Source organism: Thermogemmata fonticola (assembly GCF_013694095.1).
Classification (GTDB): Bacteria; Planctomycetota; Planctomycetia; order Gemmatales; family Gemmataceae; genus Thermogemmata; species Thermogemmata fonticola.
On sequence record NZ_JACEFB010000002.1, the window covers coordinates 576,715 to 634,385 of the forward strand.

General features: G+C 62.4%; 45 protein-coding genes (1 of these 45 running past the window's edge). 16 read left to right on the forward strand and 29 right to left on the reverse strand.

Annotated features, from left to right (window positions below; translation table 11 throughout):
* The 6 genes from H0921_RS05740 to H0921_RS05765 all read right to left on the reverse strand — a co-directional run.
* Window positions 1-79, reverse strand: the start of a protein-coding gene (locus H0921_RS05740; RefSeq protein ID WP_194537063.1) for a class I SAM-dependent methyltransferase. The gene continues 950 nt to the left of window position 1, outside the view; the window shows 79 of its 1,029 coding nt (coding positions 1-79); its start codon is at window positions 77-79; the stop codon falls past the left edge of the window.
* Window positions 80-291: 212 nt separating this feature from the next.
* The gene (locus tag H0921_RS05745) at window positions 292-1,251 is read right to left on the reverse strand and encodes a PhoH family protein (protein ID WP_194537064.1); all 960 of its coding nucleotides are present in this window, start codon (window positions 1,249-1,251) and stop codon (window positions 292-294) included.
* A 142-nt stretch (window positions 1,252-1,393) separates the two neighbouring features.
* Window positions 1,394-2,293 carry a phosphatidate cytidylyltransferase gene (locus H0921_RS05750; RefSeq protein WP_194537065.1) on the reverse strand — a complete coding sequence of 300 codons (900 nt, stop codon included), beginning with the start codon at window positions 2,291-2,293 and terminating at the stop codon, window positions 1,394-1,396.
* A complete protein-coding gene (locus tag H0921_RS05755) occupies window positions 2,290-3,060 on the reverse strand; it encodes an isoprenyl transferase (RefSeq protein WP_315851851.1) in 771 nt (256 codons plus the stop codon). Before H0921_RS05755 ends, H0921_RS05750 begins: the two co-directional genes overlap by 4 nt.
* A complete protein-coding gene (locus tag H0921_RS05760; RefSeq protein ID WP_194537066.1) occupies window positions 3,057-3,203 on the reverse strand; it encodes a hypothetical protein in 147 nt (48 codons plus the stop codon). Before H0921_RS05760 ends, H0921_RS05755 begins: the two co-directional genes overlap by 4 nt.
* Window positions 3,204-3,213: 10 nt before the next feature.
* A complete protein-coding gene (locus H0921_RS05765; protein WP_194537067.1) occupies window positions 3,214-4,518 on the reverse strand; it encodes an adenylosuccinate synthase in 1,305 nt (434 codons plus the stop codon).
* A gap of 315 nt (window positions 4,519-4,833) precedes the next feature.
* Here H0921_RS05765 and efp point away from each other — a divergent pair, with 315 nt between their 5' ends.
* The 3 genes from efp (at window position 4,834) to H0921_RS05780 (ending at window position 9,667) form a co-directional block, all read left to right on the forward strand.
* Window positions 4,834-5,409: an elongation factor P gene (gene efp, locus H0921_RS05770; protein ID WP_194537068.1), complete on the forward strand. Its 576-nt coding sequence runs from the start codon at window positions 4,834-4,836 to the stop codon at window positions 5,407-5,409.
* Between the two features lie 226 nt (window positions 5,410-5,635).
* Window positions 5,636-6,436: an SAM hydrolase/SAM-dependent halogenase family protein gene (locus H0921_RS05775; RefSeq protein ID WP_194537069.1), complete on the forward strand. Its 801-nt coding sequence runs from the start codon at window positions 5,636-5,638 to the stop codon at window positions 6,434-6,436.
* 417 nt (window positions 6,437-6,853) lie between these two features.
* The gene (locus H0921_RS05780) at window positions 6,854-9,667 is read left to right on the forward strand and encodes a DUF4200 domain-containing protein (protein WP_194537070.1); all 2,814 of its coding nucleotides are present in this window, start codon (window positions 6,854-6,856) and stop codon (window positions 9,665-9,667) included.
* A gap of 228 nt (window positions 9,668-9,895) precedes the next feature.
* On the opposite strand, the gene H0921_RS05785 is transcribed toward H0921_RS05780, so the two are convergent.
* From H0921_RS05785 to H0921_RS05795, 3 genes are all read right to left on the reverse strand, one after another.
* Window positions 9,896-10,489, reverse strand: coding sequence for a MerC domain-containing protein (locus H0921_RS05785; protein WP_194537071.1), 594 nt, complete (start codon window positions 10,487-10,489; stop codon window positions 9,896-9,898).
* A gap of 7 nt (window positions 10,490-10,496) precedes the next feature.
* Complete coding sequence (eno, locus tag H0921_RS05790; protein ID WP_194537072.1) at window positions 10,497-11,813, reverse strand: phosphopyruvate hydratase; 1,317 nt, start codon at window positions 11,811-11,813, stop codon at window positions 10,497-10,499.
* Between the two features lie 245 nt (window positions 11,814-12,058).
* Window positions 12,059-12,934 carry a deoxyribonuclease IV gene (locus H0921_RS05795; protein ID WP_194537073.1) on the reverse strand — a complete coding sequence of 292 codons (876 nt, stop codon included), beginning with the start codon at window positions 12,932-12,934 and terminating at the stop codon, window positions 12,059-12,061.
* Between the two features lie 353 nt (window positions 12,935-13,287).
* Here H0921_RS05795 and H0921_RS05800 point away from each other — a divergent pair, with 353 nt between their 5' ends.
* From H0921_RS05800 to H0921_RS05825, 6 genes are all read left to right on the forward strand, one after another.
* Entirely contained in the window at window positions 13,288-13,656 is a 369-nt protein-coding gene (locus H0921_RS05800) for a hypothetical protein (RefSeq protein WP_194537074.1), read from the forward strand.
* Window positions 13,657-14,111: 455 nt separating this feature from the next.
* Window positions 14,112-15,134, forward strand: a complete 1,023-nt coding sequence (lpxD, locus tag H0921_RS05805) for a UDP-3-O-(3-hydroxymyristoyl)glucosamine N-acyltransferase (RefSeq protein ID WP_315851852.1) — start codon at window positions 14,112-14,114, stop codon at window positions 15,132-15,134.
* 6 nt (window positions 15,135-15,140) lie between these two features.
* Window positions 15,141-16,094 (forward strand): LpxI family protein, encoded by a 954-nt coding sequence (locus H0921_RS05810; RefSeq protein ID WP_228499046.1) that lies wholly within the window; start codon window positions 15,141-15,143, stop codon window positions 16,092-16,094.
* A 240-nt stretch (window positions 16,095-16,334) separates the two neighbouring features.
* Window positions 16,335-17,861: a hypothetical protein gene (locus H0921_RS05815; RefSeq protein WP_194537076.1), complete on the forward strand. Its 1,527-nt coding sequence runs from the start codon at window positions 16,335-16,337 to the stop codon at window positions 17,859-17,861.
* A gap of 322 nt (window positions 17,862-18,183) precedes the next feature.
* Window positions 18,184-19,137: a serine/threonine-protein kinase gene (locus tag H0921_RS05820; RefSeq protein WP_194537077.1), complete on the forward strand. Its 954-nt coding sequence runs from the start codon at window positions 18,184-18,186 to the stop codon at window positions 19,135-19,137.
* Window positions 19,138-19,330: 193 nt separating this feature from the next.
* Window positions 19,331-19,915 carry a class I SAM-dependent methyltransferase gene (locus H0921_RS05825; protein ID WP_194537078.1) on the forward strand — a complete coding sequence of 195 codons (585 nt, stop codon included), beginning with the start codon at window positions 19,331-19,333 and terminating at the stop codon, window positions 19,913-19,915.
* Window positions 19,916-20,394: 479 nt separating this feature from the next.
* Here H0921_RS05825 and H0921_RS05830 read toward each other — a convergent pair whose 3' ends face one another.
* Window positions 20,395-22,908: a zinc-dependent metalloprotease gene (locus H0921_RS05830; RefSeq protein ID WP_194537079.1), complete on the reverse strand. Its 2,514-nt coding sequence runs from the start codon at window positions 22,906-22,908 to the stop codon at window positions 20,395-20,397.
* A gap of 278 nt (window positions 22,909-23,186) precedes the next feature.
* Between H0921_RS05830 and H0921_RS05835 the strand changes: the two genes are divergently transcribed.
* Complete coding sequence (locus tag H0921_RS05835; RefSeq protein WP_194537080.1) at window positions 23,187-24,287, forward strand: C40 family peptidase; 1,101 nt, start codon at window positions 23,187-23,189, stop codon at window positions 24,285-24,287.
* Window positions 24,288-24,476: 189 nt separating this feature from the next.
* Here H0921_RS05835 and H0921_RS05840 read toward each other — a convergent pair whose 3' ends face one another.
* The 6 genes from H0921_RS05840 to H0921_RS05865 all read right to left on the reverse strand — a co-directional run bounded on the left by H0921_RS05840 (window position 24,477) and on the right by H0921_RS05865 (window position 30,817).
* Window positions 24,477-25,856: an alkaline phosphatase family protein gene (locus H0921_RS05840; protein ID WP_194537081.1), complete on the reverse strand. Its 1,380-nt coding sequence runs from the start codon at window positions 25,854-25,856 to the stop codon at window positions 24,477-24,479.
* 123 nt (window positions 25,857-25,979) lie between these two features.
* Entirely contained in the window at window positions 25,980-27,245 is a 1,266-nt protein-coding gene (glgC, locus tag H0921_RS05845) for a glucose-1-phosphate adenylyltransferase (RefSeq protein WP_194537082.1), read from the reverse strand.
* A gap of 35 nt (window positions 27,246-27,280) precedes the next feature.
* Window positions 27,281-28,474 carry a glycosyltransferase gene (locus H0921_RS05850; RefSeq protein WP_194537083.1) on the reverse strand — a complete coding sequence of 398 codons (1,194 nt, stop codon included), beginning with the start codon at window positions 28,472-28,474 and terminating at the stop codon, window positions 27,281-27,283.
* Window positions 28,475-28,551: 77 nt separating this feature from the next.
* Entirely contained in the window at window positions 28,552-29,097 is a 546-nt protein-coding gene (hpt, locus tag H0921_RS05855) for a hypoxanthine phosphoribosyltransferase (protein WP_194537084.1), read from the reverse strand.
* A gap of 332 nt (window positions 29,098-29,429) precedes the next feature.
* Window positions 29,430-30,110, reverse strand: coding sequence for a leucyl/phenylalanyl-tRNA--protein transferase (gene aat, locus H0921_RS05860; protein WP_194537085.1), 681 nt, complete (start codon window positions 30,108-30,110; stop codon window positions 29,430-29,432).
* The gene (locus H0921_RS05865; RefSeq protein WP_194537086.1) at window positions 30,107-30,817 is read right to left on the reverse strand and encodes a tetratricopeptide repeat protein; all 711 of its coding nucleotides are present in this window, start codon (window positions 30,815-30,817) and stop codon (window positions 30,107-30,109) included. The genes aat and H0921_RS05865 overlap by 4 nt, the downstream gene beginning before the upstream one ends.
* Before the next feature lie 286 nt (window positions 30,818-31,103).
* Here H0921_RS05865 and gyrA point away from each other — a divergent pair, with 286 nt between their 5' ends.
* From gyrA to H0921_RS05880, 3 genes are all read left to right on the forward strand, one after another.
* A complete protein-coding gene (gyrA, locus tag H0921_RS05870) occupies window positions 31,104-33,869 on the forward strand; it encodes a DNA gyrase subunit A (RefSeq protein ID WP_194537087.1) in 2,766 nt (921 codons plus the stop codon).
* Between the two features lie 99 nt (window positions 33,870-33,968).
* Window positions 33,969-34,982, forward strand: coding sequence for an NAD-dependent epimerase/dehydratase family protein (locus tag H0921_RS05875; protein WP_194537088.1), 1,014 nt, complete (start codon window positions 33,969-33,971; stop codon window positions 34,980-34,982).
* Window positions 34,983-35,283: 301 nt separating this feature from the next.
* Window positions 35,284-35,562 carry a hypothetical protein gene (locus H0921_RS05880; protein ID WP_194537089.1) on the forward strand — a complete coding sequence of 93 codons (279 nt, stop codon included), beginning with the start codon at window positions 35,284-35,286 and terminating at the stop codon, window positions 35,560-35,562.
* Window positions 35,563-35,762: 200 nt separating this feature from the next.
* Here H0921_RS05880 and H0921_RS05885 read toward each other — a convergent pair whose 3' ends face one another.
* Window positions 35,763-36,593, reverse strand: a complete 831-nt coding sequence (locus H0921_RS05885) for a 3-keto-disaccharide hydrolase (protein ID WP_228499048.1) — start codon at window positions 36,591-36,593, stop codon at window positions 35,763-35,765.
* 223 nt (window positions 36,594-36,816) lie between these two features.
* Between H0921_RS05885 and H0921_RS05890 the strand changes: the two genes are divergently transcribed.
* Entirely contained in the window at window positions 36,817-37,233 is a 417-nt protein-coding gene (locus tag H0921_RS05890; protein ID WP_315851855.1) for a carboxymuconolactone decarboxylase family protein, read from the forward strand.
* Between the two features lie 113 nt (window positions 37,234-37,346).
* Here H0921_RS05890 and H0921_RS05895 read toward each other — a convergent pair whose 3' ends face one another.
* The 3 genes from H0921_RS05895 to H0921_RS05905 all read right to left on the reverse strand — a co-directional run bounded on the left by H0921_RS05895 (window position 37,347) and on the right by H0921_RS05905 (window position 46,232).
* The gene (locus H0921_RS05895; protein ID WP_194537091.1) at window positions 37,347-40,958 is read right to left on the reverse strand and encodes an FG-GAP-like repeat-containing protein; all 3,612 of its coding nucleotides are present in this window, start codon (window positions 40,956-40,958) and stop codon (window positions 37,347-37,349) included.
* Between the two features lie 72 nt (window positions 40,959-41,030).
* Window positions 41,031-42,965, reverse strand: a complete 1,935-nt coding sequence (locus H0921_RS05900; protein WP_194537092.1) for a CRTAC1 family protein — start codon at window positions 42,963-42,965, stop codon at window positions 41,031-41,033.
* Window positions 42,966-43,058: 93 nt separating this feature from the next.
* On the reverse strand, window positions 43,059-46,232 hold the full coding sequence (locus H0921_RS05905) for a tetratricopeptide repeat protein (protein ID WP_194537093.1): 3,174 nt from the start codon (window positions 46,230-46,232) through the stop codon (window positions 43,059-43,061).
* 1,042 nt (window positions 46,233-47,274) lie between these two features.
* Between H0921_RS05905 and H0921_RS05910 the strand changes: the two genes are divergently transcribed.
* Together H0921_RS05910 and H0921_RS05915 are read left to right on the forward strand one after the other, a co-directional pair.
* On the forward strand, window positions 47,275-48,117 hold the full coding sequence (locus H0921_RS05910; RefSeq protein WP_194537094.1) for a uracil-DNA glycosylase: 843 nt from the start codon (window positions 47,275-47,277) through the stop codon (window positions 48,115-48,117).
* Window positions 48,118-48,186: 69 nt separating this feature from the next.
* Window positions 48,187-49,527, forward strand: coding sequence for an excinuclease ABC subunit UvrC (locus H0921_RS05915; protein ID WP_194537095.1), 1,341 nt, complete (start codon window positions 48,187-48,189; stop codon window positions 49,525-49,527).
* 215 nt (window positions 49,528-49,742) lie between these two features.
* On the opposite strand, the gene rplQ is transcribed toward H0921_RS05915, so the two are convergent.
* The 9 genes from rplQ to secY form a co-directional block, all read right to left on the reverse strand.
* Window positions 49,743-50,303: a 50S ribosomal protein L17 gene (rplQ, locus tag H0921_RS05920; protein WP_194537096.1), complete on the reverse strand. Its 561-nt coding sequence runs from the start codon at window positions 50,301-50,303 to the stop codon at window positions 49,743-49,745.
* A gap of 186 nt (window positions 50,304-50,489) precedes the next feature.
* Window positions 50,490-51,491, reverse strand: a complete 1,002-nt coding sequence (locus H0921_RS05925; RefSeq protein ID WP_194537097.1) for a DNA-directed RNA polymerase subunit alpha — start codon at window positions 51,489-51,491, stop codon at window positions 50,490-50,492.
* 276 nt (window positions 51,492-51,767) lie between these two features.
* On the reverse strand, window positions 51,768-52,418 hold the full coding sequence (rpsD, locus tag H0921_RS05930; RefSeq protein ID WP_194537098.1) for a 30S ribosomal protein S4: 651 nt from the start codon (window positions 52,416-52,418) through the stop codon (window positions 51,768-51,770).
* 233 nt (window positions 52,419-52,651) lie between these two features.
* A complete protein-coding gene (gene rpsK, locus H0921_RS05935) occupies window positions 52,652-53,032 on the reverse strand; it encodes a 30S ribosomal protein S11 (RefSeq protein ID WP_194537099.1) in 381 nt (126 codons plus the stop codon).
* Between the two features lie 233 nt (window positions 53,033-53,265).
* Window positions 53,266-53,655, reverse strand: coding sequence for a 30S ribosomal protein S13 (gene rpsM, locus H0921_RS05940; protein WP_194537100.1), 390 nt, complete (start codon window positions 53,653-53,655; stop codon window positions 53,266-53,268).
* A gap of 95 nt (window positions 53,656-53,750) precedes the next feature.
* Window positions 53,751-53,864 carry a 50S ribosomal protein L36 gene (gene rpmJ, locus H0921_RS05945; RefSeq protein ID WP_194537101.1) on the reverse strand — a complete coding sequence of 38 codons (114 nt, stop codon included), beginning with the start codon at window positions 53,862-53,864 and terminating at the stop codon, window positions 53,751-53,753.
* 189 nt (window positions 53,865-54,053) lie between these two features.
* The gene (gene map, locus H0921_RS05950) at window positions 54,054-54,920 is read right to left on the reverse strand and encodes a type I methionyl aminopeptidase (protein WP_194537102.1); all 867 of its coding nucleotides are present in this window, start codon (window positions 54,918-54,920) and stop codon (window positions 54,054-54,056) included.
* A 95-nt stretch (window positions 54,921-55,015) separates the two neighbouring features.
* Complete coding sequence (locus tag H0921_RS05955) at window positions 55,016-55,720, reverse strand: adenylate kinase (protein WP_194537103.1); 705 nt, start codon at window positions 55,718-55,720, stop codon at window positions 55,016-55,018.
* Between the two features lie 373 nt (window positions 55,721-56,093).
* On the reverse strand, window positions 56,094-57,626 hold the full coding sequence (gene secY / locus H0921_RS05960; RefSeq protein ID WP_194537104.1) for a preprotein translocase subunit SecY: 1,533 nt from the start codon (window positions 57,624-57,626) through the stop codon (window positions 56,094-56,096).
* Window positions 57,627-57,671: the final 45 nt, after the last annotated feature.

The window sequence follows — 57,671 nt, forward strand, 5'->3', positions numbered from 1 at the left end:
TCTCTTCCCAGCGGAAATCGTACTGCGAGGAATCCGCCGCGTATTCCACCGGACTGGGAACCACCATCGGGTCGATCACGCCTCCGTGCCAGGTAGCGGCCCGCAGCCTAGCGGAGCGGCAGAGAGCCGTCAATGCCAGTCCCCGTGGAACGGAAGGCCCGGTGCGATTGCCAGACAGTCCCGGCTTGCCCCAAGAGAAGGCAATACAGCGGCTGAATGTGGCTTGCCGCCGCGGCTCGCGTGCAGAAATGGCGCAAAAGCGGGAGAAGTCCCCCCTGGCGCGGCGGGCTGTCAGGAGCGCTTCCCCTTGGCGGCTGGCTCTTCGTAGGCCTTGACGATGCGCGTGACCAGAGGATTGCGGATGATGTCCGATTCATCCAGGTACACGATGGCCACGCCTTCGACATCGCGCAGGCGCTGGACGGCATCTTCCAGTCCGCTTTTGATGCTTCGGGGCAGGTCGGTCTGGGTCAGGTCGCCGGTGACGACGATTTTGGAATTGATCCCCAGGCGGGTGAGGAACATTTTCATCTGCGCCGGCGTGGCATTTTGGCCTTCGTCGAGGATGATCACGGCATTGTTGAGGGTCCGCCCGCGCATGTAAGCCAAGGGGAGGATTTCGATGATGTCGTTGTCCATGTAGCGCTTGACGGTTTCCGCATCCATGATTTCGTTGAGGGCGTCAAAGAGCGGGCGCAGGTAGGGATTGACTTTGGCGACGAGATCGCCGGGGAGGAAGCCGAGGCGTTCGCCGGCCTCAACAGCGGGGCGGACGAGGACGATTTTGCGCACCTGTCCGCTGCGGAGCAAGCCGACGGCCCAGCCGACAGCCAGGTAGGTCTTTCCGGTGCCCGCCGGTCCGACGCAGAGCACGACATCATGGGTGCGCAGGGCTTGGACGTAGCGCCCTTGGCCATCGGTGCGTGCCCGCAGTCCTCGGCCCGATTCCATGAGGGTCAAGTGGCCGGCGGCTTCGCCGGAACCGCGGACCACATCCAGCACCGTCCGCACATCCTCCGCCTGCAAGCGTCCCCGCCGCCGCAGCAACTGCCGCAACTGCTGCACGGCCCGCTCCGCCTTCTCCACCGCTTCCACCGGCCCCTCAATTTGCAACAAGTCCCCCCGCGCCACCAGCTTGACGCCCAGGGCATCCCGTATCGTCCGCAGGTAGCTGTCCCGCGGTCCAAACAGCAGCACCGCTTCCTCTCGGCTGTCGAGAGTGATCGGATGCGTGACGACATTTTCGCTCATGATCGCTTCACCTCAGCAGGACCTCGTTCCAGGCCTATCGGCTGGCCTATCCCTCAGCCGTCCGGCTTCCCAGCTTCCCGGAGACGTTGAGGCTTCCCGAAGACCGACAACGCAACCCATCGCTTGAAAGCTAAAATCCTCATCATGGCCAGAGGAACCGTGACGGAGGGAATTGGGACCAGAGATAGACGACCGGCGCCGCAAAAAGGAGCGAGTCGATCACGTCCAGCAGTCCGCCGAAAGCGGGGAGCAGCGCGGCGGCGTCTTTCGCATGGCAGTCCCGTTTCCAGAGGGACTCCGCAAGGTCTCCTAGCATGCCGGCTCCGCCGACCAGGAGTCCGAAGAGGACGGCTTCGCCCAGCCCGGCGGGAAAAAGCAGCGGCTGCCACTGCCCCAGAAGGATCGCCGTAGCTGCTCCCCCGGCCAATCCCCCCGCTGCCCCCTCCCAGGTCTTTTTGGGGCTGAGGTAGGGCGCCATGGGGGTACGTCCCAGGAACGTGCCGGTGAAGTAAGCCGTGATGTCATTGACTTTCGGCACAGCGATCGCCGCCACGAGCCAGGCCAGCGCTGGAGGCCCCTCCCCGGACTGCGGTAGGAGGCGCAATTGGAGAAAGCAGGAGCCGAGCAGGCCAAGGTAGCTCAGGATCAGCGTGGTGGCCGCCAGGCGGGGGAGGGCTGCTCCGGCATGGGGGTAGCAGGCCATTTCCCGCAGGAAGGCCGCAAGGAAGGCCCAGCCGTAGGCGAAGAGCACCGCCGTCCAGGGGGAGGGTGGGCAGAGGGGGGAAGCGGGGAAGGCGGAGGCGGCGAACAGGTGCCACCAGTTGGCCGCCCAGCACAGGCTCAGGCCCAGGCCGAGCAGACCCAGCGGCGGACGATGGGCCGGTTCGAGCAGTTGCTGGAGTTCGTAGGCTGCACGCCAGAAGACGGCCAGCACCGTGAGGCCCAGCAGCGGATACCACGGCGCCAGGAAGCCATCCAGGTAGAGCAAGGCGGCGGCCAGCAGGGCCAGGACGGAGCCGATGAGCAAGCGGGTTCGGATCATGCGGAGTCGTCAGTTTCTTTCCCCAAGCCGCCGAAGCGCCGCTCGCGCCGAGCGTAGTCCCGCAGGGCTTCGTGGAACAGGGGGGCGTCGAATTCCGGCCAGTAACGCGGCGTCACCCACAGTTCGGCATAGGAAATCTGCCACAGGAGGAAATTGCTGAGCCGCATCTCTCCGGCCGTGCGGATGAGCAAATCGGGATCGGGCATTCCCGCCGTGTAGAGTTGGGAAGCGAACGCCGCTTCGTCGATCTGGGCGGGGGCCAGCCGTCCCTCCCGGACCGCTTCGGCCAGGGCGCGGGCAGCATCGAGAATCTCGGCCCGGCTGCCGTAGTTGATCGCCAGGCAGAGGGTCAGACCGCGGTTTTCCGACGTGGCGGCCACATTCTCCGCGATCGCCGCCTGCACTTCCGCCGGCAATCCCTCCCGCCGACCGATGACCGCCAAGCGGATGTTCTGCTCCATGATGCGGGGCCGCTGCTCGTGCAGATACTTCTGCAACAGGAGCATGAGGAAGTCGATCTCTTGGCGGGGCCGTTTCCAGTTTTCCAGACTCAGGCAGTAAAGGGTCAGATAGGGAATGGCCAGGCGGCAACACTCCTCGACGACGCAAGCCACGGCCTTGGCACCTTCCAGATGCCCTGCTGTTCGTTCCTTGCCGTGGGCCCGCGCCCACCGCCCATTCCCATCCATGATGATGGCCACGTGCTGGGGCAAGCGGGCCGGGTCGAGTCCCACTGTGGCGGCGTAGGCGGCAGGGTCGACAGTCACGCGGCGGATGCCTCCGAGGTTCCGATGCGTAGGGACGGATGCCAGGCGGCCCGTCTCAAGCCCCGCTGTACCCGCCGGCCCCCGACCCGCCAGGGAGGTGGTTCGGCCAGCGAGCGCGGCAGAGCCGGTTCCTTCACCACCATCTTACACGCCTCACGCCGCAAGACGGATGGTTTGCTCCCGATCCGGGCCGACGGAGATGATGGACACCGGCAGGCCAATGAGTTCCGCAATCCGATCGACGTAGCGGCGGGCGGCGGGGGGCAGGTCGGCCAGACGGCGCGCCGTGCTGATATCTTCCCCCCAGCCGGGCAACGTCTCATACACCGGCCGGCAGCGCTGGAGTTCGTAGGCATCGCTGGGGAAATGGACAGTGCGTTCCCCGTCCCGCTCGTATTCCACGCAGATTTTGACCTCCGGCAGGCCGCTGAGCACATCCAACAGCATGATGGTGATCTCATCCGCGCCGGCCAGGGCCGCCGTGTAGCGCACCGCCACGGCATCGAACCAGCCGCACCGCCGGGGCCGGCCCGTCACCGTGCCGTATTCCTTCCCGACCCGCCGAATCCGTTCCCCGTATCCTTCCGGCCCGTCGTTCAGCTCCGTGGGAAATGGCCCTTGGCCCACCCGCGTCGTGTACGCCTTGACCACGCCGATGATCCGCGTCACATGCCGGGTCGGCAGACCCGCCCCGCTCCAAATCCCCGCCGGTAAACTGCTCGAACTTGTGACATACGGATAGGTACCGTGGTCCACGTCCAGCAGGCTGCCTTGGGCCGCCTCAAACAGGATCCGCTTCCCCTGCCGCGCCGCCTCCTGGAGCAAGCGGCAGGTGTCGGTGACGTAGGGCTTGAGGCGTTCGGCATAGGCGAGATACTCCTGGGCCAGGGCTTCGGCATCGAAGGGCTGGAAACTCGTGGGGTGGCCATTGGCGATGGCGGCCAGCAGGCGATTTTTGAAAGGCACAATCCGCGCCAGTCGCTCCCGAAAATGCTCCGGATGGAACAGCTCGCCGACCCGGATGCCGCAGCGCCGCCCCACTTTGTCCTGATAGCACGGTCCGATGCCCCGCCCCGTGGTGCCAATTTGGCCTTCGCTGCCGCTTTCCGCCAGCCGGTCCTCTTCGATGTGATACGGGAAAATGAGATGGGCATGATCGCTCAAAGCGAGCGTCCGGCTCAGATCGAAACCATGCCGCTGCAACTGTTCGACTTCCTCCAAAAAACGCGGCGGATAGACCACCACGCCATTGCCGATGACCGAGATGACATTGGGGCGGATCACTCCAGTCGGCAGCAGGGACAATTTGAAGGTCCGCCCTCCCGCCACGACCGTATGGCCGGCGTTGGCCCCGCCGTTGTACCGCACTACATAATCGAATTGCTCGCCGAGCAGGTCTACGATTTTGCCCTTGGCCTCATCGCCCCATTGCAAACCGACCACGCACGTCGCCGTCATATCGCACCCAACACCTGCCGTCCTATCCCCGTGATCTCCCGGCATGCCTTTGCTAGCAGTAAAAAAGCCCGGCACGCACCGGGCTGCGTCCTTCCATGACCACCCCGATACACGCTAGCTGTCCACGGGGGAAGCGTCAAGGGTGTCCACGCCAAAGGAGCTTCAGCGGCACCGCCCGGAGCTGCCGCCGAGCTACCGCCCCCAACCTGCCGCCCTCCAAACGGGACTCGCCGAACTGATACAATGCCATCAATCGGACCATTCCCAAAACCACGGGCGGTTGCGGAGCGACCCCCGGCAACTGGAGGGCTTCCCATGGCGTCTATCAAAATGATCGATGTGCGGCCTGGTATGGTCATTAGCATGAATGACAACCTCTACTACGTCATCGACCGCAATCTCAACACACCGGGGAACTGGCGGGCCATCCTCTACTTGAAAGTCAAAAACCTGCACACCGGTTCCATCACCGACGAACGTGTCCATCCCGATGATAAAGTGGACCAGGTCTATCTGGAAACCAAAGACTTTATCTATTCCTACAAGGATGGCGATGCCTATGTGTTCCTCGATGCCGAGACTTATGAACCAGTGACCCTGCAAGCGGACATGGTGGGGGACAAGATCAAGTATCTGCGGGAAAACGACCCGTGCAAGATCACGTTTTACGACGGCAAGCCGCTGGCCCTGGAACTGCCCCAAACAGTGACGCTCAAAGTGGTGGAGACGGAGCCGGGAATCAAAGGGGCCACCGCCGCGGCCCAAAACAAACCCGCCGTGCTGGAAACCGGCCTGAAAGTTATGGTGCCCCCCTTCATCGAAGTCGGCGAATTGATCGTGGTGCAAACCGAAGATGGCAAGTATCTCCGCCGGGCCAAGGACGCCAAGTAAACATTCACTTCCGCTGAGATGCTGTCTCAGAATCGTAGGGAATCTGGAACTGGGAATGCCTGGATTTCCCATTGTGGGGAATGTCGGGATTCCGCTAATGGGGAAGTGAATGGATTCACCCCTGAGGTTTGCTCTGGGATTGGCATTTGTTCCAGGCCAACTTTCGAGATGTAGATGTTTTTCATAGTATATCGTGAAAGACGTAAAAAAGGGATGCGGTGAGTGAATGGCTGAGCCATTGATCACTCTGACGACGGATTTCGGCTATTCCGCGCCCTACGTGTCTGTGATGAAGGGGGTGATCTACGCGTTGTGCCCCTCGGCGCGGGTGGTGGACCTGACGCATGCCATCGCCCCGCAGAACATCCGGCAGGCGGCGTATTTTCTGGCGACGGCAGTGCCCTACTTTCCCGCGGGAACGATCCATGTCTGCGTGGTGGACCCCGGCGTGGGGACGGAGCGGGCGGCCCTGTACACCCAGGTGGACGGGCAGCACCTCTTCGGGCCGGATAATGGCCTGTTCACCCTCCTGTGGCGGCAGGCCCGCGAGCCGCCCCTCGTCCGCCGCTTGACCGAGGCTCGTTTCTGGCGCCCAGTGGTGTCCGCCACCTTCCACGGTCGGGATATTTTCGCCCCGGCCGCTGCTCATCTTGCACGCGGCGTACCGCCGGAGGAATTGGGACCGCTCCATCCCCACCCCGTCCAACTGGCTGTCCAGCCCGCTGTCTGCACGAGCACCGCCTGTGAGGGGGAAATCCAAGCGGTGGATGACTTCGGCAACCTGATCACGAACATCCCGGCGGCGCAAGTGCCGCAGCTTCCCTCCCTCGTGACCATTGGGTCCCGTCCGCCGCTGCGCCTGCCGTGGGTACGCACCTACGGGGACGCGCCCCCAGGCACCCTGGTCTCCCTCTTTTCCAGCGATGGCTACTTCGAGATCGCCCTGGTGCAAGGAAATGCCGCCCGGCAGTTGCAGGTTTCCCCTGGCGAATGCGTCCGCCTGACCTGGCAACCCAGTAGCCTGTGACGTTCCCTGGAGGCCGCACCCGCCGTGACATTCCGCGGTTTTGGGGCGGTTCCCCGTCGCCAGGCGTCCTTGATGAGGTCCCCTTACCTCCGCCTGCCGCTCCGCCGGGTGTGGTCCGTCAGGCGGGAGAGGCCCTTCTGCGGGCGCTGCGGCACTTCGCACCGTTCGTGCATCCCTTCGAAGGGGGGACCTTCCGATTGTGCCTATCGCAGCGATGGAGCGGGGAATGATAGCGATTTGACCTCCGCCTCTGCGGTCAAGAGGTCTTGGCAAAGCCCAGGTTCTGGAGCAGGATGGAATGGAAGAGGGAGCCATTGGGATCGGGGAAAGGGAAGCGCCGGGAGGAGGGCCGGGCCAGTCCTCCGTGCGGGCAGCGATTTCCTTCCCCGGTGATGGGGGAAGCCCACGAGGAGCACCATGAAGCGGGTTTGCACTCGCCCGACGCTGGCAGCAGGCGGCGGAAGGACACCGAGGTCCTGGGGCGTCTGGAGCCGTGGCGGGGCGATCGGCGGGATCGCGCTGGGTTTGCTGGCTCTTTTCGGAGTCGGGGGAGGAACCGGAAGCGGACGGACGGCGCAGGCCCAAGTGCGGGAACCAGCCCGGCCCGATAAAGTCACGGTGCTGATCCGCTATCAAATCCTGACTGAGCGCAATCAGCGGATTCTCCAGTATCGGGCCTTCAGCAAGTATCTCGAATCGCTGGGTTTCGTCGACGAGCGGGCGGATGAAGAGGAGCGCGCCAGCGATGCCTTGGACCCGGCGGCCTACCGCCTTCAAGGAGTGATGCCCTCCGCCAACATCCTGCGTGTGCTGGAATATCCGGCGGTGCAAAGCCTGCTCGTCGCGCCGCCCGGTTTTTCCTGGAGCGAAGAGCCGGACCAAGCTGTGCCCGTGCGGATTATCCTCCGGTCCGGTATGACGCCGCGCCAGCAGCGGCTGTTGCACCGGCAAGTGCTGGAGCGCTTGGCAGGGTTCGGCTTCCAGGAAGCATTGGGGTATGACACCCTCGGCTTCACGCAGATCAAGGGGCGTTTGCCGCGGAAGTTTCTGTTGGCTTTGTGGCGGGATTTCCGGGATCAGCCGACGGGGTGGTTCTGGAGTGCCACGCCGCGGGAGGAGCTGCCCTCGCCTTTGCGCGATGCATCTCCGATCCGTTGGGTGGAGGTGCTGCCTGGAGGTGAAGCGGGACAACGGCTGGCCCCGGCGTTCCCCGAAGGGGTGGAAGCCCGCTGGTCGCCGGAACTGCGCGCCCGCCTGGCGGATGCTGCCGCTGCCAACAAGCCGCTGCGGGTGGAAGTCCTTTTCCCCGAAACGATGGAAGCCCAAACCCGGCAGCTCCAGAGCTTGCTCGACGCCAACTTCGGCGGTGCTCTCGCGGGCGGGGGCGGCTCCCCCTTACGCACCAATTTGGCCTCGGTGGAAGGAGTGGTCGGCAATGTCGTGACGATCCACTTCGAGCGGGCGTCGGACGTCAAGCATTTTTCGACGCTTGTCCCTTACCTCCTGCTCCTGCGTCTGCCGCAGTCCGCCATCGCCACCTGCCGCATGGTGCCGCGCCTGGAGCGAGCGCTTCCCCTGGAAGAGATCGTGCGGCAGACCGGCGCCTCGGCTTTGCACCAGCGGGGTTATCGCGGCCAAGGGGTGCGTGTCGTCCTGCTCGTGACGGATTTGGAAGGCGTTGCTGCCGAGATCGGCAAGACCCTGCCGCGCTCGACCCGCTGGATCGACCTGACCAGCGAGTTGAACCCGGACCTGCGCCCGCTGCCGGTGGCGAAAACGCCCGACGAGTGCACGGGCCTCAAACTGGCGCAGGCCCTCGCTGCGATAGCTCCCGAAGCGGAATTGGTGCTCCTCCGCATCGATCCGTCGGCATTGTTCCAGGTGGCGGAAGTGGCCCGCTGGTCGCGCGATCGGGATTACCTCAGCCCCGCTCTTGTCATCCGCGGGCGGGAGATGGAGCGGCAGATTCAGCTCGCCCTGGAGCGGAAACAGCGGGCCATTCAGAAGCGGCAAGAGGCGTTGCAAAAGCCGGGCGATGAGGAGGCCTTGCGTCAGTTGCTGCAACAAAGCCTGGCGGAGGTGCAAAGAGCGGAAGCAGCCCTGGCGGAAACCTACGCCCGCTACGACCGCTATCTCCGCTTGCGGCAAGAGCTGCAAAGCCTGGTTTATGGCGCGGCGGTGATCGTGAATCCGTGGGCTTGGGAGGCTGGCTACCCCCTGGATGGGTGCAGTCCGCTGAGCCGGCAGGTGGAAGGTTTGCTGCTGCGTCCCTCGCCGAGGATCATCTCTCCTACCCGTCCGGTCTCGACCCCGTCGCTGCCGCCGCCCGTCTGGGTCCAGGCCGCGAGTGTGACGCATCAGACGGTTTGGACCGGCCTGTTCCGCGATGAAGACGGCAACGGCCTCCTGGAGTTCGTACCGGCGGGCAGCCCCTTGCCCAGGGACCACTGGAGCCGGGAGCTGAACTTCCTCGCGTGGCAAACCGACGATGGTCAGGAACGGCTCGATCTACCGGCGGGATGCACCTTCCGCTGTACGCTCCAATGGCGGGAACCGCTGGAGGGGGAAACGGTAGGAGCGTTACGCCCCATCTATCCGGTCTCGCTGCGTCTCTGGAAGCAGTTGGATCCCAGCGGGCAGAAACAAGCCAGCGATGAGATGAGTGAAGCTGCCCGCAGCGTCGGCGGGCCTTACCCCATTTTCCTCGGCGGCGGCAGCGTCGTGTACGAGCAGATTCTGGAGTTTCGTCCGGCAGAAGCGGGCCGTTATGCCGTTGTGATCGATTTAGGTGTAGGCCGTTCCTCCCCCTTGGCCGCTTGGCAACGTCAGGTTGAGATTTACCCGCGCCTGCTCGTCGAGACCCTCTCTCCGGGCGGCGCAGCGGGGCGTGTGGTTCTCCAGTCCTTCCCCTCCGGTGGGGGAGGGGTGGGTCTGCCGGGGGACATCGCCGAGGCGGTCACCATCGGGGCGGATGTGCCGGGCCAGCTCCAGCAAGGCGGCCCCAGCATTGCCCTGCGGCGCAAGCCCGATTACCTGCTGCCTGAAGCAGTGGCGTGGGGCACTGCCGCCAGCCGGGGCACGGCAGTCGGCACAGCCATCGGCGGCGGGATGGCGGCTCTCCTCGTGCACGCCGGGGTCTCAGATATCCAGCCGTTCCGCAAGATCGGCTTGGCCGACGGGGCCAAACTCCACGTGCCGCCAGCCTGGCTCCAACGCCTTCCCCCGCGCTAGCTTTCCGGCCCTGGCCTGACTGCGATCACTCTCTTTTCCTCTCGGCTCTTCCCTGGGAACACCCTGTCTCTCTCGGCTTTTCCCTGGGAACCCCCACCGAAGGAGTACGGCAGCATCGGCAATCCAGCGATACCGCAGCGGAGGAACTCCACGGCTTGCGGACAGCCCATCTCCGGAATACTCGGAGGAAATAGTTAGAGGGGCAGCGTACCAGACCCGCCCCATGCATCATGGAGGAAAGCCCGGAAGGCTCCGGCGTTCCTTCTGACGTTTGAGCGGGTCGAAGGATTGCAATTGGGAAAGTTTCCAGCTTCCATCGGGTTGGCGGGTGAAGGCGGCGCGAATGTAGAACGGCACCTGCTTCCCCTCCGCTTCTCCTTTGGCCAGAAAGCCAATTTCGACGGTGTTGGGATCGGGCCGGGTTGCATCTTCCCGTGCGAAGTCCCAGGCGGCGACGCGGACATCGAACTGCCGCAGGAGGTGCCAGAAGGCCGCTTGGCGGAGTTGCTCGCGGGTGAGGCGCACCGGCTGGGCATGTTCCCCCTGGTAAGCGATTGTGTCGGCGATGTGCTGAACACAGGCGTCGGGATTGCGTTGCTGCACGGCCTGGATGATGGCGTGCATGCGCTCGACGGCTTGCTCCCGCGGGCTTTGCCAGAAGTAATCTATTAGGGCCAGGAACAGCAGCACCACGCCGCTGCCCAGAGCGAGAAAAAACCAGGTGCGGTGCCGCCGTTGCAAGCCGATCAGCGCCGTCAGGATCGCCAGGGCAGCCCAGAGCCAATAGCGGCTATTCGGAGGGTCGCTGAGCCATTCCGGCATGGGAGTGTCACTTGGGATTCGCCTGGTGCCGCAGCTCCGCGCCATAGACAGCTTGGGAACCCAGTTGCTCTTCGATCCGCAGAAGTTGATTGTACTTGGCGATGCGGTCGGTTCGGCTGGCCGAGCCAGTCTTGATCTGGCCGCAGTTGGTCGCCACAGCCAGGTCTGCGATGGTCACGTCTTCCGTTTCCCCGCTGCGGTGGCTCAGGATGGCGGTGTAACGGTGACGCTTGGCGGTCTCCACCGCTTCGAGCGTTTCACTCAAGGTGCCGATCTGGTTGACCTTGACCAGGATGCTATTGGCGCATCCTTCCGCGATGCCCCGCCGCAGGCGTTCGGTGTTGGTCACGAACAGGTCATCGCCGACCAGTTGCACGCGGGAACCGAGCCGCTGCGTCAGCTTCTTCCAGCCGGACCAATCATCCTCGGCTAGGCCGTCCTCAATCGAGACGATCGGGTAGCGCTGGCAGAGCTTGTCCCACAGGTCGATCATTTCCTCGGTGGAGCGGATCGTGTCCGGGTTGCTTTTGAAGAAGCAGTATCCTTCCTTGCCGCGTTTTTTCGCTTCGTCGTACAGTTCGGTGCAAGCGGGGTCGAGGGCGAAAGCGACGTGATCGCCGAGGCGGTAGCCGGCCTTCTCCACGGCCAGGGCGATGGTGGCGAGGGCTTCATCGGCGGAGGCCAGATTGGGGGCAAAGCCGCCTTCATCTCCCACCGCGGTGTTCAGCCCTTTGTCGTGGAGAACCTCCTTGAGGTGGTGGAAGATTTCCGCCCCCATGCGCAGTCCTTCGCGGAAGCTCGGCGCCCCGACCGGCATGATCATGAACTCCTGGAAGTCCAGGGTGTTGTCGGCGTGCTTGCCGCCATTGATGATGTTCATCATCGGGATGGGGAGCACACGGGCGGCAGCTCCTCCCAGGTAGCGGTACAACGGTAGGCCAACGGCTCGCGCCGCGGCATGCGCCACCGCCATCGACACTCCCAGAGTGGCATTGGCTCCCAGGCGGCTTTTGTTCGGCGTTCCGTCAAGTTGCTTGAGCAGGGCATCGAGACCGGCCTGGTCCGTGGCATCCCGCCCGATGATGGCCGGGGCGATGGCATCGTGGACATTACGGACCGCGGTGAGGACGCCCTTGCCCCGGTAACGGTTTTTGTCCCCGTCCCGCAATTCCACAGCTTCGTGAGCGCCCGTGCTGGCACCGCTGGGTACCGCCGCCCGGCCCATCACGCCGCCCTCCAGCGTGACCTCCACCTCCACCGTCGGATTGCCCCGGCTATCCAAAATCTCCCGTGCATGCACCGTTCGAATCAGTGTCGCTTTCATGTCCGTTCCAAAAATAGAAGTCCGAAACCGGTCGCGGATGGATGGCGGGGGGCACGCCAGGGTGTCCCCTTTCCTCCTCCGCCTTCCTCAGCCAAGGCCGTGGGGCCTTCCGCTGCTGGCCGGCATGGTACCGCTCAGTTGGCTTACTATCCCGACGGCGGCGGTCAAGACACCGCCGGAACTGCCTTCCCCATGACAGCGGGTTTCCCGGTCGAGGCGTGCCTACTCTGCGGCGGGCAAGGGGGTTAGCGGCGGCGGGCAGGAGCATCCCGCAGGAAACTCCGCAACAGCGCTAGATTGACCGGGTCCATCGGCCGGCCCTGCTCATCCTCTTTGGGCGTTTCCAGAATCATGGGATGCTCGGCGAAGCGTGGGTCTTGCACCAGCAGGCGGAACGCTTCCGCGCCGATTTGCCCCTGGCCAATCGCTGCGTGGCGATCCACCCGGCTGCCCAGCGGTTTGACACTATCGTTGAGGTGGAAGACCTTGAGCCGGGGCAAACCCAGCACGTGGTCGAATTCGGCCAGGGTATGCTTCAACGCCGCGGCGGTACGTAAGTCGTAACCGGCAGCGAAGGCATGGCAGGTGTCCAGGCAAAAGGCCACGCGTTCCGGCTCGTGCAGCCGCTCCCGAATCTCCCGCAGATGCTCGAAGCGGTAGCCCAAGCTGCTCCCCTGTCCGGCGGTGTTCTCCAGCAGCAGTTGCAGGCGGAAGCCCCGGCAGCGCTCCAAAACCAGGTTCAGCCCCTCGGCGACGCGAGCAACTCCGAAGGCTTCCCCGCGGCCGGTGTGCGCACCAGGATGGAGCACCAGATAGTCCAGCCCCAACGCTTCCGCCCGCTCCATCTCCACGATCAGCGCCTCGACCGATTTGCGAAACAATTCCTCCTCCGCCGACGCCAGGTTGATCAAATACGAGTCATGCGCGGTCGGATAGCGCAGCCCGGATTGCTCCAACGCGTGCCGAAACTGGGCAATCTCCGCCGGTGTCAACGGCTTGGCACGCCATTGGTTCGAGCTTTTGGTAAACAGTTGCACCGTCTGGCATCCTAGGGCCGCCGCCGCCTCGATCGCCTTGTGGACTCCCCCCGCTATCGACAGATGCGCTCCGAGATACGGCATGCGTTGCACTCCCTGGTCCGGCAGTCTCGCCTTGTTCTTCTGCAGCCGATGGTGTACCCAGGAATCTGCCCCACCCTGATCAGTTTAGAAATCGCTCTCTATCGCCAAGGGTTTCAAAAGGCTCCCGTCGTTCCCACGGCTGCGCGGTTTGCGGCAGGATAGTCCTCGATTCCTGGGCCGAATTGTCGCAGGAGCAACACTCTTACCGCACGTTCACGTTGGAAAAATGGATGCCGGGACGTTTTTTTCTTGCAATCCATATTTTCAAGTGTCTAATGGGGGTTGGTGTGTCAAGGAGAGCGTGTTAGGGAGAGCCTGTCCATTTCCTCAAACTTTCAGCATGGGAGGTGATCATGCGGCGGTTTTTGCAACGGTGCCTGCTGTGTGCGGCGGCGGCGGGGTTGGGCAGCTTATTCCTCTTGGGAACCACCCCTGCTCAGGAGACGAAACAAGAGGCGAAAAAGGGGGCCGCGGCACCTCAAGTCAAAGGGGAGGATGTCAAACTCCGCGGACAACTGCCCCCCAATTGGGGAAAGATCGGCCTGAGCGAGGAACAAAAGCAGAAAATCTATCAGATTCAAAACAAGTACAATGCCGAGATCGCCCGCCTGGAAGCCCAGGTCAAGGAACTGCGGGCTAAGCGCGATCAGGAGATGCGCAGCGTCCTGACGGAGGAGCAGAAGAAGCGGCTCGAGGAAATCCTGCTCAAAAAGATCAAGTGAGCAGAATGCAGGCCGGTGCCGGGGCATTCGCCCATTCTGCGCGACTGTCCGGTCCTTCCCACGGCGTTGCTCCTTCCGGAGTGACGCCTCATTTTTTGGGCGATCCCGGAAGTCACCCCGCGTTTTTTTGGCCGATCCGGCAAAATCCGTCGAGACCGGCAGTCTGGATGTTTCTCTGGTCCTCTGGCCAAGCTCCAGGAGGAAAGTCCTGGTGCGAAAAGGCCGATGGAATCCGACACAGATATCGGATGCTGGGAAAGCGGCAGCAGGAGCCATCCTGCCCGTCGGGAGCGGGGCGAGCGGACGGAGCGGTTTTCCCGCTGCCGGTTCGGGGGAGGGCAGAGAGGGAATTGAGCTTGTTTCCCGGCGACGGAGCGGCTAAGGTAGGCAATCTTCTCCGCTTAGGGGAAATTGGGAAATCTCAGGGTCCGAGCACACGGAAGGCGAGGGTGGCCGTGGCAGTGACGCTGCAAGAGGTAGCCGAGTGGATCGGTGGAGAAATGCATGGGGACGGGGCGCTGCTAATAGCGGGGGCGCGCCCGTTGCAGGAAGCCGAGCCAGGAGACATCACCTTCCTGGAACATGAAAAGCACCTGACCGCTTGGGCCAAATGCCGGGCCAGTGCGGCGATCGTTCCTCTCTCGGTTGCGGTCAATGGACGGCCCGTCATCCGGGTAGCAGACCCCTTGGCGGCGTTCATCACCGTGGTCCAACGCTTGCGTCCAGAACGGACCGATCCCCTTCCGCCCCACATCCATCCGACGGCGTGGATCGATCCAAGTGCCGTTTTAGGTCCGGAAGCGCGCATCGGGCCGTTTGTGGTTATCGGGGCGGGGACCGTGATCGGGGCACGCTGCACCTTGCACGCGGGTGCCGTTCTGGGCCGAAACTGCCGCCTGGGCGATGATGTGACGCTCTATCCCCAGGCCGTGCTCTACGACGGCACCATCGTAGGGAACCGAGTCACCATCCATGCGCACGCTGTCATCGGGGCGGATGGCTTCGGCTATCGCACCCAGCAAGGGAAGCACGTCAAGGTGCCGCAATTGGGGTGGGTGGAGATTGAGGACGACGTGGAGATTGGGGCCGGGAGCACCATCGATCGGGGGACGTTCGGCGCCACGCGGATCGGCCAGGGGACCAAGATCGACAACTTGGTGATGATCGGGCACAACTGCCGGATCGGGCGGCACAATTTGCTGTGCAGCCAGGTGGGGATTGCGGGATCGTGCACGACGGGGGATTACGTGGTCATGGCGGGGCAGGTGGGCGTCGCCGACCACTTGACCATTGGGGATCATGTGGTCATCGGGGCCAAGAGCGGGGTGCCGCGGGATGTGCCTTCGGGCAGCCAGGTGCTTGGTTCGCCGGCGCTGCCGCGGCAGGAGACGGCCCGGATCGTGGCGAGTCTGGAAAAGCTGCCGGAGCTGCGCAAGGACGTAGCCCGGATCAAAAAGGCATTGGGATGGGAGGACTGAGCGGGGATGGGGGGGCTACGCCTCGGCCTGCGGCTGGGTATGCGGCCAGCGCCGCCGCTCTCCGAGCCAGCGGATCGGCCGCTGGGATTGATCGCGTGTGCCGGGCGCTTGCCGGTCGTTTGCGCGCAAAAAGCGCGGCAGCAGGGGCGGGCCGTGGTCTGCATCGCCGCCGCCGGCATGGCCGATCCCGCCTTGCGGCACATCTGCACGGAGTTCCACTGGCTCCGACGCTCTTCCCTGGGCTTCATCCTGCGGACGTTCCGCCGGGCTGGAGTGCGCCACTGGACTATGGCCGGCAAGTTCCACAAACATCTCTTGTTCCACCCCTGGCGCTGGCTGTATTTTCTCCCAGACTGGCGGTTCGTCCGCTTCTATTTCTTCCGCCGGCGGGCGGCCAACAACGACGATGCCCTGCTCTTGGGACTGATTGCAGAGCTGCGCGCGGCGGGCTTGGAATGTGTTTCCCCCTTGGATTGGTGCCCGGAGTTGCTCGTGCGTGAAGGTGTTCTGACTCGCCGCCGGCCAACGGCGGGGGAACTGAAGGATGTGGCCTACGGCTGGCATCTGGCCCGGGAGATGGGCCGGCTGGACGTGGGACAAAGCGTCATGGTCCGCGAACGGGCGGTGCTGGCCGTCGAAGCGATCGAGGGAACGGACAAAGCCATCGAACGGGCCGGGGAACTCTGCGGGCGGCGCGGCTTCGTCGTGGTCAAACTGGCCAAGCCCCAGCAGGATCGCCGCTTCGATGTGCCCACTGTCGGCCCGCAAACGGTGCAAACCATGGTCCGGGCCGGCGCCCGCGTCCTGGCTATCGAAGCCGGCCAAACCATCCTCCTCGACGAAGAGGACACGATCCGCCTGGCGGACCATCACGGCCTGACCATCCTCGCTTTGCGCCAGCCGCCGGATGTGGAAAGCTTGCCCAGCGAGGTCGGCGCCGATTTCGACGCGGCCCTCTGAAGCCAGGGGCAACCTGGGTTCTCGTTTCTCCGTCAAGCCCGCGCTCTTGGGCCGCTTCCTTTGGCTGTTCCTGCGTCCCTTGCTTCCCCTGGCGTCAGGCCGTTGGCACTGGGCCTTTCCCCGCCGACCGGAACGCCTGGGCGGAGTTCAAAGCGCCCGTGGGCCAAGGTTTGTTTTCCTCCGGGGGAGGAGGCGGTATAAATGGAGTAGCAGGTTGCGGTTTGGGACGCGAAGGGGATTGTGTCTTTCCAGCGCGGGGTGGTGCCGGGGGTCATGGGGGAATTGTCGCTGTTATTACCGCAGTCGTTGCCGCCGCAAGCCCAGGCGGTCCTGTCCCATGCCGCCTTTGCGGTGTCCTACGATCTCTCCTTGATCCCCATACCGTTGCCGAGCCGGGCTGTCCTCCAGGATGGCTGCCTCAAGCTCCAGCACAATTTCCAGGAAAGCGGTCATGTGCTGGTGCCCTGGAAGGTGTCCGCCGCGGACTGCCGGGTGCTGGAGTCGGCCTCCTTGTGCAGCCGCCTCCATCCTTATCGCCTCTTGCTGGAACTGGCCCGCGGGGAGTTGCACCAACTGCGGCAGTACGTCGAGGATTGGACGGCGATCGGCGTGCAGCTTCCGGATAGTTTTTCTGGTTCTTTGCGGAATACCACACGTCTGTTCGTTTCCGCCCTGGGTGCGGAGGAGCAGCAGCAAGATCAGCTTAGCGCCGCCGTCCTGGAGCAGTGCAGCCACCTGAGTGATGCGTTGGTCCGCGAGTTCACCCAGCAGATGCTGGAAACTCGACTGCAAAAAGCAGGGCAGCTCAGCACCCGCCTGGCGGCCCAGAGCGCGGAGCCGTGGGGAGCGACCCTGGCCGACTATCAGCGCAGTTGCAATGCGGCCCATGTGGCGATCCGCTGGCGGCAGGTGGAACCCGCCGAGGGGCGGTGGCGTTGGGAAATATGGGATGAGGCGCTCCACGAAGCTCTGGCGGCGGGCATGCCCATCACCGCCGGGCCGCTCATCGACCTGTCCCTTGAGGCTTTGCCCGAATGGCTCCTGGTCCACCGGGACGATTGGCCGACGCTGGCCGCCTTGATGTGTGACTACGTGGAATCCGCCATCCAGCGTTACCGCTCTTCCATCCGCCGCTGGGTCATCCTTGCCGGCTTCAATCTGTCGGATCCGCTGGGCTTGGATGAAGATCAGCGGCTCCGCTTGGCCCACCGCTTGCTCCGTGCTGCTCAGCAAGTGGACCCCGACCTGGAAATCAGCATCCGTCTCGCTCAGCCGTGGGGGGATTACCTGAGCATGCACCCCTCGGCCATCGCGCCGCTGGTGTTCGCCGATGATTTACTTCGCGGGGGAGCGCAACTCGCCACTTTGGACCTGGAAATTCGCTTCGGCCCTCTGCCCCGCGCCAGTTGGCCGCGCGATCTACTCGACACCTTCCGCCTCTTCGACCTCTACGGCATTTTGGGCATCCCCTTGTCCGTCACCTTGGCCGTGCCGGCAGCCCTGCCCTCCGACATGCCGTCTGAGACCCCCTCCGTTCATCTCTGTTCTTGGATCGGCTCCGAATGGGGACCGTCCCAACAGGCCGAGTGGGGAGCTGCCTTGACAGCCCTGGCCCTATCCCTGCCGACAGTTCAAGCCGTGACCTGGGAAAGCTGGCAGGGATCCCCTAGCTCTACCTTTCCCCCTCTGGGACTGCTCGATGCCCACGGCCAGCCTCAGCCCCTCTGGCAGCATTGGTGCCAACTCCGCCGCCGCTACCTCCAATAGGACGGACAACCCGGCCCAAACTGCAAGGGGCAAGTTATAGCGAGGTCGCTGCCTTTTGGTTGCTCCCCCTCCAGTCCGGCTGCACCGTGAAAGGGCGCCACCTGAAGATTTCCCCCGCTGATCGGTGAGGTTCTGACGGAGAGGAGGTTAAGACGGCGATTGGGAACAAGACGAAAACGTGAATCCTTGGGGAACGGCGTAAACTGATGTGGCGTCCAAGCGTATAGAATAGTAGGCTCGCAGGCAATCACCGGTTCTGCTACCGAGCAGTCTTGCGGACTCGTGGATTCCGATGGCATGAAGTGAGGGCAGACCCGCTTTTATGATCCGACCGGGCGATTCAACCGTGGGCGAGGGTTACGCGACCTTACCCTCTGTTGGGGGGTACCGCTTGTTGCGTCTCCTCGACCGGGGCGGAATGAGCGAGGTCTATTTGAGCTACGATGAGACCTGTCAGTGTCATGTCGCCGTCAAGCTCTTGGCGGAGCACTTGGCTCATGCCCCGCAGTATGTGGCCCGTTTTTACCGGGAAGCGCGCCTGGCACGTCTCCTGTCGCATCCCCACCTGGTGCGCGGGCTGAACGCCGGTCATGATCCCCAGGTCCGCCGCCATTATCTGGTCCTGGAATATGTCGCCGGGCCGACCGCCTTCGCTCTCCTTCAGCGGGAACAGCGGCTGCCGCCCGGAATCGTCGTGCAGATCGGTATCGACATTGCCCAGGCGCTGGCCTATCTTCACGAGCGGCAATACATCCACCGGGATGTGAAACCGGACAACATCCTTCTGCATCCGCAGCAGGGAGCCAAACTTGCGGACCTCGGCGTCGCGCGTCGGCTCCACGAGGACACGGACCAAACCGGCCTTCACGAAGCCGTCGGCACCTCCCATTACATGTCCTACGAGCAGGGCCTGCACGCCGATTGGGTCGATGGCCGCAGCGATCTGCACGCCCTCGGTGCCACCCTCTATCACCTGCTGACCGGAGAGGTTCCCTTTGCCGGCAAAACGCATGAGGAAATCATGCAGGTCAAGCGGCAGGACGCCTTCCGGCCCCTGCGGCAAGTCTGGCCCCAAGCCCCGCGCGCCCTGGCGGAGATCATCGAATCGACCCTCTGGAGCGATCCCCGGCGCCGACCCGCCTCGGCCCGCGAGCTAGCCCAAGCCCTCCAAGCGACCGGGTTGGCCCAACCCATTGCAGCGACTCTGGCGTGGGACCTCGACGCTCCAGCAAGTGCGGATCAACCTACCCGCGCTGACCATCCTGTCACCCCTTGAAGCGGTCCTGCTTCCGTTCCCCGACGAGGAAAAATCGTCCCCCAGCCGTCACCCCCCGAAGCGGTCCTGCTTCCGCTCCCCGACAAAGAAAAAACCGCTCCCCCCTTCTCCTTGCCCAGATTTTGCGCATAATCATCGCTGATCACACCAACGGTTGGTGTGGCCCGCAACCCCTGACGTGTGAGGTGATGCCATGCGCAAACTGATGGCTTGGACCGGAGGGAGCGCCGTTCTCTTGAGCGCGACCCTCATGATCCTGCTGGCTCAGGAACGCAAAGAGCCGGAAATTATCGTCCCCTATGTGCCGACCCATCCCAAAGTGGTCGAGGCTATGCTCAAGCTGGCCGAAGTCAAGCCCGGCGATACCGTCTTTGATCTGGGATGTGGCGATGGCCGCATCGTGATCGCCGCCGTCAAGGACTTCAAGGCCAAGCGCGGCTTGGGGATCGACTTCAACCCCGAACGCCTCAAGGATTGCAAAAAGAGCATGCAGGAAGCCAAGCTGACCCCGGAGCAGGAAAAAGCCATCACCTTCAAGCAAGGGGACGTCCTCAAACTGACTCCGGAGGATTTCAAGGATGTCGATGTCGTGACGCTTTACCTGCTTCCGGAGGTGAATCTGCGCTTGCGTCCTGTGCTGCAAAAGGGCCTCAAGCCCGGCGCCCGGATCGTCTCGCACGACTTCGACATGGGCGATTGGAAGCCGGATAAGACCCAGGAAGTCGTCGCCGATCGCACCCACACGATCTATCTCTGGGTGATCAAGGAGAATAAGTAGGGTGTGAGGTCCGGTTGCGCCGATTGGCCCAACATGGGGTAATCAAAGAGAGCACGTCAACGGCTCGGCCCGGTGCGGCGGCTTGGCTCGGTGCGGCGGGTTCGCCCCACTGCCCGCCAGGGCCACTCTGCCAACCGAAGCCGGCAGGTACGGCACTCCCCCTCCTGCGAGCGGCCTGATCCTTTCCCCGGAAGGGTCAGGCCGTCCTCTTCCCGCCTGCTCTGTTCGATTCTACAAGCCGATTCGGAGACTGGGGTTTCCTGTCGGCGCGATTCGCAACATCCGGCCGGGAGGCAACGCCTCCTGCCTCCATTTCCTGGGCTTCCCCCCAACCAGTGCCCCAAGGAGCGGGCGGTTCCCCTCATCGGCTCCGATCTGCCGCCGGAGGGCTGGTGCCGCCTTATCTTCCCACCCCTGCTGTCATGCTGGCGAGACGGTGCCGTCCTCAGCCAAGCCTTGCCTTCAGGCCGCGGCTGGAGTCAGCTCTTTTTCGCCGAGGGTTCGTCCAGGATTGCTTGGATCGTGGCCTGCAAGTCGGTCAGGTGGGCGAGCGTCAGGGGGTCTTTGACTTTGGCCTTGGCTGCGGCCAGGTCCTTGAGGAGCTGCTGTAAGGCGAGCCGTGCCACGGCCCGCAGTTCATTGACCCGCACCGGAGGAGGTCTTTGCCGACTCCGCGGGAACGGCGAGGTTTCGGATTCGTCTTCGGGCAATTGTTCCACCCGGCGGATCCGGTCGATTAGGATCTGCACATAGGTGCGTTGCAACTGGCGGCGGACAGGGTCGATTTTCGGCTCGGGACTCTGCAACTCTCGGAAGAGGCCTTTCTGCAAGTCCTGAAGCAGTTCGGCCGGTGTATAAGCCTTGTCACCGAGGAGCAGTTCGGCATCGAAGAGGCGGGTCATGCGCTCTTGGGAGAGCAGAGCGCGGAGCAGATCGCGCTGGTGGACCATGATCGTGTTGGCGGCGCCGGAGAACTTGATCTGATTGAGGATGCGCGGGTCGAGCAGGCGCTGGGGCGTGGTGAAGGCGTGCTCCAGGAGGAACTGGACAGCTTGTTTTTGCCGTTCCTTGCTGACGCGTGTAAACGTTTCCCCGCCGCGGCCGGCCAGAATGCGGTTTTCGATCACGCCGCCCACCTGCTTGGCCACGGCCAGGAACCACCGCTGCCGATGCGAGAGGATTTCGTTGTAAGCCTCGGCCAGGAGGGAGTAATCCTCGCCTTTTTCCGTCGTCGCCTCGATCAGGTGGTTCAGCACTCGATCGAGATTTTTCAGCCCCAAAGCAGTCGCTTCGATGGGGTCGTTGCCGATGTTTTCCGTAAGGACGGTCGGATCGACCACCGCGATGTCATCTTCGCCGCCGAAGCGTAGCCAGGGATTGTCGATCTGGCGGGCGGCCCATTCATCGAGGGTGGGCTTTTCGTCTTCAGGAGTTTTGGCGCCGGGGATCGGTTTGTAACCCCACTCGATGGCGAAGTAGTCATACGGTCCGATGACGGGGATGAGATGCTGGACTTTGTCCTCCGGTTGGGCGACGTAGTTGTAACGGCCATAGGACATGATCGAGGCGACGCTGCCGTATTTCTTGCAGAACTCCGGATCGCGGAGTTGTTTGATGCTGTAGGCTTGGCTGGCGCGGTGATTGTGGCGCAGGCCGAGGGTGTGGCCGACCTCATGAGCGCAGATGTAGCGGAGCAGTTCGCCGGTCAGTTCGTCGGGCAAGGGGAGCTTGCGGGCGCGGGGGTCCTGGGCGGAGCATTGCACGAAGTACCACATTTGCGCCAGTTTGACGACATCGTGCCAGAAGATGATGTGCGCGGAGATGATCTCGCCGGAGCGGGGATCGTGGACGTGGGGCCCCATCGCATTTTTGACCGGTTCGGCCACCCAGCGGATGACGCTGTAACGGGCATCCTCCGGATCGAAGTACGGGTCCTCCGCGCGGGAAGGGGCCTCGCGGCAGATGATGGCGTTTTTGAAACCAGCTTTTTCAAAGGCCGGTTGCCAATCCTCCACCCCTTTTTTCAGATAGGGGCGCCATTTTTCCGGCACTTCCGGCGCGAGATAGAACACGATCGGCTTGACCGGTTCGCTCACGGGGGCATTGGGGTCTTTTTTCTCCAAGCGGAAACGGGTGATGTATTCGCGTTTGACGGTCCATTGCCGCGGATGGGAGTAGTCCGTGAACTCTTCCGTGAAGTAGCCGACGCGGGGGTCGAAGAGCCGGCCCATCATCGGGGTTTCCGGCAAAATGACCAGGCTCTGGTGAACCAGGGCCGTGGTGGTGCGGGGACCTGCGAAGATCCCTCCGCCCGGTCCGCCGGTGACGCCGCGGAAAGTGACCATCGAGCGGAACTCGATGTTGGTGGGGAAGGCTTTGATTTCTGTGAGGTAGGAGCGGCTGGTGTCGATGGTGGCGTTGCTGCCGCCGGAGGCCGGGGTGATCGAAAGTTCGGGGAAGCCCTGGACCATCGCTTCCGAGACGTTGATCACCGCGGAGCGGTCTTTGCCTTCCGCTTCGATGGGGAAGGAGGCGATGATGGTGTCGGTTCCCGCGGCTTCAACGGCCCGCTGGATGGCGCTATCGCCGCGGGAGCGTTTGGCAAAGCCGAGCCGCCACAGGTAAATCCGGTTGCCGCGGCGCTCGAACTTGATGACGGCTTCCCCGATGGCTGCCCCGCCCCAACTGTTCCCGCCCGGTCCGCGGGCCACCTCGGCGTACCACAAAAACAGCCGTCCGAGTGCTTCCTGAGGAATCTCGAAGTAAACTTTGTCCTCGTGCCGATGGACGGCGAAGACGCCCGGCTGCGTCTGGAACTCCTTGGTGATGACGTCGTCATATTTCTTCAGCTCACCGGCTTTGGCAGCGGGGCCGGTCTTGCCGGGCGTTTTGGGAAAATCCCCTTTCTTGCTGGGTATCTGAGACAAGGCGGGGACGCTCAGGAGCAACACACCCGCCGCTATCGCCGTCCACGAAATCATCCGGGCGCGCATGGCAGAACCTCGCAATGTGGGAATGTGGGAATGATGTTTACGATATTTGTAGTTAATTTAGCGATTCGGAAAGCTGCGGGGCGTACAGAAACTGGCGAAATCGGCGGGGAAGGCGATACGATCCCTACAGGTTGCAGAACGAGCAGGGTAGGAGGGGAAAGCGGAGCGGTCAATTCTGGCGAAAGGCTCAGCCGATATTTACCGTGGGCTGGTGCCGTGGACGGGGGTGGATGCCCGACCCCCCAGCATGGTCCGGCTGGTAGAAGGAATGAATCACCATGATCTTCCCCGAAGTGGCAGCGGGTTGGCTGTGGTGGGTTTCCGCAGCGAATCTGGTTTTGGGCGCGTGTGGGGGCGAGGCACCGGGGGATGGGGGGCATCTCGTTCCCGCGTCACTTGCCGCGCCTGTCAGCAGCGGAATCCGCGAGGAGAAGGAGCGGCTGCCCTTGTGGTTGCCGGAGCGCTTGCGCTACAAGGAGGCCCGCCTGGCTCTGCCGGGCCGTCCCGCTCCGGTGCCGAGCGGCTCGTATCTGTGGCAACCGAGTTACGAGCTGGATTTCCGCTTGCGCGGCCCCACGCGTCCGTATGTTCCCCAGCCCGGTGACATTGTGCTGTCCACCGATGGCTCGCTCTTCTGGCTGACCATGCACAACCTGGCGGGCACCAGCCACCCGACCCATTCGATGATCGTCTTCGCCTTTCCCGATGGCCGTCCGGGAATCCTGGAGGCCGGACCCCATGACACGTTGAAAGTCCGCACCCTGGAAGCCTTGCCCCATCTCTGGAGCTATGAGAAGGAAGGGCGGGTGTGGGTCCGGCAACGGACGAAGCCGCTGACCCCGGAGCAGTCCGCCCGCTTGACCCAATTCGCCCTGGCTGTGGATGGCCGGGATTTCGCCCTGATCCGCCTGGGAGGCCAATTGACGCCCCTGCGCAGCCGCGGACCCTTGCGGACCTACTGGATGGGCAAGCCCCAGGGACTGGCCAAGAAGGATTACTTCTGTAGCGAGCTGGTCGTGGAAGCCTGTGTCTATGCCGGACTCATCGATCCGGAGATAGCTCGGCCAGCGGCGACCTATCCGCGGGATCTGTTCCTGGATCGCTCCATCAACCTGTATTTGAATCGGCATTTCAAATTGGCCCCAGATTGGGCACCGCCGGCGCGTTGGACAAGTTGGACGCCCCAGGAATATCAGCCGCTCCACGAATCCGCCCGGCAGCCGGGAACACCTCAACCTGCTCCCTCCGCCGGTTCCGTCCCCGCTGCGGCGGCCCTAACGCCTCGTCCATCGCCATCTCAGGACCATTCGCCGACACTGCCAGCCGCTCCGGCTTCCCTTCCCGCCCCTCCCACAGCCATCCCGCGTCAGCGGCCCTGATTTTAGGCGATCGCTCATGAGGACGAGGTCGTGTTTTTCCAACGCACGGGCTTTGGGTTTCCAGGGAGAAAAGTGTTTCCAAGGCACGGTCTCCGGGTTTCTGGGGGAGAAAGCATTGGTGGGGGTGCCTAAGGGGAAGGGGGTTGCGTGCGATCTGGGGAGGGAATGGGAAGCTGGCGGCGGAAAGCGTCAGTCGCTGTCCAGGGCGCGGAGGATGAGGTCGCGCACCGCTGTCATGGGGACGGAGGCGCCGGGGCAGGGTCCGTGGCCGATGAGCAAAGGGCGATCCTGGGGATCACTCGCCGGTAAGCCGTGGCTGCCGCGGACGATAGAGGCCTCGAGGGGGATGACATCGAATTTGACACGGAAGCCGAGTTTTTTGGCCAAGAGTTTGCGGGCGGCGGTTAGTTTGGGCCAGCGCAGTTTCGGGTCGAAGAACAGCTCGCAGGGATCGAAGCCGGGCTTATGGTGGATGGCCACACAGCGGGCGTAATCGGGAGCCAGGGAATCGTCAAACCAGAAGGGATAGGCGAACCAGGCGCGGGGTTGAGCCAGCAGGATGATCTCGCCGCTGCGGGGGTGGTCCAGGTGGAGGTCGGCGCGCTCGTGCCGGCAGAGGACCCTGGCGACGCCGGAGAGGGACGCGAGGAGATCCCGGACGCGCGGCACGTCTTCGGGTTCACGGACATAGACGTGGGCCAGTTGATGATCCACCACGGCGAAAGCCCGCGAAGCATACAGATCGAGCTGTTCGCCGAACGGGCCAGGGCGGACTTCCAACAGTCCGGCGCTACGCAGGACGCGGTTCGGATAGATCGGCTGTTGGACATCGACGTGTCCATATTCGCTCACGACCCAGACCTGAGCGCCGAGCTGGCGGGCGGCCTCCAGCAGCGGGGCGCAGGCTTGATCCAGTTCGCGGACGCAGCGTTCCAGGTCGCATCCGGCAGGGCCAAAGCGCTGGGGGTCATAGTCGAGATGGGGAAGGTACACGAGCGTGAGGGTGGGGCGGTAATGCTGGAGGACCGCCGCTGCTGCTAAAGCGATCCACTGGGTGCTTTGCAGTCCGGCGAGCGGACCCCAGAACTGGGCGAAGGGGAAGGGGCCGAGTTGGCGTTCCAGCTCTTCGGGCAGTCCCTTGGGCGTGCCGGTGATGCCGAAGACTTTGTCGCCGTCGATGCCGTAGTGGGGTTTGGGTGTCACCGAGATGTCAACGGCTGCTCCTTGATTGAACCACCAGAATAGCTTGGCGGCGGTGAAGGGCCGGCCCCGCTGCTGGGCCTGGCGCCGGGCGGCCACATAGAGTGGTTCCGCCTGGATGAGGCGGTTGCACTGCTGCCAGAAGCGGACCTCGTGGGTGTCTCGGTAGAGCCAGCCATTGGCCACCACGCCGTGGACCTGAGGCAGAGTGCCGGTGAGCAAGGTGGCTTGGGCGGTGCAGGTCACCGCGGGGAGCACTTCCGGCATGTGGGCGGTCCAGCCGCTGCGGGCCAACTCTTGCAAGCGCGGTGCGTGGGGCAGCAGGCGGGGCGTCATCCCCACGGCGTTGATCAACACCACAGGAGGCATAGAACATCACCCTGTTTTTCGAGGCTGTTCAGGTTGGTGCATGCCGCCGACGGTATATTCTCGGCGCGGGCCAGGTGGCGGTTACTGGTACTTCGCAGGGAGGTTCTGGCACTTTGGGGGGTCTCACAACGGGGGCAGGGCATTCGGCGCTTGGAACGTCTCCGCTGGTTCCGCTTTGGGAACGACCACGATTCCGCCTTCGGTCACCGTGAAACCGCGGCGGCGGTCAAACTCCAGGTCGTAGCCGATGACGGTGTAAGGGGGCAGTTTGACATCTTTGTCGATGATGGCCCGGCGGACGCGGCAATAGCGTCCGACATCGACGCCGTCCAAGAGGATGGAATCCTCCACGATGGCGTAGCTATTGATGCGGACGCGCGGGGAGAGGATGCTGTGCCGCACGTGGCCGCCCGAGACGATACAGCCGGCGCAAACCATGCTGTCCAGGGCTTCTCCGCGGCGGGCCTGGCCGGCGGGACCCTCGCCGCTGAAGACAAATTTCGGCGGGGGAAGCTGCGGCTGATAAGTCCGGATCGGCCAGGACATATCGTACAGGTTCAGGACCGGATCGACGGCGATGAGGTCCATGTTGGCCTGATAGTAGGCATCGAGAGTGCCGACATCGCGCCAGTAGGGGACGGCCTTGCGGTTTTCATCACGGAAGCGATAGGCGAAGACGCGCTGGCCCGCCTCGATCATGGCGGGGATGACATCACGCCCAAAGTCATGCTGGCTTCCCGGCCGGGCAGCGTCTTCACAAAGCAGCTCGAACATCAGCCGGGTGTTGAAGACATAAATGCCCATCGAAGCGAGGGCATGGTGGGGATCGCCGGGCATGGGCGGAGCTTGCGGCGGCTTCTCGATGAAGGACACCACCCGGTCATTCTCCCCGACTTCCATGATGCCAAAGTGGCGCACCTCGCTCAGCGGAACCGGGATGCAACCGATGGTGACATCCGCTTTGCGCTGGATGTGGGCTTCGATCATGTGCCCGTAATTCATCTTGTAGATGTGGTCCCCGGCCAGAATCAGGGTGTAATCGGCCTCTTCGCGTTCGATGGAGTAGATGTTCTGATAGACGGCGTCGGCGGTGCCTTTGTACCAGGTTTCATCGATGCGTTGCTGCGGCGGGAGAACCTCAATGAATTCGCCCAGCTCGCGGCTCAGGAAGCCCCAACCTGACCGGATATGCCGGTCCAGACTGCGAGACTTGAACTGAGTGACGACGAGGATCTGGCGCAAGCCGCTGTTGATGCAGTTGGAGAGGGTAAAGTCGATGATGCGATACAGGCCGCCGAAGGGCACGGCAGGTTTGGCCCGGTCGCGGGTGAGCGGTTCCAGGCGCGTGCCCTTACCGCCCGCCAGGATGACAGTCAAAACTCCACGCATAGGCCTCCTCGGACTCGCAGCGCACGGATATGGACTCACCGGTGGGCAGACAGGGTCGGACGAGAACTCCCGCTGAGATCCTCTGCCGCTACCTTCATCCTCTGCAAGTCGTTATATAGTCCTTGCAGGTGGGTTTGCATGCGTTGCCGGGTGTAATGGGAAGCCCGCTGCCGCATGGCTTCCCCCTGGGCCGCGAGCAGGAGGGGGTCGTCGATCAGGCGGCGGACCCGCGCGGCCAGCTCGGCGGTCTTCCCTTCCGCGGCCAGGCCAACGGCCAAATCGCCGCCCAGCATCTCGGCCAGCTCCGGCGTCTGCCATCCCGTGACCACAGCCCCCTGAGCCATCGCAGCGGCTGCCACGGCCGGGGAACGATGCGGCGAGGTGATCAGGACCGCTTTCCCTGCACTGGGCCAGCCCCCGACTTGTTCGACGGGCAGAACATGGACCCGCAAGTCATCGAAGGCGAGTTGCCGGGCGAAAGCGGCCAGGCGGTGGCATTGCGCTTCAGAAGCGGCCACGACCAGCAGGTGCAGATGCGGACGGTTGTACCGCAGAATGTCGTGGATGACGATGGCCTGTCGTGCACCGGCATCGTCGTCGCTGGTGCAGAAATGCAGGAGCAATTGGGCAGAGGGAGGCAGGCGAAGCGGGGAAGCCTCCGGGGCCAAGCAGGGCGGGAAGGGTTCCGCCACCGGAGCAATCCAGCTCAGGCGGTCCGAAAGGACCCCCAGCCGCAGGTAGGGACCCGCCGCCGCACGGGCGGGCAGGAGCACACAATCCGCCCGGCGCACAGCCCGCGCCAAAAGCCAAGCCCGTAGGCCAAGCCCGACTGGCAGCGCCTCGAGAGCGACCACCGCGAAGCTCTTGCGCTGGCCGGAAGCGCGCGCCGCCAGAGCCAGTCCTACCGCCTCCGCGCCCTGGCAGAGCACGAGCGGTACATCCCGCTGCTGCAACCACCGGCCCAGTTGGCGCAGTCCGCGCCAATCCCAGAAGCCCCGCACCCGTCGCCGCACCACTTCCCCCCCCGCCTGTTGCACCCACACTTGCGCGAGGGTTTCTCCCACGCCGCATAGCACCACCGCCACGTCATGACCCAGCGCCTGCCAGGCCCGAAGAATCTGCCCCGTACCCCAGAACCAATCGCTGACCGTCCACTGCGATGTCAGCACTGCGACCACAGGCCGGACGCCGGACTGGCCTATTCCGTGGCTGCTCGGATGATCTGGCATCGTCTCAACCTCCTGGCTCAATCCTGCGCGGTGATGGCGGCCTTTCCTGCTGCATCCGACGCGGTGATGCTGGCTTTTCAACTCGCCGGGGCAACGTATCCACCTTTCTCCGTCGCTTCGTCCAACGCCGCGATGTAAGGCAGATGGCGGTACTCATCGTCATGATCCAGACCATAACCGACCACAAAGCGGTTGGGAATGGTGAAGGCGACGAAATCCGGCTCAAAGGGCACTTCCTGCCGTCCCAATTTGCGCAGCAGGACCCCGACTTTCACGGACTCCGCCCCACGGTCCAAAAGGTGTGCGACGACCCGCGTCAAGGTTTTTCCTGTATCCAAAATGTCGTCCAACAGGAGAACGTGGCGGGCGGTCAAATCCGGCAGGGATTCATCCCGGATTTCCAGCTTCCCTGGCCGTGTGGCACTGCCCCGATAGCTCGACGCCGTCAGGAAACCCACGCGCAAAGGCAAGCGGATGCGTCGGATCAGGTCCGCCACGAACATGAGCGACCCGTTGAGTATGCCCACCACGGTGACAGGGGTGTCCCGGTAGCAGCGGGTGATCTCCTCGGCTAGTTCATCGAGCCGTGCTGCGATAGCTTCGGCAGGAATCAGAATTTCCATGCCGGACTCTCCTGGGCTGGGGGGCCGCCTCAGAGGCCGCCATATGGGAGGAGCGCCGGAAAAAATACCTCGTCACCGGAGCACAGGCGCGGCGTGTTTGCCATCCTGACATTCGGTATGTTCGCCGCCTGGTATTAGTGAGCTGTTGTATGACCGCGCGAAGGGGAATAACAGAGGAGCCTACTGGCTCGCCGGCAGGGAATCGGGTCACGAGCAGCCGGAGGGAAAGCAAGGGGGTGCTCGCTGCTTGCGTGACGCTGCCGAGCAGTTCGATTGGGTAGGACCGACGCAGTTAGGACCGACGCAGTTCAGCCCCAGTCAAATGGCCCTGGTCAGACGAAGCAAACATCCCGGAGCCGGACGGCATACCGCAGACGTTGCAGGTAGGTGCGGCGAGGAATGTTGAAGGCCCCGAGGCGCTCGGTATGGGGAGTGGTCATTTGCACATCCAGCAGGACGAAACGCCGCTCCTTGAGGCGGCGCACGAGAGCGGCCAAGGCGGCCTTGGAACCGTCGGTGATCCGGTAAAACATCGACTCGGCTGCGAACAAGCCCCCCAAAGCGACGCCGTAGACCCCGCCGGCGAGCGTATCGCCCACCCAGCTTTCCACACTATGGGCGAAGCCCAGGCGGTGGAGTTCCTCGTAGGCGGCGATCATCTCCGGCGTGATCCAGGTACCCCCCTCGCGGTTCTCGCCGCAAGCGCGAATGACTTGCCCGAAGCATTGATTGATCGTGATGCGGAACTTGCCGGAGCGCAGGGTACGGGCCAGGCGGCGGGAAACATGCAACCCGCCGTAAGGTTCGGGACCCTCCAGCTCGATGATGGCCCGCGGGTCAGGCGACCACCACAGGATGGGGTCATCTTCGCCATACCAGGGGAAGACGCCCTCGGCATAGGCGCGGAGCAAGGTGCGCGGACTGAGGTCGCCGCCAACGCCGACAAAACCGTCGGCATCCGCCAGCTCGGGAGGAATCCAAGGAACATCCCGTTGCGGGAGCGGAGAATTCATGGTCCCAGTTTCTCCAGCAAAAGGCGGGCCTGTCGGGCAGCCGCGGTCGTGGGATATTTCTTGATAACCACTTCCAAATAAATCTTGGCAGCCGCCGGTTTGTTTTCCGCCAGCAGTTTTTGAGCCATCGCCAGCCGCTCTTGCGCCTGCTGCTCCTCTTCCGCCGTGGCCGGGGGTAACTCCTTGCCTCGTTCCCCCTGGGTCGTCAGGCGGACCCAGCCGTCATGTTTATGATCGGGCAGGGACAGGACCACGTAGCCCAGGTTCTGCTGGCTCGCTTTGCTCCCCGCGGTGAGCACCTGGTCCAGAGCCTGAAGGAGGGATTGCTCCGCCAGGTCCACCTGGATGCGGACCTGAGCCGGAAAGCCCGGAGCATAGGTCCACAACACCGGCTCGCCGGTTTGCTCCTCAGCAAGCTGGGCGAACTCTTTGAGGATGTCGCCGAGCCGGGCGTCCTGGAAGCTGCCGCGGATTTTCACGCGGGCCAATCGCAGACGTGTACTCGCCGCCGCCGGGGTCTCTTGGGCTGGCGATGATGGGGCCGCCGGGCGGTTTTCCCCCGTTCCCCCAGGCGTCTGAGCCACGGCCTCTCCAGGTCCAAAACTGGTTCCGACTATTGGAAAAGCTACTATTCCCAAGCCGACGAGGAAGAGCCGCCAGACGGCACTCCTGCGATACATCACGCCCTGGGCGCTGCGATGGTGCATGCTCACTCTCCCTGGTGCAGGTCCGAAGCTGATCCCGGTGCAGGTCCGTCGGTGCCGAGTATGGTGCCGCAGTCCCTTGCTGTGGAGGTCCGTTTTCTTCCATCTTAGCAGGCGGAAAGCCTCCAGGGGGCCAGGGCAGGACGGAGAGCGGCAGAAGGGGCGGGCGGGCGGTTGGTGATACGGCGGTGGAATCGTACAATAGTCTTCTCATGTAACGTCGGGTTGGAATCGAGAGGCAAGCGGCCAGCGGAGTGCTGGCAAAAGCCCTGGCACAAGGAGCTTGAGGTTGGCGGACGCGGTCAATCCTCCGACAGTTTCGGATGGGCCAGCGGCAGCGGGTGGCGAACCGCCGATCCCGGAGCTGGACATCATCGATGAGTTGCAGACCAGCTACCTGACGTATGCCCAGTCCGTGATTGTCAGCCGGGCGTTGCCGGATGTACGGGACGGTTTGAAGCCGGTCCAGCGCCGGATTCTGGTCGCCATGCGCGACCTGGGTTTAGGTCCGACAGCGGCGACGAGCAAATGCGCCGGCATCATCGGCGAGACAATGAAGCGGTATCACCCGCACGGGGATGCCTCGATCTATGACACCCTGGTCCGCATGACCCAGGAATGGGTGATGCGCTACCCGCTGATTGAGGGACAGGGAAACTTCGGCTCGATCGCCGGTTTGCCGCCTGCCGCCCACCGCTACACCGAGGCCCGCCTCAGCCCCGTGGCCGCCGAGATGCTCGATGATCTGGATCGTGACACGGTGGACTTCATCGACAACTACGACGGCAAATATCAGGAGCCGCTCGTCCTGCCGGGCCGGTTTCCCAACCTGCTGGTGAACGGCGCCGATGGCATCGCCGTCGGAATGGCGACCCATATCCCGCCCCACAATCTGCGAGAAGTGTGCGCCGCCCTCATCCGCCTGCTCGATGACCCGGATGTCTCACTCCAGGAACTGCTGGAGATCATCCCCGGCCCGGATTTCCCCACCGGCGGCATCATCATGGGCCGGCAGGGCATCCTCGATGGTTACGCTCGCGGCTACGGGCGGCTGACTCTCCGCGCACGAGCCGAGATCATCGAGGAAGGCAAAGGCAAAACCCCCGCGATCGTCATCCGGGAGGTCCCCTTCCAGGTGACCCGCAATGCATTGGCCGAAGAGATCGGCGAGCTGGTCAAAGATGAGCGCATCACCGGCATCCGCGGCATCCGGGATGAATCCAGCAAGCGAGGCGGCGAACCCGTCCGCTTGATCATCGAACTCAGCCCCAAGGCGGACCCCCATTTGGTCCTCAATCAACTTTACCAGTACAGCAAGCTCCAAAAGACCGTCAGTGTCATCATGCTGGCCCTGGTGGATGGCCAGCCGCGCATCCTCGGCCTCAAGGAGATGATGCAGCGCTTCCTGGAGCATCGCATCCTGGTGATCCGCCGCCGGACGGAGTTTCTGCTGCGGGAAGCCAAGCGCCGCGGCCACGTGCTGGAAGGACAGTTGATCGCCATCGCCGACATCGAAGCGGTCATTCGCATCTGCCGCACCTCCCCCGATCGGCAGGAAGCCAAGCGTCGGCTCATGGAGCTGGCCGTTCCCGCCGCGCTCATGGAGCGAGCCATCGGTGCCGAAGCCTTCGCCGCCTTGCAGCGAGAATTGGGAGTCCTGTCACAGTACCAGATGACCGAGCAGCAGGCCGAAGCGGTGGTCCGCTTGCAACTCGGACAACTGGCGGCCCTGGAAAGTGACGAAATCCTCCAGGAATACCTGCAACTGCGGCAGCAGATCCGGGAGTACGAAACCCTTCTGGCAGACCCGGCCAACATCCGCGCCGTGATTCGCGAGGAATTGCAGCGTCTGGCCGATAAGTACGGCGATGACCGCCGCACGGAAATCGCGGACGCTGAAGCGGAATTGGACCTGGAAGACCTTATCGAAGATGAACAGAACGTCGTGAGCATCACTCACGAGGGCTTCATCAAGCGTATGCCGTTGCACGAATACCGGGTCCAGGGCCGCGGCGGCAAGGGCGTCCAGGGCGGCTTACGGGAAAACGATTTCGTCGAGCATTTCTTCGTTGCTTCCACCAAAGCCTACCTGCTCTGCTTCACCACGACGGGGCGGTGTTACTGGCTCAAGGTGTACCGCATTCCCCAGGCCTCTCGCACTTCTCCGGGACGGGCCATGGCCAACGTGCTCGCCCTGCCGCCGGAAGAAAAGATCACCAGCATTGTCCCCGTGCGAGAGTTCGCCGAAGGGTTTTGTCTGATGATGGCCACGCGGCGGGGGACGGTCAAAAAAACCGACCTCATGGAATACAGTCGGCCGCGCAGCGGCGGCATCATCGGCATCACGCTCGATGCGGGGGATGAGCTGATCGATGTCTGCCTGACGCGAGCGGGGGATGAAGTCGTGCTTTCGACCCGCCAGGGCATGGCCATCCGCTTCAGCGAGGCGGATGTGCGCCCGATGGGCCGGGCCGCACGCGGAGTCCGCGGCATCCGCCTGAGCCGAGACGATTGCGTCGTCGGCATGGTCGTCGCCGATCCCGAAGGCCAGTTGCTCACCGTCACCGAGAAAGGTTACGGCAAGCGCACCCCCTTCGGACCAAATAGCCCGGATGGCCTCAGCGCCGCGTCGGCCCCGGAGGAAGAGGACTCGGAAGCCCCCGCCCTCCATGGCGCCGCCGAAGAGCCGGAAGACGCCGAAGCGGCGGAAACGGCCAGCCAGGCCGAGGACAGCGCGGACACCGCCGCAGACAGCGATTCCACCAACATGCGTTACCGCTTGCAACGCCGGGGAGGTAAAGGGATCAAAGATGTCCGGGTGACCGCCAAAAACGGCCCGGTCGTCGGTATTGCCAGTGTCCGCGATGGCGATGAAATCATGCTCATCAGCAAGGAGGGCATGGTGGTTCGCTGTCGGGTCAATGACATCCGCATCGTGGGCCGCAATACCCAGGGCGTCCGCCTGATCCATCTGAAAGAAGGCGACCAGGTCGTCTCCTTGGCTAAAGTCGCACGGGAAGAGATCGCCGAAGTGCCGGCGGATATTCCCCGCTGACGGGGGCGGCGGCATGCGGCCGGACGCTCGAACTCCTTTGGGAGTGAGGGACCAACCATAAGTAACTCCGCCAGGCTGCTCGATTCGGGAGCGGAAGTGATGCGTGTCCTACTGACCGGAGGCTATGGCTTCATCGGGGCTTGGATCATTCGCAACTTGCTGGAGCAGGGCCACGCGGTTTACGTCTTCGATCTCAAAGAGGACCCGCGCCGCCTCCTCCAGATTCTGCCCGCCTCCGAGGCATCCCGCGCGGTCTTTGTGCCCGGCAACGTGACGGACTGGCCCGCCCTCCGCCGCGCCATCGAGGAGCATGGCATCACGCACATCATCCACTTAGCCGGTTTGCAAGTGCCGGCCTGCCGGGCGGACCCTCTTTTGGGCGCCCAAGTGAATGTCCTCGGCACCCTGGCGGTCTTGGAAGCGGCTCGATTGTCCCGCGGCCAGGTCCAGCGCGTCGTCTATGCCAGCAGTGCCGCCGTCTATGGTCCGCCGGATGGTTATCCTCCTGGCCCGCTCTCGGAAGAGGTGATCCTGCGGCCCAGCACCCACTACGGCGTCTTCAAAGCCTGTAACGAAGGCAATGCCCGCATCTACTTCCTCGATCACGGACTCGTCAGCATCGGCCTGCGTCCCTGGACCGTCTATGGCGTGGGCCGAGACCTGGGCATGACTAGCGAACCGACCAAGGCCATCAAAGCCGCTTTGCTCGGCCGGCCCTGGCACATCACCTTCGGCGGCTGGACCGACTTCCAGTACGTCGATGATGTGGCGAAAACTTTTATCCTCTGCCTGGAGCGTCCCTACCACGGGGCGAAAAGTTACAACTTGCGCGGCACCGTCACCACGCTGGCTGAGTTCCACCGGACGCTCTGCCAAGTGCTCCCCGAAGCTGAGCGGCTGGTCACCTTCGGTTCCACCCAGATTCCTATTGCTTATGATCTGAGCGATGATGCCCTCCAGCGCGATTTGGGGCCGATGCCCAAAACTCCCCTTCGCCGCGGCATCGAAGAGACCGTCGCCATCTTCCGCCAATTGCACCAGCAAGGACGCCTGGACACCTCGGACCTGGAGGCGGTCCGCTCCGGCTCTGATGCTGTCGCCGCTGAGCCGTGATCCTCCCGTCCCTCCCCCTTGCGCAGATCATCTCCGCTCGCTCGTCCCCGCGCATTCTCGGCTTGGGCGGCCATGCCCCGTTTGCCATCCGCTTTGTAATTCCCGGCGGACCGTTTTGTACGGAATCCCTCAAGTGGCAAAAGTTGCAAGCTCGCCGGGAACCTTTCCCCGCTGGCTCCCCACGGAATCTCCCCGAAAAAAGCGTTTTTCGCCGGATCGTTTCTCCTCCGCGGGTTTTGGCATGCCGCCTGCACAACTCTTTTCCGCCAGTGACGGCATTCCCCATCCAGGAGGCTTGCTGATGATCTCGACACGTACCCCCGCGCCCATTCCTCTGACCCTCTGTGGAACAGAGACGGGAAAGACCCTTGACGGCTCTGGCAAAACATCCACCCGCCCCGCCACAACCCTGGAGCGCCAACGCTCGGCGGCGGAAATCCGGCAAATGCTCCGGGACATTGCCTGGGTTCTGCACTGGACACAGCGGGTCAAGCGCGAGCTGGCCGCCGAGTGCATGCCCTGCACTTCCGAGGCGATCCCTGCCGACAAAGACGGGATGCCCGCCGACTTGCCGGCTTGACCTTGCCCCTTGGGAAGGGACCCCCTGATGGAATTGCCCCAGGAAGTTTCCCGGCGGATGTGTCCCTTCGGCGAACGGCCCTCGGTCCCCGCGGCTTCGCTGTCAGAAAGGTGACATTCCTGGAATCGCCCAGCCGGTCATGCTCGTCGAACGACAGCCGACGGAGGGGAAGGAAAACCGCGAAATGTGGAAAACAGAGTCTACTTCAACTCGCGGATCTCGATCTTGCGGAACTCTGTGGGATGGCTCTCCGCCTGGATGGCGATGTATCCTTCACTCAGGAGCACCTCGCCGTTGCGTTCGCGGAGCAGGCGGGCCGCATCGGGGTCCTTCGGGTCCAATTGGGGCTTTTCGTACTCCAGCACCAGCTCGCCTTCGACATAATGCCGCACTTTCTCGCTGCCGAGCACTTCAATTTCCGCCGTGACCCAAACATCGCCGTGGTAAGTCTTAGAGCGGGAGTTGGTGCAGTGCGGCGTGAAGAGCTTGCCGTTGAGGACGATGTGGGTGCCCGGCGTGCAGACGTTGTTCGTCGGGCGATTCCCCTGGCCCAAACCGCCGAGAAGTTGTGCCTCGATGGAGACGGGAAAGTCCTGATCCTTCCGCATGCTTTTGGGGTCCTGGCAGTGGAACATGATGCCATTGTTGCGCACCGCCCAACTTGGCCCGCCCGGACATTGCTGCCCGACAAAGCGATACTCCACCCGCAAGCGATAGCGCGAAAACTTTTCCTTCACGTAGAACAGATGCCCGAAGGTGTTGTCAAATGAGCGGTACTTGTCGTAGCAGACTTTGAGCACGCCATCTTCGACCCGGAAGGTGTCCCGATAGTTTTCCCCCAAAGGATGGCCCTTGAATTTCGGCACCCAGCCATCGAGGTCCTTGCCATTGAACAACGCCCGCCACGGCGTGGCTGGTTGTGTGCTTTCCTGGGCAGGAAGCGATAACAACCCGATCGATAAGAGGCTTCCTAAACTTGCTATGCCCAAAAGGGACATCCACGCATTGCTCCACTGGGCTGATCGCACCATGATTGTGCTCCTCCGAAACTGGATCTGCACGATTTTGTTGCCGAGCTTGCCAGGGACCACCCCTTGTTCCGGGGGAACCAGATGCTTCCCCGTTCCGAATTGCCATTGTTTTAGAACTTCCCAGGGAAACTGATCCAGGTAGAAAAAAGGTAAACTTGGGGAAGAGCCGGGAGCGGATGCGACTAGCGTAACGGAGGCGGGGATGGCACAAGTCCAGGGGCGGGTGGCGACGGTGCGGCCGGTGGACGAGGCCGAGGCCAGCGGCAAAGTTGCGGAGATTTTCGCCGACATCAAGCGGACCAAAGGGCTGGAACGGGTACCCAACTTCTGGCGTGTGCTGGCGACCCATCCCGATCAGTTGGAGATGGTCTGGAGCCGGTTGAAAGCGCTGATGCATCCGGAAGCGGTGGGGCGGGACTCGCCGCTGGATGCCCGGACGCGCGAGATCATCGCTCTGGCGGTCAGTGCGGCCAATGGCTGTAGCTATTGCATCAATTCCCACACGGCAGCCCTGCGCAAACTCGGCGTCGATGACCGCACCCTCGGAGAAATCCTGGCGATCGTCTCGCTCTTCTGCACCACCAACGTGCTGGCGGATGCCTATCAGGTCCAGCCGGATGTCCTGCCGCCGGTGGAATAGCGGGGTGCGCGGGCTGGCCGGCGTTCGCTTGGCTGGCGTGTCTTCCAATCCTACGGTTTATCCGGTCCTAACGGTCCTGGCTCCGTCCGGTGACAGTCTTCTGTCCGTTCTCCTCACGGGTGGCGAGGCGGGCGGGTGTTCCAGCGCCGGTGGTATTCGCTCTGCTGGGCCGGCGGCGGGAAGCGGAGAGGATCATAGGGATAATGGGGCATGGCACGATAGGGAAGCGGTTCGATCTGACCGCCGGTGAGCGTGGTGGGGGCGGTGTCCTTGGAGTAACCCCGAGCACGGAGAATGAAGGAACGCTGCCACTGCGGGGGCAAGGGGGGAAGGGAAGCGGCGTCGAAGGCCAGGGTGACAACATCCCCTGGTCCGGCCAAGACGAAGAGGTCATCCACGGCTTGCAGCAGCTCGGTGACTTCGCCTGTGCGGGTCAGCCGCCCTTGCCAGCGGGAGATGGGAATGGTTTCCAACTGATCGGGATCGTAGCGTTGCGGGGAACCATCGCCGGCGCTCCATTCGCGGAAGAAACCGCGATGTTCGAGCACTGCTTTCTGCACGGGCAAGGTGTAAATCCGCGGTATTTTGTCCCTCTCCGGGGGGTCCATTTCCGGTGCCAAGAGAATATGGTCCCAGGAGATTTGCAGGTTGGTCCGAATGCGGAGGGGACCGGCGGCTGGATCGAACGACGGGGGGAGAGGCACCGTCATGACGCGTGGCAAACCGGCGGGGATGCCGAGGTTGCAGACGCGCCGCCAGGAGCCGCCAGCCTCGCGCTGTTCCAGCACCGGCCAGAGGATGGGAACGCCGGCTTGCGTGGCGGCCCAAATGGACTCTGGGTAGGCATAGTCGGTCCAGCCGGCCAGGAGGAGGTGCCAGCGCCGGGATTGGGGGTGGGGCTGTGGCGGGGCGAAGGTGCAATCGATCCCATGTTCCTCCGCGAATCCCAGCCAAGCCCGGCGGGCGAAGCCGTCCACATACCGGCCATCCCGCTGTTGGAGCAGGGCGGTGACATCCCGCTGGCGGTGATCGACGGCGCGCTGCACGCTCAGACACTCGGACTGCCGGAAAAAGAGCGGGCGCTGACTGGGAAGCGGCGGCGCGAGGGCGAAGCGCTCATCAGGATAAACGAGCCAATCCGGCGGATGATCGATCACGACGAGTTGGACCGAGTCCAAGTAAGCGACCTCATCGAGCGGCTCGGCGATCTGGAGCAGGTAGCGCCCCTGATGGGGGCGGAGCATGGGGGGTTCGAGTTTGAGAGATTCTTCGGGCCGCGGAGGCCGGACTGTGCCATCGGGATTAAGTTCCGCCAGGGCGCCGGCTCCGAGGATGTCCGTCACGAATTCGAAGCGTTCCCCATTCCAGGCGAACAGGACTGGGCAGGAGGTCGATTTGCGATTGATCTCCGTGAGAGTGTGGGCGCCGGCGGCGAGTTGCAATTCCGATTGGGGCACAAAGTCGGGCCAGCGGATTTGCACGGCTTCGGCGGCAGGGACGGGACCGAGGCCGACGATCAGCGGGCCGTAGGATTGCCCCAAGGCCGCTGCCTGCGGCGTGTGTTCCATCAGGATGCGCCGCCCCCCGGCATAAACGCGGAGCCGGGCGCCGATTCCTTGGGCGTTGCTCCGTTGCTTTTTCCCTTTGTCCCATTTGCCGCTGAGAGTCAGGACCAAGGCATGATGGGCGTCCCCCCGGTGGCGGAAGAGTGTCAGCCCGCTGTCCGGCGACCAGAGCACCAGGTCGGGCCGCTGCCGGTTGTCCACATCCGCGAGGCTCATTGCTTGGGGGCGGAGCGCCTCTGCCTTGGGGCCGAAGGGAGACAGCAGGCGGGTCCATTTCCCGTTCCCTTCATTGCGGAGCCAGAGAGGGAGGCGCTCCTGGCTCAGGCCGACGAGGTCCGGCAGACCGTCGAGGTCCAAATCAACGACCTGAGCTTGCCGCAGCGGCGGGGCATTGAGAGAGTGGGGCTGGAAGCGTCCGAGCAAAGCCCTGGCCGGCGTGTCGCGCGTGCTCAGCCAAAGGCGAGCCGGCTGGCCATGAGCGAGCAGACAAAAATCGGTTTGCTCATCGTCGTTAGCATCCAGCACGGCGGCGAGCGAGCCTTTCACTTCGGCGAACGCCTGGGACGTCTGGAAGCGGAGCAAGCGGTCATTGAGCAACACCACGGATTCCTGCTGGTCGCGCCAGACGGCGATGTCGATGTCCTGATCGCCATCGAGATCAGTGAGCAGCAGTCCGGTGATAGCGCCGCGGACTTGGAGGGGTTCCTGTTCGGCGAGCCGGAAGGCCGGCGTGAGGGGCGGAAAGGGTTGGCCGCGCTCAGCGGGCCGGGCTTCCCCCACATTCAGGAAGACGGCGAGGCGGCCCGCCTCGGACGAGTCCGTCGGTTGCCCCTGGAGCTGTTGGAGGGCGGCTGCCGGGGTCGCGGCATACTGGCAGGCCAGCAAATCCAGGTCGCCATCTTGATCGAGGTCCAGCCAGTAAGCCGTCAGGAAAACACCTGACAGCTTGTCCAGTCCAGCGGCGCGGGTGACATCTTCAAATCCTTTGCCCTCTTGATTGCGGAGCAGCCGAAGGCCTTGAGCGGTAGCGAGCAGGAGGTCCGGCCAGCCATCATTGTCGAAGTCGGCACAAGCGCCGCCGAGACTGGCGGGTTGGCCTGCCAGGGGTGCTAGGGAGCTGACATCCCGGAATACGCCGTTGCCTTCGTTGTGCAGAAGCAGATCACCGACGGCGCCGTTCCGCTGCACAGCGGCGAGGAGGAACAGATCGGGGCGGCCATCGCGGTCGTAGTCGCACCAGATCATGGCGGCGCCGAAGCGCTCACGCAGAGTTTGCAGGAGCGGGTCCAGCATTTCGGCAGCAGCCCAGCGGACGGAGGGGTCGAGCTGCACCGTAGCGGCTTGCTCCTGGAACACCGGCAAGGCGGGGGGGCGGCGGGGCAGGGGAGGAGGCAGACCGATCGCGGTGGCATACTTCCCCATCTCGGTGTAAGACACGGCGGCGATGTCCTCAACCTCGGCCTGCCGCAGGGATTCAAACTCGCGGAGCAGCCGTTCCTGAGCGGCCCGGTCCGCGGCGATGCTGGCATGCTGGGTCAGACTATGCCGGGCAGCGTTGAGATACGGGTTGATTTGCAGGGCCTTTTCAAAACACTGGCGGGCCTCGGCAGACTCGAACTCATCGGCGGTGCACCGTCCGCGGAAATACCAGGCATGGGCATCCTGGGGATCGATCTCCGTAACAGCCCGGAAGTGGGCATAGGCTTGCTCGCGTTCCCCCCGGTCGAAATGCCAGATACCCAAGCAGAAGTGAGCGTAAGGATTGGGGGGATCACGCGCCAGGACATCATGGAAAACCTCCGCGGCCCGACGCAGCTTCTCCGCCTTGGATTGGGGGTCGGCATCGCGGCTATTGAGCAGGGCGATCCCCAGGTTGATCCGGGCAGCCAGCCAATCGGGCGCCCGCTGGACTGCTTCCTCAAAGGCCTCGATGGCCTGGTCCGCGGCAGGCCGGCCTTGATACTGCTCGTCGAACCACTCCAAAAGCGCCAGGCCACGAGCATTGGCCTGTGCCGCGGCGAGGAGGTCGGCCTCCGATGTTACCGGATTCCCTGACCGATAACGCCAGAGCAGATAGCCGCTGGCGGCGAGCACCACCAGCAGGATACCGCCGATCCAAAACCCCGTGGACGGTTTGCCGGAGGGAGAGAAAAACTTCATAACTTGGCCCTGCCTGGATTGCTGGCGCTGAGGCAACGAAACGGACCTGGAGGAATCAAGCCGCCCGCCTAGTTATGGTAGTCCCAGCTCGCAGAGGATTTCCGCTTGGCTTTGCCCCTGGCGGAGGCGGTAGGCCGTGTTGACTTTCAGGTGCTGCCAGACTTGAGGCGGCGCACCGGGTGAGGCCGGCCAGCGGACCGTCACTTTTTCGACCTGATCGGCGGCCAACTGGCCCAGGCCGATCGTCACGGGCAGTTCGCACTGGCTGAGGTAACTCCGGCCTCCCTCTACTTCCCGCTGATACACCTGGCCGCCCGCTTCGACTGTAATGACAGCTCCGATGGCACTGCGGTTGCTCGTGACTCCGTCCCCTTCGAGGGTCAGGCGGAGCCAGCGGTGCCCCAGTTTCTGTTCATTGCGGAGCAGGCGGACCGGGCCGTTATTGGCGACCAGCAGGACATCGAGATCGCCATCGCCGTCGTAATCGAGGTAGGCACAGCCGCGGCCTACCAGGGGCTGAAACAGCTCGCTTCCCGCTGCGGCTGCCGTGACCGGTTCCCAAAGGCGTTGCGAGTCTCCCGTGTTCCAGAAGAGCAGCACCGGCTGAGCGTAGGACTGCTGGGCTTGCACCTTGCTGATTTCCGGTTCCAGATGGCCGTTGCACACGAGGAGGTCCAAGCGGCCGTCCAGATCGTAATCCCAGAAGAAGATGCCGAATTTGAGCCAAAAGCGGCTGGGACCAGCGAGGCCGACGGCGAGGGCGGAATCGATAAAGCGCGGCCGCTGGCGGTCCGCCACGGTGAGGAAGGTGATCGGCTCGTTGGCGAAGTTGGCAATGACTGCGCCGCGGCGTCCGGGAAGGTATTCGCCCCAGTCGATGCCCATCGCCCCGCGAGCACGGGCTTCGGCGTAGGCGGCGCCGGCCTCTTGTCCCTTTTCCACGTAGCGGCGGCCTCCCTGGCCATCGGCGACGTTGTGGAAGAAGAAGTTCCGCACGGTGTCGTTGGCCACCAGCAGATCCGGCCAGCCGTCCTCGTCCGGGTCGCACACGACTACGCCCAGGGCCTTGGCCACCGAACGCCGTCGGGCTGTCGCATCGGTACCCTCGCGCTCGTACACCGTCACACCGGCTGCCTCGCTGACATCTTCAAACCTCTTCCCGCCGTGATTGCGGTACAGGGCACACTGGGAACCTTCAAACTGCTGAGGCTGCAAATAGGCGCGTCCGATTCCCGTTAGCGTCGAATCGATGGCCAAATCAATGGCAGGGGACCAGGTGACATAGCGGCAGAGGAATAGGTCCAGCCAGCCGTCCCGATCGTAATCCACGAAGGTGGCGCTGGTGGCAAACTCGATGGGTTCGGCGTGTTTGTCAAAGCTGCCCGCCGTGGCGCTCGAAGGCCAACCGCCGGACGGCGGCAGACCCATCCGGGTGGCGACCTCTTCAAAGCGCCGCTGCCCTCCATTTCCCGCCACATTGTGAAACAGATGACATCCACCGACGCCAGTGACAAACAGATCTATGTAGCCGTCATTGTCAAAGTCACCAGCACAAGCTCCCAGGCCATAGAATTGAAAGGTCTGCAACCCTGCGGCCTGCGTGACGTCCGTGAACCGGCCATTTCCGGTGTTGCGGTACAGTTTGAGGCAGGGTTGCGGGGAGCCGTTCGGCCAGTCCTGCCCCGGCCAGGGGCAGCCGTTGATCAGCAAGATATCCTGCCAGCCGTCGTTGTCGTAATCCAGCACGCACACGCCCGGCCCCATTGTTTCGGGCAAAAGTTTCAAGCCATAGGCGCCATTGAAGTGCTGGAATTGGATGTTGGCTTCCGCGGTGGCATCCCGGAAGGGCACGGCGGGCACGGGAATGGCCGGCCGCTCCCGCACCGCTTCGATGACGGGGGGAGCCTGGTCGGCACTGCGGCGCGGCCACCAGCGCCAGGCAGCTACTCCTCCTGCTGCCAGCACGATGACAGCAATGAACAAGACAATTTTGTGTTGATAAGTCATAGATATCTCCTTGGATCATGCACATTCATTTTCAAGCAAAATTAATCCTCAATATATGCGGGCAAATCTGCTGCGTTTCAGAGCGCTGCCGGCTCAGGGCAATTGATGAGCTGTGGGATAGATGACGATGGCCTCGGCCGCGGCGTTGGCTGCCGGATTCTTCTCCCGGTACTTCCGCGTGGTAGCGGCACGCGCCAGCTCATCCGGTTTGTACATGCCGTGGGCAATGCGGTGCAGCTCGCTGAGCACTGCCGCCAGGGAGGTCTGCACGCCTGGGTCTTTTTCTGCATGGTAGGCCGTCCGCAGCCGTTCCAGCGCCAAGCGGAGCGTGGGGAGCCGAGGAGCACGCGGGTCGGGAGGCCGCTGGCCCCAAGCGATCACGGCTCCCTGAAGCTGGGCCAGCCGTTGGCGACGATCGGAACCATTCGGGCTACCCGACAGAGCCTGGTTCAGCAAAGCCTCGATGTCTGAAGATTGCGCCTCCGCCACGTGGGCCGGAGAGGGGGCGCCGGCGCCCAAACGATCGTAACACTGATAGAGGCCATAGTGAGCATCGAGGTCTTCGGAATCGACAACCAGAGCGCGTTCAAAGGCCTGGACGGCTCGCAACAGGTACTGCCGCTCGGCTTCGGACCCCGACGCTTCGAGCGTGCTCCGCTTGAAGAGCGTTCGCCCCAGTTCATCGAGAACGACGACATCGCGGGTGAAATCGAACTTGATGCGGCCATCCTCGTGTCGCGGCCGATGGGCGGGATCCACGATCCGTTCCAACAGTGCCGCCGCGGCGTCGAGGTCCTCCCGGCTGGTCGCTTGTTGCGCGGTGATGACGCCTTGCAGCCAGGCCAGGAGCCACCAGGGCGGCGGAGGCTGACACTGCCGCGCCGCATTGAGCGACCGCGCCGCTTCCTCCAACCGGCCCTGCTCGATATACACCCGCGCCAGATTGACATACCCGTGCCAGTGAGCCTCGGCCTGGTCCCATTCGGTCAGCTTCCGGAAGGCTGCTTCTGCCTGGCGGAGGTTCCCCCGTTTGGGATTCAACGGCATCCCTTCCAGCAGGCAGCCAATGCCGTAGTCGTTCCAGCGCTGCCAGGCCGGCTGAATGGGCGATTCCTGGGCCGGCACTTCCTCCGCCACACCCGCCACAGGAAGCACCACGCGATCGGAGCACAGATCGACGATCGGCAGCTTGGGAATAGGCCGGCCCAAGTCCTTGTGGACATACTCCATGTACTTGTAGTCAAATTTGCGGTAGCGCAGCCTGACGCGCAGCTCCACCGGCGCTGTCACATCCGGCGGCACTTGGAGGCGGTAGTGGACCACTTGGCCGGCGCCGGGCGGAATCTGCTTGTCATAGAGGGGTGTGAAGATGTCTTGCGGATTGCGCCGGTCGATGCGGTTCCCATGGCGGTCGAGCATGTGCACGTTGCAGTAATGGGCCCACGGGTCCACCTCTCCCCTCTCATCCGGGCCAGACAAAGCACCATTGCGGCCAATGATTCGACTGCCGCTGCGCGCCTCAAAATCCACCCAGACTTCGTTGGAATCCGCTGTCCCCTGCGTGAAGGGATGGCCGATATTGAGCGTGCGGATCACCACCTCGACAACGTAGTGCTTACCCGGTTGCAGTTTCGGCAGAGTCGGGCGGATGACTGCTAAGGAATCGTCGTCCATTTGACCATTCCCTGTCATGTGCTTGATGCCGAAGATGTCGATACGGAGTTTGTCGTCGCGCAGAAAAGCCGCGTGCTTGTCGATGGCCTCTTGCCACCGGTCGGAGTAGGGAGCGTAGCGCGGCTCATGCTTGAGCAATTCAAACAGGCCGGTGTTGGCCGCAGGGAAGAAATGGCTGTGCCGCTTGCGAACGCCGCTGCCGTCGAAATCCTTGGCGGCGAAGTCCGCGCTTGGTTCCAAAGGCATATGGCAGGCGGCGCAGTTCTCCTTGCGGCCGGTGGGGGGGTAGTAGAAACTGCGCGCTCCGTGGCCAACGCTACTCAATAGAAACGTGTCGTAATGATTCTGCCCACGGAGAAAATCTTTATAGTGGTTCAACTCCACAGGTAAATGGACTTTGTGACACAAAGAGCAGAACTCGGCTGTCTTATGGAATGGCTTGAGGAATGTCTTTTTATGCAACTCTGGCTTTGCTTTGATTAATTGATTGTTGATCCATTGTAGTGCACTATTCTCGCTAAATGCAAACGGATAATGCTTCGCCTCTTCAATGGTATAAGCTGCATTACCAATTGTGGCATTGATATGTGTGATGGAATGACAGACGACGCATGTAATCCCGGCATGGGCGGTGGGATCGTTGAAGATGTCATAGTTCGGATCGTCGAATTTGCCACTGAAGAATGGCACCGGGTCATGACAGCCGGCGCACCAACGCGAGGCATTCATGCGGCCATCCCGCTCCATCGCCACCCGGCGCGTTTCCTGCACGCTGAATAAATATGCCGGATTGTTGAAAGAGCTGAATTTGTGGGCTGAATGGAAGTGATCATTATACACATCCTGATGGCAGCGTGCACAATATTCGTCCATCATCAAGGCGTGAGCTGGTATGAAGTTCCCATCCGCTGTCCGTGCCTCTGAGGGGAAGAAGTATTGCATCCCTTCTGCAGGGCCTTCTTTGCCAAATTGTTGAGGATCGACAAAGTGTGCCGCCGCCATGCCTCCGACAACAACAGCGGTTACACCTCCCCAGTATTTGCCATACTGCCAGCGGATACGGGGGCCGGCCTTACGGTGATACACATAAAACAGCACGCAAACCACAGGTACAAGGACATGGAGTAAATAGACAACGGTGCGGCTCCAAGTTCCTGTCGGAAGCTGCGGCAATTGGTCGATCTGGATCAGAGCGAATCCCGTTCCCATCACGACGAGACCGCTCCCCAGCAGCACCAATCCCCAGCGAATCGCGGCCCGATTCTCACGCTTCCGGGCTGTCCACCAGTGCCACACGCCAAAGAGGACGAACGGGATCGTCCCCAGGATGCCGAAACCCACATGGAGAATCAACATCCAGAATGTAAAAGGGTTAGTAAACAAATGTTGTGGGAACAGGCGATTCAAAAGGGATATGACCAGCAAGTATATGCCGGTCGCCCCGAGAAGAGCAAAGCCGCCAAAGACGGCGTAAAGCAGCACGCGAAGTGACGGTCCAATGGCAGGGACATAAGGCTTGGGAACAGCGGGCGTCCGCCGCTGAATTGTTATTCGCATCCCGCCACGGGTTTCGGGTAACGAGGGGTCGTGCATGGCTAACCTCCGGATAAAAGTATGACCAATGATGTTGAGAATGAAATCAAGCTAAACTTCATGAATACTTCCACTGAATATCAACACAGCTAGCTTTGGTGTTTTCCGGACGCCACGCTGAGGTCCGTTTCCCCCGATGCAAGGGGCCGGGCGCGCCGGTTATCCTCTGCCGAGAGCCGGACGCGCCGGGGAGGAAGGCACCCCGCGTGGATGGTTCAGAAAGTGTTGGGTCCTCTGGGAGAAAGCACCCAGCGGCAGACTAGTAGCTCCGAGTTTTTGGACGGGGCGGATGAAAGATGTCGGCCCACGCGCCCTGAAGTAATGCGAGAGAGGGCGGGAATCCGAAGGGGCTTGCGGGATCATCGGCGTACCAGGGGACGGACAAGCCAGCAGTCACGGCGGTGGACTTGTCCCTTTCAGCAACGGTAGGAGGGGCAAACGAGAGTGGCGGGAGCGTCGGTTCTGTCGGGGAACACCCTGGCCCTGGACAGGGAGTGGGAGATTGTGGCTCGCCCGGCAATCCTCCCTCCACCGCCCACGGAATGCTGAAAGGGTGGTCTCCCTCTCGGTGCAAGCTCAGTGGAAAATGGTCTCCGCATCCCGCCTGAACGGGAGAGGCTCCTCCCCACCCCCACAGGAGCACGCCTGCGATAACCCACAGGGCCTTTCGCCAAACTCGGACACGAGAACCTGGTCCCTTCGGAATCCGAAGGTCTCCTTGGCTCACTTTGTGGCCCAGCACTGCCATGGGAGAGGCCGCCTTCCGCACCCTCGGTTGAATAGGAGGAGGGTTGCTGCCAGATTCCCGCGAGTCACAACTTAGTATTATGCTAATCTCCCGCGAACGGCTGTCAATCGTATATTTTGTTAGCGGTGGATGGAAGGCAGCAACCGGGTTGTGGTAGAACATGCAAATCGCACCTGGCAACGGTGCAGCGGGAATCCAGCATCCTTTACCTGGGCGGCACGAGGAACGATGGTGGACCAGCGGAGAGGATGCCTACAATGGAAGGCAGGCCGATCTCGTCCGGAGGAAGCGGGGATGAGCGACGCAGAGCAGGATTGGCGGCGGCAATTGCTCGGCCACGTCGCAGCGTTGCGTGCGAGCGGGGTGCTGTTCGTGCCTAAACAGATGCCGCTTCCCTGGCAGAGCGATCCCGCCGAGAAGCGCGACGATGCGTCGTACGCTGCCGCCCCCTCGTCTCCGCTGGAGGCCGCCTCGGTTCAGTCTGGCCGCCTATTCAGCGAGGAAGCGGTGGAGCTATCGGCTGTGCCGGTGACCATCGAGGGCCGGCAGCAGGCTCTGGCGGAGCTGGCGGGAGAAGTGGCGCGCTGCCGGCGGTGCGAAGAGTTGTATGCCACGCGCACGCAAACCGTCTTCGGGGTGGGGCCGCTGGACCCGGAGATTTGTTTCGTGGGCGAAGCGCCCGGTGCGGACGAAGACCGCCTCGGCGAGCCGTTCGTAGGCCGGGCGGGACAATTGCTCACTCGGATCATCGAAGCCATGGGCTTGCGCCGCGAGGACGTCTACATCTGCAACATTCTCAAGTGCCGCCCCCCAGGCAATCGCACTCCGACAATGGAGGAGTGCCGCAATTGCTTCCCCTTCTTCGAGCGGCAATTCGCCTTGGTCCGCCCCCGCTACCTGGTCGCTCTCGGCAACACCGCGGCACGGGCCTTGCTGCAAACGACGGCGGGTGTCACTAAGCTCCGGGGCCGAATCTATGAATATCGTGGTGTGCCTCTCATATGTACGTATCATCCCGCGGCATTACTCCGTGATCCCAGTGGCAAGATGAAACGGGAGACCTGGGAGGATATGAAAATGCTCCTCCGTCTGATGGGCCGTCCTATACCCAATTCACGTCAGGATGATAATCGTTGAAACATTGACTCAGGCTGGGATTCCCATAACCGAAGTCTAACAACGGATCATGGCACGGGTGAACGGATCATGAAAGGATCGAAACCAGACAACAACGTGGCTGCCGTTCAGCGATTGCAGGACAAAATCAAGGGTTTTCCGGCAGGACCTGGTGTTTACTTGATGAAAGACGCCCAGGGCAATGTCATCTATGTTGGCAAAGCGAAAAATCTCCGCTCGCGTGTGATGACATACTTTGGTCCTGATGCGGAAGAAGATCCACGCATCCGCGATTGGATCGGCCTGGTATGCGATGTGGATTACATTGAGACTTCCGATCCCATCTCGGCGATGTTCACAGAAGCGAGAATGATCAAAGATTTACGACCCAAGTTTAACAAATACTTCAAGGATGACAAGACATTTCCCTACTTGCAGATTCGGACCCGTGAAGAGTATCCGCGTGTCGAGGTGACCCGCAAACCCCGCTCCCGTGGTGTTCGCCTCTACGGCCCGTTTACCAGCGCCAAGCGCCTGCGCCAAGCCGTTCACATCTTGCAGAAGCTGTTTCAGTTCCGCACCTGCTCCCTGGATATCCGCTCCGAGGAGCAACGTTGGCGTTGGTTTCGCCCCTGCTTGCTTTACAACATCCGCCGCTGTACAGCACCCTGCAACTTCCGCGTCACCCGGCAGGAGTATCGCCGTCAGATTCGCAAACTCATCATGGTCCTGGAAGGCAAGAAGGATCGGCTCATCCACCGTCTTCGCCAGCAGATGTTGGCGGCTAGCGAGCGATTGGATTTCGAGAAAGCGGGGCGCCTTCGGGATGAGATCGCCGCGTTGGAACAGTTGGACCTGCGGGGACATCTGGAAACCGACCCCCAGCCGGAAGTCTTCCCCATCGATCCGAAAAAAGGCTTGATCGGTCTGAAAAAAGTGTTGGGATTGAGTGCTCTCCCCCGCACGATCGAGGGGATCGACATCGCCCACACGAGCGGCCGAGATACTGTGGCTTCCTTGGTCACTTTTCTGGATGGCTTGCCCTTCAAACCCGGATACCGTCGCTTTCGGATTCGCAGCGTAGAAGGGATCGATGATTATGCCTCTATCCGGGAAGTGGTCAGCCGCCGCTTCCGCCGCTTACGTGACGAAGAGGAAGTCTTCCCCCAGCTCTTGCTCATCGATGGGGGCAAAGGGCAGTTGCATGCCGCCCTGCAAGCCTTTGAAACCCTGGGACTCCAACCGCCTTGCGTTGTGGCTTTGGCCAAACAAAATGAGGAGATTTACCGCCCCGGCCAGTCCGAACCGCTGGTGCTTAGCCGCCATTCCGCCGCCCTGCGGCTGTTGCAGTACGTCCGCGATGAAGCGCACCGCTTCGCCCAGCATTACCTGAACATCCTCCGCCGCAAGCGAATCACGGACGAGGAATGACGGCTTCTCCGAAGGGAAAAGCGCGGCTGGTCCAAAAGAGAGAGCATACCCAAAACCAATCGGCGGTGCGACCGCGATTGCCAGAGCATCTCCCAAGGTGGATCAAATACTCGGCCATGGCGGCTTCAGTTTCTGGAGTGACTTCTAGCCGTCAGCGGATGCGCAATGGCCGCGGGGCTGTTGGTTTCGGGCTGCGAAGGGCGCGCTCTTCTGCTCTAACTCACAGCCGGAGCTGGGGCAGCGGCGGGCTTCTGCCGTTGGCGGACTTTTTGCTCGTCCTTTTTGAGCAATTCGATGATAGCCACGGGGCCGGCGTCGCCCAAACGGCGATCATGCAGCTTGATGATGCGGGTATAGCCGCCGGGCCGTTCGGCGTAGCGCGGTCCGATCTCGCGGAATAGTTTCTTCAAGACATTGTCGAGGCTGTTCCCTTTGGGGTTGAGGGGGTCTTTGAGGGGCTTGTCTTCGGCGTCATCCCACAGGAGTGTTTCCGCCACGGGTCCTAGAATAGCAGCCGCCCTGCGCCGATAATGCAGGGCCTGGACGCGAGCTTGCTTCTGTTCCGCTTCAGATTTGCCTTCCGCCGCCGCGAGGATCAGATAGGCTCGCTTGGCCAAGGTGATGATCTTTTCGGCGAAGGGGCGCAGCTCCTTGGCCTTGGGTACCGTTGTCCGAATCCGCTCGTGACGGAAGAGGGCGCGGGCCAGGTTCCGCAACAAGGCGAGGCGATGGGCCGGTGTGCGATTCAAATGGCGGCCAGCTTTGCGATGACGCATGGCGTAAACTCCTGAGGTCCGATACCCGTTCACCCCGTGCCACGGCAGGTGAAGGGCGGCCTCGCAGTCTGGCCCTAGCAGCCAGTCGAGACCGAAGGGTTAGTAGCAGATGACGAACGAGGCCGTTCGCGCTCTCCGGTTAGGTTTCCCACCGGGTGGCGTAACGGCACCAGAGCGTATTCTATGTCACGCCCGGCGCGGCGGCACTTTCATTCCCAAGGACAAGCCGTGTTCCGCCAGCTTGGCCTGAACTTCCCGCAGCGTGGTTTCGCCGAAATTGCGGACTTCCAGCAATTCGTCCGGCGTGCGCATCACCAAATCACGGACGGTGGTGATGCCCTCGGATTCCAGGCAATTCGTGGCGCGGACCGACAATTCCAATTCCGCCAGGCTCATGTTGAGCTTGCGTTCCAGTTCGAGATCGTACACTTCGGTCGGCCGCGGCCCGATTTCGATCGGCTCTTCCAAGGGCACCTCCGGTCCTGGTTCCGTGTATTGGACGAAGGGGTTGAGGTGCTTGCGGAGAATCTTGGCGGCTTCGACCAGGGCCATTTGCGGCGAAACCGTGCCGTTGGTCCAGATTTCCATGATCAGGCGGTCGTAGTTCGATTTCTGACCGACGCGGGTTTCTTCGACATCGTATTTGACCCGGACGATAGGGGAGAAGCTGCTGTCCAGCGGGATGACGCCGATTTCCCGTTCTTTTCCGGCATTTTCCTCGGCGGTGCGGTAGCCGCGGCCGTTTTCCACGATCATTTCCATGACGAACGGCACGTCGCGGGTCAGGGTGGCGATGTGATGTTCGGGATTGATGATCTGGATCATTTCATCGTGTTGGATGTCAGCGGCCCGAACCGTACCGGCTTCGTGTTTCTGGATGCGGATAGTACGCGGCTGGTCGGAGAGATTTTTCAGGACCAGGGATTTGATGTTGAGAACAATGTCGGTGACATCTTCCACCACGCCGGGGATCGTCGAGATCTCGTGCTGGACGCCCTGGATTTTCAGGCGTGTCACAGCACTGCCTTCGAGACTGGAGATGAGGATGCGGCGCAAGCTGTTTCCCACGGTCATGCCAAAGCCGCGCTCGAACGGCTCGGCAATGAATTTGCCGTAAGTGTCAGTCAGTGTGGAGCGGTCACAGACCACTTTGCTGGGCAGTTCCAGGCCTCGCCAACGAACACGCATGATGAAAACTCCTCGGTTGTCGGTTTTCCGCCGGGGAAGGCGACCGGCTTCCCCGACGAACCAGACAACACCACCCACGGACAAGGGCCGGCCGGTCGCTGCCGGCATCCGATTCCCTGGGAATGCGGGGAACCACTCCCCCGGACTCATCCCATCCAAATAAGAGCCGGGCGGGACGTTTCCGGTTCGCTCGCATTCCTCCTGTTTTTCACCGACGCCTCATTTGCCCCTCGAGGAGAGGGAGACCCTGCGGATCGCTATTGCGGATTTCCCATCTCAGCGGGTCACGATTTCGATGATCAACTGCTCATTGACCTTGTCGCGGATGCGGTCATCGACATCTTGGCGTGTGGGCAGCCGAGTCATCCTGCCTTCGGGTTCGTCCGCTGTTCCGGTGAGTTCGAGGAAGTCAGGCACGTGCAAGCCGAACTGTCCGGTCTTTTGCAGTCCTTCGCGGGCGAGCTTGAGGCTGATGTCTCGGGGCCGGACTTTGACAACATCGCCTGGCTTGAGCAGGATGCTGGGTATATCGCATTTGCGGCCATTGAGCAAGATGTGTCCGTGGACAATCATCTGCCGGGCGGCATTGCGGCTGATGGCAAAGCCAAGGCGGTGCACCACGTTATCCAGGCGCCGCTCCATGATAGAGAGGAGTTGTTCTCCTGTGTTGCCCACGGAGCGGCTGGCCATTTTGAAGTAGCGCCGGAATTGGGCTTCCAGCACGCCGTAGAAGCGCTTCAGGCGTTGCTTTTGGCGCAAGCGTAGGCCATATTCGGAGTGCTTTCCGCGCCGGGCACCGTGCATACCGGGCGGAAGGGCGTCACGTTCCATCGGGCACTTGTTACCGAAGCAGCGCTCCCCTTTGAGAAAGAGCTTGATCTGCTCCCGGCGGCACAACTTGCAGACGGGGTCCAGATAACGTCCCATAACGTCAAGTTCCTCCGAATGGGGGTCGATACTCTGGGTCCGGCGGGAAGACACCGGACCGTACAACGGCCCTCGCTCGCAATTCCGGTGAACCCCCAGGTCAAAGCCGGAATCGCTGGGATAGGGCTAGTTCCGCTAGCGGATCATCCAGGCCGGGATCCGTTGATTCCGTGAGTTCAGGGCAGTCCGGGACATGCCAGGGATCGGCGAAGCCAAGTCCGGGTTGCGCCCGTTTACACCCGGCGTTTCTTGGGAGGCCGGCAACCGTTGTGAGGCAGAGGCGTGACGTCCTCGATGGCCTTGATGGTCAGCCCCGCCGTTTGCAGCGCGGTGATTGCCGATTCGCGGCCGGCTCCCGGCCCTTTCACCCGTACTTCGATCTCTTTCATGCCGAACTTGATCGCCTTGAGCGCGGCTTCTTCGGCAGCCCGTTGTGCCGCGAAGGGTGTGCTCTTACGACTCCCCTTGAATCCAACGGTTCCGCCGGAGGCATAGCACAGCGTGTCGCCATTCGTATCCGTGATGGTGACGATGGTATTGTTGAAGGTGCTTTGCACGTGGGCGATGCCACGGGTCACATTCCGCCGGCTTTTCTTCTTCTTGCTCTTTGCCATATCGACCTACAACCTCCCCAATCGTGAATTCCCAATCCATCCTATCCCTGTGCGGGGTATGCAGAGCCAAAAGCGGTATTGTGAATCCTATGCAAGGTCAAACGGGGTGTTGTGAATCCCAAGCCACCAGTGGGGAATCCGTGCACCACTTCCATCTGTCGGTCCGCGGATTCCAGGAGGACAGGCGAAGGAAGCCAAGCGGTCCTTGCCCGCCGACCGCGTCGCCTCCGCGATTAGCGCAGCTCTTTGACGCCCTTCTTTCCGGCCACTGTCTTGCGCGGCCCTTTCCGGGTCCGGGCGTTGGTGCGGGTCCGTTGGCCGCGAACGGGCAGATTTTTGCGGTGCCGCTCGCCCCGATAGCACTTGATTTCCTTGAGCCGGGCAATGTTGGCCGCTTCAAAGCGGCGCAGGGGACCTTCCACCAAAAAGGTCGGATCCTTGTCCAAGAGCGAAGCGATGGCAGCGATCTCCGCGTCAGTCAAGTCCTTAGCCCGGCGCTGGGGATCGAGCTTGAGCTTCTCGCAGACCCAAAGCGAATTCGTCGGTCCCAATCCGCGAATGTAGCGCAGGGCAATGTGCAGAGGTTTATTCGCTGGAATGTCGACACCTAGGATACGCGGCATGGCGGTGCACCTGAGTTAGGAAATCGCTGTCCCGTTTTCAAGCAGAATCTGCGGGATTTTCCATAGTGGGCCAAGGGTATCTTGCCTCCGGGCTTTCATCCTTGCCGTTGTTTGTGGCGCGGGTCCACACAGATGACCCGGACGACTCCCTTGCGTCGGATCAGTTTGCATTTCTCGCAGATGCGGCGGACGCTGGAGCGCACTTTCATGGTTGATTCTCCCGTCAATCATCCCTCGTAGGGATGCGAGCTTTCTATTTATCCCAGGCCGGTAAAACATCATATTAGATAGCCCCCCGCCAGTGGCAAGGGGCGGAACAGAAACATTTCCCCACCGCCTCGAAAGGGTTTGCGGGACCTCTGGCCTGGCCGAATCAGCCCCGACTCAGGGAAGGGGCCTCAGGTGTTCTCTCGGCTGGCAGAGGAGCTGGTGGGCAAAGAGGACGGGGAAGCGGCGGCGTCCTCCTCCAGAGCACCTTCGTCAGCCGTGATGACCACCACGCCATTGGCGGTGAGCGCGACAGTGTGCTCGACATGAGCGCTGGGCATGCGGTCGCGTGTCACCACCGTCCAGTGATCGCTGAGCACTTCGACTTCCGGCCGCCGCATGTTCACCATCGGTTCGATGGCGAGCACCAAGCCGGGTTCCAGGCGAAAATCCTGCCTGCGGGTTTCGCGATCGACGTAATTGGGGACCTGGGGGCTTTCATGCATGGCTCGGCCTATGCCATGGCCGACATAACTCGTCACGACACTGAAGCCGGCCTGTTCGACGTGCCGCTGCATGACGCTGGCGATCTCGCTCCACCACCGTTTCTTCGGCAGCAGATCAATGGCGATCTGTAAGGTTTCCTCGGTGACGCGGATCAGGCGGGCTTTCTCCGGCGACACTTGGCCAATGGGAATCGTGATGGCGCGGTCGGCACACCAGCCGTGCAGTTTGCAAGCGGTGTCCACCTTGAGAATGTCCCCCTCTTTGAGAGCGCGGCGGCTGGGGATGCCGTGGACAACCTGCTCGTTGATGCTCATGCAGGTCACAGCAGGGAAAGGGGTCTTGCCGGGGTAGCCCTTGAACAAGGGAATGGCCTGGTGTCGGGCGTAAAACTCCTCCACGGCCTGGTCGATTTCCTGCGTCGTCACCCCCGGCTTGGCCATGTCCCGGCAGAGTTTGAGAGCGCGGGCCACCAATTTCCCGGCTTCGCGCATCAAGGCGATCTCGCGGGGGGATTTGAGTTCCGGCGGACGGGGTGTTCGTGAACGCAACATGACTGGCTCAAGGGGTTGTCGAAATGGCCTGCGGTAATCTTTTCCTGTTCCCAATCACATTTCCGGAAGGCCAGGAGCCGCATCCCATGGGCATCCTAGGATGCCTGCGGCGAGTGTCCATCGGGTGGGCAGGCGGCTTGATGTCCATCGGGTGGTCGGGCGGCCTGGAGAATGTTGGCGTAAATGGTTTCGACATGATCCACTGCCGACACATCGCGCACGAGGCCTTGCTGGCGGTAATGTTCCAGCAGGGCATCAGTGGTTTTGTGGAACTCCTGGAGGCGGCGGCGGACCGTCTCTTCGCGGTCGTCATCCCGCTGGGCCAAAGGGGAGCCGCACTTGTCGCAAACCCCCGGCTGGCGGGGAGGCTGGAAATAGATGTTGTAGCAGATGCCGCAGGCGGAGTTGGTGCAGCAGCGGCGGCCAGCAATACGACGGACCACCTCCTCATCGGGAATGGTGAGATTGATGACGGCATCCAGCGGCAACCCTAAACGAGCGAGGAGTTGGTCGAAGGCTTCGGCTTGGGCACGAGTCCGCGGGTAGCCATCGGTGACAAAACAACGGGGACGCTGCGGACCTTGGAACAATTCCGCAATGAGTGCATTGACCTCGGCGTCCGGAACCAGCAGACCCTGTTTGATCAGATCGGCGACACGCCGCCCCCGTTCGGAACCCTGAGCGATCGCCTCGCGCAACATGTCGCCGGTGCCAATGTAGGTCAGCCCCAATCGTTCTGCCAAGCGCCGGGCTTGAGTGCCCTTACCGCTTCCCGGAGGTCCTACCAGCACCAAACGCATACGCGCACCTACTATTCCCAATGAGTTCCGGATGCCAAAGGGGAACGCTACCGTCTCTGAAATCTATCCTCATCCTATAACCTGCTCGATGCCGGTTTGTTCCGTTAGGCGCTGATCTATTCGCCCTTTCCGAACGGTAGGTGAGGTCCGCGGGAAGGTCCTGATTGTGGATGGCCAAGTCAACCGTCCGTATTCTCCAACTCTCGCAAGATACACGCTAACAGGATGATGGCAAGCTGGAAAGCATCAATCCCGCTGTTATAGGGGGTATTACCCGCTGTGCTTTGGATTTCTTGGCCGCGAAGTCGTAATCGCTGGGTGGCTCTAGGGGCCTGCTCTGCGGATTATGTTGACCCCCGTCGATAGAAGGCTGTCACTCCTCCGTCAATTGCGGATAATTGCGCATCACCAAGTGACTGTTAATCTTCTGGATCAGGTCCAAAGCGACGCTGACGACGATCAGCAGACCTGTTCCTCCATAAAAGCTGGCTACTTGCCAGGGGATTTCCAGACCGCTGGTGATGATATTGGGAATGATCGCAATCACCGCCAGGAACGCAGCGCCGACGTAGGTGATACGCATCAACACTTTTTCCAGGTAATTCGCCGTGTGGGAACCGGGACGATACCCCGGAATGAAGCTGCCGTGGTCCTTCAAGTTGTCCGCAATCTCTTTGGGATTGAAGGTGATGGCCACCCAGAAGTAGGTGAAGAGATAGATCATGGCGATGTACATAACGTTGTAGAGCCAGGAGCGGTGATCTTGGAAGAGGCGGGCCAAGGTGCGTGCCCAGGCCACCTCTCCGCCAGAGATGCTGTCGATAGCACTGAAGAGGACATACGGAAGGATCAGGAGGGTGCTGGCGAAGATCACGGGCATGACGCCGGCGGCATTCACCCGCATGGGTAGGAATTGCCGGGTGCCCCCGTAAACCCGCCGCCCACGGACATGGCGCGCCGATTGCGTCGGAATGCGCCGCTGGGCTTTCGTCATGGCAATAACGCCGACCACTACCGCCAAAAACAGGATCGCCATGACAATCAGTTTTTCAAAGCTAATGTCCCCCGTGGTCCCTCCCAGGGTGAGCACGGATTCCTTGAGCTGTCCGGTGGCGCTGTCGATCAGCAGCGTCGTGGTGGCATCTGGAATGCGGGCCACGATCCCAGCCATGATGATCAGGGAAATCCCGTTGCCGATGCCGTATTCGTCGATCTGCTCCCCCAGCCACATCAGGAAGATCGTCCCGACCGTCATGGTCAGAATGGCGGCGAAGCCAAACCACAGGACGTTGAAGGTGCCCTGGTAGCCGGGAGCAATGACGCCAAATCCGCCCTCCGCTTCTGGCCGGTAAAGTTGGTTGACCACCATGAGTGCCTGAATCATGCAAATGGGAACGGTGACGTAGCGGGTGATTTCATTGAGTTTCTTCCGGCCCGTTTCCCCTTCCTTACGCAGTTTCTCCAGGGAGGGCATCACACCGCTGGCGAGTAATTGGATGATGATCGAAGCGGAGATGTAGGGCATAATCCCCAGGGAGAAGATGCAGGCCATGCTCAGGTTTCCGCCGGAGAACAGGGACACAAAACTGAGCACCTGGCCGAGCGGTCCGGTGCGCATTTGCTGCATCTTCTCCGCCAGTTTGGCCTGGTCCACCACCGGCAAGGGGATGTAATAACCGATGCGGTAAACCGCCAGAAACAGAAGGGTGATGAAAATCTTTTTGCGGAGTTCCGGGATGCGGAAAATGAGGAAGAGTTGCTCCGGCGCTACACCGATCACGACCGCGGCCCCTCCGAAGAGGCTGAGGGTCCAGGTAAGGCTACCCGGCCCTCCCCACACCGCGGAAAAGACAGCGCCCGTGAGCGCCACAATACCCGATAGCAGTGCAATCGCTCGCCAATTCATGACCGATCATGCCCTGGAGGGTGAACGGGCGGACTCAGTTAGCAG

Coding starts and splice junctions, on each gene's coding strand:
- H0921_RS05745 (WP_194537064.1), bottom strand. CDS start 1,251: ATGAGCGAAAATGTCGTCACGCATCCGATCACTCTCGACAGCCGAGAG.
- H0921_RS05750 (WP_194537065.1), bottom strand. CDS start 2,293: ATGATCCGAACCCGCTTGCTCATCGGCTCCGTCCTGGCCCTGCTGGCC.
- H0921_RS05760 (WP_194537066.1), bottom strand. CDS start 3,203: ATGGTGGTGAAGGAACCGGCTCTGCCGCGCTCGCTGGCCGAACCACCT.
- H0921_RS05765 (WP_194537067.1), bottom strand. CDS start 4,518: ATGACGGCGACGTGCGTGGTCGGTTTGCAATGGGGCGATGAGGCCAAG.
- efp (WP_194537068.1), top strand. CDS start 4,834: ATGGCGTCTATCAAAATGATCGATGTGCGGCCTGGTATGGTCATTAGC.
- H0921_RS05775 (WP_194537069.1), top strand. CDS start 5,636: ATGGCTGAGCCATTGATCACTCTGACGACGGATTTCGGCTATTCCGCG.
- H0921_RS05780 (WP_194537070.1), top strand. CDS start 6,854: ATGAAGCGGGTTTGCACTCGCCCGACGCTGGCAGCAGGCGGCGGAAGG.
- H0921_RS05785 (WP_194537071.1), bottom strand. CDS start 10,489: ATGCCGGAATGGCTCAGCGACCCTCCGAATAGCCGCTATTGGCTCTGG.
- eno (WP_194537072.1), bottom strand. CDS start 11,813: ATGAAAGCGACACTGATTCGAACGGTGCATGCACGGGAGATTTTGGAT.
- H0921_RS05795 (WP_194537073.1), bottom strand. CDS start 12,934: ATGCCGTATCTCGGAGCGCATCTGTCGATAGCGGGGGGAGTCCACAAG.
- H0921_RS05800 (WP_194537074.1), top strand. CDS start 13,288: ATGCGGCGGTTTTTGCAACGGTGCCTGCTGTGTGCGGCGGCGGCGGGG.
- H0921_RS05810 (WP_228499046.1), top strand. CDS start 15,141: ATGGGGGGGCTACGCCTCGGCCTGCGGCTGGGTATGCGGCCAGCGCCG.
- H0921_RS05820 (WP_194537077.1), top strand. CDS start 18,184: ATGATCCGACCGGGCGATTCAACCGTGGGCGAGGGTTACGCGACCTTA.
- H0921_RS05825 (WP_194537078.1), top strand. CDS start 19,331: ATGCGCAAACTGATGGCTTGGACCGGAGGGAGCGCCGTTCTCTTGAGC.
- H0921_RS05830 (WP_194537079.1), bottom strand. CDS start 22,908: ATGCGCGCCCGGATGATTTCGTGGACGGCGATAGCGGCGGGTGTGTTG.
- H0921_RS05835 (WP_194537080.1), top strand. CDS start 23,187: ATGATCTTCCCCGAAGTGGCAGCGGGTTGGCTGTGGTGGGTTTCCGCA.
- H0921_RS05840 (WP_194537081.1), bottom strand. CDS start 25,856: ATGCCTCCTGTGGTGTTGATCAACGCCGTGGGGATGACGCCCCGCCTG.
- glgC (WP_194537082.1), bottom strand. CDS start 27,245: ATGCGTGGAGTTTTGACTGTCATCCTGGCGGGCGGTAAGGGCACGCGC.
- H0921_RS05850 (WP_194537083.1), bottom strand. CDS start 28,474: ATGCCAGATCATCCGAGCAGCCACGGAATAGGCCAGTCCGGCGTCCGG.
- hpt (WP_194537084.1), bottom strand. CDS start 29,097: ATGGAAATTCTGATTCCTGCCGAAGCTATCGCAGCACGGCTCGATGAA.
- aat (WP_194537085.1), bottom strand. CDS start 30,110: ATGAATTCTCCGCTCCCGCAACGGGATGTTCCTTGGATTCCTCCCGAG.
- H0921_RS05865 (WP_194537086.1), bottom strand. CDS start 30,817: ATGCACCATCGCAGCGCCCAGGGCGTGATGTATCGCAGGAGTGCCGTC.
- H0921_RS05875 (WP_194537088.1), top strand. CDS start 33,969: ATGCGTGTCCTACTGACCGGAGGCTATGGCTTCATCGGGGCTTGGATC.
- H0921_RS05880 (WP_194537089.1), top strand. CDS start 35,284: ATGATCTCGACACGTACCCCCGCGCCCATTCCTCTGACCCTCTGTGGA.
- H0921_RS05885 (WP_228499048.1), bottom strand. CDS start 36,593: ATGGTGCGATCAGCCCAGTGGAGCAATGCGTGGATGTCCCTTTTGGGC.
- H0921_RS05895 (WP_194537091.1), bottom strand. CDS start 40,958: ATGAAGTTTTTCTCTCCCTCCGGCAAACCGTCCACGGGGTTTTGGATC.
- H0921_RS05900 (WP_194537092.1), bottom strand. CDS start 42,965: ATGACTTATCAACACAAAATTGTCTTGTTCATTGCTGTCATCGTGCTG.
- H0921_RS05905 (WP_194537093.1), bottom strand. CDS start 46,232: ATGCACGACCCCTCGTTACCCGAAACCCGTGGCGGGATGCGAATAACA.
- H0921_RS05910 (WP_194537094.1), top strand. CDS start 47,275: ATGAGCGACGCAGAGCAGGATTGGCGGCGGCAATTGCTCGGCCACGTC.
- H0921_RS05915 (WP_194537095.1), top strand. CDS start 48,187: ATGAAAGGATCGAAACCAGACAACAACGTGGCTGCCGTTCAGCGATTG.
- rplQ (WP_194537096.1), bottom strand. CDS start 50,303: ATGCGTCATCGCAAAGCTGGCCGCCATTTGAATCGCACACCGGCCCAT.
- H0921_RS05925 (WP_194537097.1), bottom strand. CDS start 51,491: ATGCGTGTTCGTTGGCGAGGCCTGGAACTGCCCAGCAAAGTGGTCTGT.
- rpsD (WP_194537098.1), bottom strand. CDS start 52,418: ATGGGACGTTATCTGGACCCCGTCTGCAAGTTGTGCCGCCGGGAGCAG.
- rpsK (WP_194537099.1), bottom strand. CDS start 53,032: ATGGCAAAGAGCAAGAAGAAGAAAAGCCGGCGGAATGTGACCCGTGGC.
- rpsM (WP_194537100.1), bottom strand. CDS start 53,655: ATGCCGCGTATCCTAGGTGTCGACATTCCAGCGAATAAACCTCTGCAC.
- rpmJ (WP_194537101.1), bottom strand. CDS start 53,864: ATGAAAGTGCGCTCCAGCGTCCGCCGCATCTGCGAGAAATGCAAACTG.
- map (WP_194537102.1), bottom strand. CDS start 54,920: ATGTTGCGTTCACGAACACCCCGTCCGCCGGAACTCAAATCCCCCCGC.
- H0921_RS05955 (WP_194537103.1), bottom strand. CDS start 55,720: ATGCGTTTGGTGCTGGTAGGACCTCCGGGAAGCGGTAAGGGCACTCAA.
- secY (WP_194537104.1), bottom strand. CDS start 57,626: ATGAATTGGCGAGCGATTGCACTGCTATCGGGTATTGTGGCGCTCACG.